Genomic DNA, 57,449 nt, shown 5'->3' on the forward strand with positions numbered 1-57,449 from the left:
TTGAGGTTGATCTCGATGACCTGGCTGAACTGCTCGGGCGTCTCCCGCGTCGCGGGTACGGCGGTTCCGACACCCGCGTTGTTGACCAGGATGTCGACCCGGCCGAACTCCGCCATGGTCGCGTCGACCAGTGCCTGGCAGGAGGCGGGGTCGGCGACGTCGGTGGCGACGCCGAGCGCGCGGCGGCCCGCGGCCTCGACGAGGGCGGCGGTGTCGGCGAGCCGATCGACGCGACGCGCGCCGAGGGCGACGTCCGCGCCGGCCTCGGCGAGCGCCTTGGCGAAGTCGACGCCCAGCCCGGAGCTGGCGCCGGTGACGACGGCGACCTTGCCGTCGAGGCGGAAGAGATCGGTGACGGTCATGGAGGCACGGTAGCGGCCCCACCTGCCGGTCGGCGGCGCCCACCAACTAAGGTTCACCTAACTTCCCTGACCTCGAGGAGGAGACCCGGTGGAACCGGTCGTCGACCGCCCCCTGGCGGCCCTGTGGCAGCGCTACCGGCGCTACCGCGGCCGGTTCGTGCTCGCCGTCGCGATGTCGACCCTGAACAAGGTCGCCGACGTCGTGCCCGAGCTGCTGATCGGCGCCGCCGTCGACGTCGTGGTCCGTGGCGCCGACTCCTTCGTCGGCGACCTGCTCGGCGTCGAGTCCCGCTACGTCCAGCTGGGCTGGCTCGCGGTGATCAACCTCGTCGTGTGGATCGTCGAGTCCGCCTCGGAGTACGCCGCCGACGTCCTGTGGCGAGGCCTCGCGCAGGGCATCGAGCATGACTTGCGGGTCGAGGCCTACGACCACGCGCAGCACCTCCACCTGGGCTGGCACGAGGCCCGACCGCAGGGCGCGACACTGGCCACTCTCAACGACGACGTCAACCAGCTCGAGCGGATGCTCGACGTCGGCCTCAAGGCGATCCTGCAGACCGCCCTCAACGTCCTGCTGGTCGGCATCGTGTTCGCGATCGCGTCCTGGGAGCTGCTGCTCTACGCGTTCCTTCCGATCCCGCTCATCGTGGTCGGCTCGCTGGTCTTCCAGCGCCGCCTCGAGCCGTTGTACGACGACGTGCGGGCCCGGGTGGGCGACCTGTCCGGTGCCCTCAGCGCCAACCTCGCCGGCATCGCGACCATCAAGTCCTTCACGGCAGAGGACCGTGAGCGCGACCGGATCACGGCGGTCTCCTCGGCCTACCGCGATGCGAACCTGCGCGCGATCCGGTCCTCGGCCGCCTTCGTCCCACTGGTGCGCATGGCGATCCTCGCCGGCTTCACCTGCACCCTGCTGCTCGGCGGCTGGGCGACGCTCGACGGGCGCCTCGAGGTCGGCCTGTACTCGGTCCTGGTGTTCATGACCCAGCGGCTGCTGTGGCCGCTGACCGAGGTGGCCGAGGTCCTCGACCTCTACCAGCGCGGCCGCGCCTCGACCGTGCGGATCCTCGCGCTGCTGGCCGAGCCGGTCGACGTGCCCGCGGGCTCGGCGAGCCTGGCGAAGCCGGTGGGCGGCCGGATCGAGCTGAGCGGTGTCCGAGCCGGGTACGCCGACGGCCCGGACGTGCTGCACGACCTGGACCTCGTCGTACCGGCGGGTGAGACGCACGCGATCGTCGGCCCCACCGGCGCCGGCAAGTCCTCGCTGTTGCGGCTGGTGCTGCGCTTCGACGACCCGCGCGCCGGACAGGTGCTGCTCGACGGCACCGACGTGCGCGACCTCGACTGGGACTCGCTGCGCGGCTCGATGGGCTACGTCGCCCAGGACGTCTACCTGTTCAGCGGCACGATCGCCGACAACATCGCCTACGGCCGGCCCGACGCGTCCCGCGAGGAGGTCCGCGACGCAGCCGAGGCAGCGGCGGCCGCGGAGTTCATCGAGCGCCTCGACGGCGGGTACGACGCGTGGGTGGGCGAGCGCGGCATCACGCTGTCCGGCGGGCAGCGGCAGCGGATCGCGCTGGCCCGCGCCCTGCTGCGCGAGCCGGCCCTGCTCGTCCTCGACGAGGCCACCAGCGCGGTCGACAACGAGACGGAGGCCGCCATCCAGCAGTCCCTGCGCCGGGCGGGGGAGCGGTGCACCACGATCGTGGTCGCCCACCGGCTCTCGACGGTCCGGCACGCCCACCGGATCTGGGTCCTCGACGGTGGCCGGGTGGCCGAGGCGGGCACCCACGACGAGCTGGTCGCGCGCGACGGCGCCTACGCCGCGCTGTGGCGTGTCCAGACAGGTGAGGCCGTGGCCTGACCCGCGCTCGCCGACGACTATCCTTTGGTCGTGAGTGAAACGGCTGCATCCCCCGAGGTCCACTACGACGCGCATGCCGTCGAGGCGAAGTGGCTTCCCGTGTGGGAGCGCCTCGACGCCTTCCGGGCCGACGACGCGGCCGTGCTCGCCGGTGAGAGGCCCAAGTTCTACGGGCTGACGATGTTCCCCTACCCGAGCGGCGACCTGCACATGGGGCACGCCGAGGTGATGGCGCTGCACGACGTCCTGTGCCGCTACAAGAGGTTCCGCGGGTTCGAGGTCCTCAACCCGATGGGCTGGGACTCCTTCGGCCTGCCCGCCGAGAACGCCGCGATCAAGAACGACGAGCACCCGGCGACCTACACCTACGCCAACATCGAGACCCAGTTCTCCTCCTTCAAGAAGTACGGCCTGAGCTTCGACTGGTCGCGCCGCCTGCACACCTCGGACCCCGAGTACTACAAGTGGACCCAGTGGATCTTCCTCAAGCTGCGTGAGCAGGGCCTGGCCTACCGGAAGAACTCGGCCGTCAACTGGTGCCCCAACGACCAGACCGTGCTGGCCAACGAGCAGGTGCTGGCCGACGGCACCTGCGAGCGCTGCGGCGCCGAGGTCACCAAGAAGGAGCTCACGCAGTGGTACTTCCGGACCACCGCCTACGCGCAGGAGCTCTACGACTCGCTCGATGACCTGCAGGACAGCTGGATCCCCAAGGTCGTCAACGCGCAGCGCAACTGGATCGGTCGCTCCGAGGGCGCCCACGTGTCCTTCGACGTCGAGGGCCACGACCCGATCACGGTCTTCACCACGCGTCCCGACACCCTGGTCGGAGCGACCTTCATGGTCGTCGCCGCCGATGCCAAGCTGGCCCAGCAGCTGGTCGCGCCGGAGCGGGCCCAGGCGCTGGAGGAGTACCTCGCCGACGTACGCAAGGCGTCCGACATCGACCGGCTCGCCACCGACCGGCCCAAGACCGGCGTCGACCTGGGCGTGAGCGCCACCAACCCGCTGACCGGCGAGCAGATCCCGGTCTGGGCGGCCGACTACGTGCTGGCCGACTACGGCACCGGCGCGATCATGGCGGTCCCCGCCCACGACGACCGCGACCGCGAGTTCGCCGAGAAGTTCGGGCTCCCGATCGTGCCGGTCTACGACGACGAGCAGCCCTACGACAAGGCCGCCGAGGTGTCGAAGGCGATCGCCGCCGTCGAGGCCAGTGGCCACGGCGAGGGCACCGTCAACTTCCGGCTGCGCGACTGGCTTCTGTCCCGCCAGCGCTACTGGGGCGCGCCGATCCCGATCATCCACTGCGCTGCGTGTGGTGAGGTGCCGGTCCCCGAGGACCAGCTGCCCGTCGAGCTGCCCGAGCTGCGCGGCGCCGACCTCAAGCCCAAGGGCACCTCGCCGCTGGGCGCGGCCACCGAGTGGGTCAACGTCAGCTGCCCGACGTGCGGCGGCCCGGCGACCCGCGACACCGACACCATGGACACCTTCGTGGACTCGTCCTGGTACTTCTTCCGCTACCTCTCGCCCCACGACAGCACCCAGGCCTTCGACCCGGCGCTGGCCAAGGCCTGGGGGCCGGTCGACTTCTACCTCGGCGGCTCCGAGCACGCCGTGCTCCACCTGCTCTACGCGCGCTTCTTCACCAAGGCGATGCGCGACATGGGCCTGATCGACTGGGACGAGCCGTTCTCGGCGTACCTCTCCCAGGGCACCGTCATCAACAACGGCCACAAGATGAGCAAGTCGCTGGGCAACGGCGTCGCGCTGGGCGCCCAGCTCGACGAGTACGGCGTCGACGCGGTCCGGCTCACGCTGGTCTTCGCCAGCCCGCCCGAGGACAACATCGACTGGGCCGACGTGTCGCCGGCCGGCTCGGCGAAGTTCCTGCAGCGTGCGTGGCGGCTGTCCGGCGACGTGACGTCGGCCGTGGACGTGGACGTGACCATCGGTGACGTCGGGCTGCGCAAGGTCACCCACAAGACGGTGGAGGAGGCCGCGCACCTGCTCGACTCCTACCGGTTCAACGTGGTCGTCGCACGCACGATGGAGCTGGTCAACGCGACCCGCAAGGCCATCGACAGCGGGTGCGGTCCCGAGGACCCGGCCGTGCGCGAGGCCGCGGAGACGGTCGCGATCCTGCTGTCCCTGGTAGCGCCGTACACCGCGGAGGAGATGTGGGCCCGGCTCGGCCACGAGCCGTCCGTCGCCCAGGCCGCCTGGCCCACCGTCGACCCCGCCCTGCTGGTCGAGGACGCGGTCACCGCCGTCGTCCAGATCCAGGGCAAGGTCCGCGGCCGCCTGGAGGTCGCGCCCGACATCAGCGAGGCCGACCTCGAGGCCGCGGCGCTCGCCGACCCGGCGGTCGTCAAGGCGATCGACGGGCGTGCGGTGCGCAAGGTGATCGTGCGGGCGCCGAAGCTCGTCAACATCGTCGTCTGAGCTGGACGGGCGATGGCTGAGGCGGACTCGCGGCGACGCCGGATCATCGACGCGACCCTCGACGTGATCCGCGACCACGGGCTGGCCGGCACGCGCACGCTCGAGATCGCGCGCCGCGCCGGGGTGAGCACCGGCCTGGTGCTCTACCACTTCAGCACCCTCGACGGCCTGGTCGCGGCCGCGATGGAGGAGTCTGAGGACCGCTACTACCGCAGCCTCGACGACAACGGCGCCGACCGACCCGCCCCCGAGCGGCTGCGGCTGCTCGTCGAGCGCTCCGGTGACCCGGTGACCGGCATCCCCGCGTGGACGCTGTGGATGGAGTTCTGGGTGCGGGCGATGCGCGACCCCGCCACGGCCGCACTGTGTGCCGGCCTGGAGGCGCGGTGGCGCGCCACCCTGCGCGAGGTGATCGACCAGGGCGTGCGGGAGGGCTGCTTCACGACCGCGGCGCCCGCCGACGCCGTCCTGCGGCTGTCGGCTCTGCTCGACGGGCTGTCCGTGTCCGCCACGCTCGGCGACCGCGACGTACCCGTCGAGACCATCCCGCGGCTGTGGCTCGAGGCGGCTGTCCGCGAGCTGGGCTGTGCGCCCGCCCTGCTCGGGCTCTGAGTCGTGAGCCGCTAGCCTCAGCGCATGTCGATCGTCGTGGTCACCGACTCCACCTCGACCGTCCCGGCCGAGGTCGCGGAGGCCAGCGGGGTGCACGTCGTACCGCTGCAGGTGGTGATCGACGACGACGTCTACGACGAGGGTGCCGAAGAGGTCACTCCCGAGCGGCTCGCCGTCGCGCTGAAGGAGAAGCGCGCCGTCAGCACCTCGCGGGCCTCGCCCGCGGTGTTCGCGGACCTCTACGACCGCCTCGCCGCCGAGGGCGCGACGGAGATCGTGTCGATCCACCTCTCTGCCGAGGTCAGCGGCACCTTCGAGTCGGCGCTGGTCGCGTCCCGGCAGGCTCCGGTCCCGGTGACCTGCGTCGACTCGCGCCAGGTCGGGGTCGCCACGGGGTACGCCGTCGAGTCGGCCCTCGACGTCATCTCGCGCGGCGGTACGGCCGCCGAGGCCGCCGAGGCGGCGCGGGCCCGGGCCGCCGGTGCGACCTCGCTCTTCTACGTCAACACCCTCGAGTACCTCCGCCGTGGTGGCCGGGTCGGTGCTGCCGCCGCCGTCTTCGGCGGGGCGCTCGCGGTCAAGCCGCTGCTCGGCATCGTCGACGGCGTGATCTCGCCCCAGGCCAAGGTCCGCACCGCAGCCAAGGCGATCGCCCGCCTCGAGGCGCTGGCGGTGGAGGCGGCCGGGGACGTCCCCGTCGAGGTGTGTGTCGCCCACCTCGCCGCCGAGGAGCGGGCCTCCGCGCTGGCCGAGCGGCTCGCCGAGGCGCTGGGCGACCAGGTCGTGCCGGCCCGGTCGGGCGAGGTCGTGCGCTGCGTCGAGCTCGGCGGGGTGCTCGGTGCGCATGTCGGACCGGGGATGCTGGCGATCTGTGTGGCGCCGGTGCTCTGAGCGCTCCGGCGTCACTCCAGTCACGGGCGGGGACGTCGGCTGTCCACAGGCAGGGTCCGGGGTGCTGGTCATCCCCAGGCCGGCTCGCTCCGGCGGCTCGATGACCGGAGGCCGACCTAGCGTGCCGCCATGTCCGTACGACGCTCCGCCGCCCGCCCCGACCCGCCCGCCGCCGATGCCGCGGCGCGCCGGCTGGCGCTGATCGCCGCCGACCTCGGGGTCGCGCCGGCGGCCACCCCGGAGGCGCCCGGGGACGTGGCCGAGCCGGTCGAGCCCTGGTGGGCCGACCACACCCGGGTGGCCGACCAGCCTGACGCCCGGCCTTCGCTGAGCCTGGTGCCGCAGGCGTCCCCGGCGTCCCGGGCGTCCCGGGCAGCGGCGCCGCCGGAGCCTCGGGAGGCGCCGGCGCTGCCCGAGCCGGGCCGTCACGCAGCCCGCCGCCGACGACCGCGACCCCACCCGCGCACCGTGCTCGCTCCGCTCGCCGACCGGCTCCCCGCCCTCGGGATGGCCCAGGTCGCGGTCGTGGCGCTCGCTGTCGCCCTCGGCCTGGCCGTGACCACCTGGTGGGTGCTGCGCGATCGCCCCGAGGCGCTCGCGCCGGTCGCGGCGGAGCCGACCGCCCCGCTCGTCGCGACCCCACCCACCGCGCCGGGCGCGACGGTCCCGTCCGCCTCGGGTGCTGTGGGTGCGCCGGCCCCGAGTGTGGGGAGGGTGACGGTCGACGTGGCGGGCGAGGTACGGCGGCCCGGGATCGTCGTACTCGATGCGGGGGCGCGGGTGACCGACGCGCTCGCGGCGGCCGGCGGCCCGCGCAAGGGGGTCGACCTGACTCCGCTCAACCTGGCCCGGGTGCTGGTCGACGGCGAGCAGATCGTGGTCGGCGGCCCGGCCCGGCCGCAGGCAGCCCCGGGCGCCACGGGTGCCTCGGGGACCGGGAGCGGTGCGCCGCCCGGCCCGCTGGTCAACCTCAACACCGCCGGTCAGGCCGAGCTCGAGTCCCTGCCCCAGGTCGGCCCAGTCACCGCCCAGTCGATCATCGCCTGGCGCGACGCCCACGGCGGGTTCACCAGCGTCGACGAGCTGCTCGAGGTCGACGGGATCGGCGCCAAGACGCTCGAGCAGATCACCCCGCACGTGACGGTGTGACCGGTGCCGGACGTGACGAGCGGATCAGGTGGCGCCGAGGAGCGCGCGGTGCAGCACGGCGATCAGCTCGCCGCGGGTGATCATGCCGACGAGCCGGCCCTCGTCGTCGACCACGGGGACGTTCTTGTACCCCTCGGTCGTCATGATCGGGACCAGGTCGGCAACGGGGGTGTCGGCGGCGATGGTGGTGACGTCGGTCCGCATGATCGAGTCGACCGACTCCAGCTCGACGATGTCGCGGGTGAACAGGTCGATGATCGAGACCACCCCGACCACGTGCCGTTCGGCGTCGACGACCGGCAGGGTCTTGACCTGGCGCTGCACGAGCAGGGTCCGGGCGCGGTAGATCGACTCGAAGGGGTGCACGACCACGACGTCGGTGTTCATGATCCGCGAGACCGGGATCGAGCCGAGCCGCCGGTCGAGGGCGTGGGTCTCGGCGTCGCGCACGATCGAGACGATGTCGGCGGGCAGTACGTCGAGCCGGTCGGCGAGGCGCTTCATCGCCTGCTCGACGTCGGGCGTGGTGATGCCGAGGGCCGCGGCGGCGGGGGAGGCGGCGGCCGCGGCCGGCCGGTGCGGGTACCTCCGCCCGCTCCGGTTGTTCACCGCGATCGCGATCAGCAGCAGCACGAGCGTGTTCACGGCCACCGGCGTGAGGACGAAGAGGAACCCCTGCTCGTGGATGGCGGGGGTGGCGGTGGCGGCCAGCAGCGCGCACGCGCCCCCGGGCGGGTGCAGGCAGCCGAGCAGCATCATCGCGCCGATCGCGGCCCCGACGCCGAAGGCCGCGGCGAGCAGGACGTCGTCCACGACCAGGTGCGCGGCCAGGCCGATCGCCGTCGAGACCAGGTTGCCGCCGAGCACCGGCCATGGCTGGGCGAGGGGACTGGCGGGCACCGCGAACAGCAGCACCGCGCACGCGCCCATCGGCGCCACGATGAACGGCAACAGCTCGGGGCCGCCGGGCACGGCCCGGGCGGTCGCGCCGGCGACGGCGATCCCGAGCAGGGCGCCGAGCGCGCCGCGGGCGAGCTCGGCGGAGCTGTAGCGGGTCACCCGCCCGACCCTAGGGCAACCGCGCCCGACCTGCGGATGCCCGCGCTGGGTGCCGCGGCGTGGCTGGGCGGCATCGCCGCGCAGCAGTCCGGACGGATCGCGTACGCCGGACTCGCCGGACTCGGTCTCCTCGTCTGGGTGCTCGCCCCACGCCTGCCGCCCGGCGGGCTCCGGCTGCTGCTCGCCACCCTGGTGATCGCGGGTGCCGCGACCACCGGCACGGTGCTGCGCCACGATGCCGTCCGCGCCTCGCCGCTGCACGACCTGGCCGCCGAGCGTGCCACGGCCGACCTGGTCGGCACCGTCGTCTCCGATCCCCGGCAGATCACCGGGCGGGCAGGGCCGCAGGTCGTGGTCCGGCTCCGGGCGCGGGAGGTGACCTCGCGCGGCCACCGGTTGCGCACCGGCGGCAGCATCGTCGTCATCGGCACTCCGGGCTGGACCACGGCCGAGCTGGGCTCGCGGGTGATCGCCGAGGGCCGGCTCGCCGCCTCCGACGACCCGGGCACGGCAGCGCTGCTCACCGGTGCCCGCGACCCGGTGCGGATCCGGGGTCCCGATCCCTGGTGGCGGGCGTCCGCGGCGGTGCGTACGTCGATCCGGCGTGCGGTCGCGCACCGTCCGCCCGACCAGGCGGGACTCGTGCCGGCGCTGGTCGACGGCGACGACGCCGGGCTGCCGGACGCGGTCGAGCGGGACTTCCGCACGACCGGCCTCACGCACCTGACCGCCGTCAGCGGGACCAACCTGACGCTGGTGGTCGGCTCGCTGCTGCTGCTCGCCCGAGCGGCCGGGGTCCGCCGGCGGTGGCTGGCCGTGGTCGGCCTGGCAGGCATCGTCGGGTTCGTGCTGCTGGCCCGCACCGAGCCGAGCGTGCTCCGTGCGGCGGTGATGGGGACGGTCGGGCTGTTCGCCTTCGGCCCCGACGGCCGGCGGCGGGGCCTGCGCGCCCTCGGGGTCGCGGTGGCCGGCCTGGTCCTGGTGCAGCCGGACCTGGCCGTGGCGGCCGGCTTCGCACTCTCGGTGCTGGCCACCGCGGGGATCGTGCTGCTCGGTCCGCCGCTCGCGCGGTCCCTGGCGCGGTGGCTGCCACGAGGTGTGGCCGAGGCAGTTGCGGTGCCGACCGCGGCCCAGCTGGCGTGCACCCCGGTCATCGCCGGCCTGTCGGGGCAGGTGAGCCTGGTGGCGATCGGCGCCAACCTGTTGGCGGGACCGGCCGTGGGACCGGCAACGGTGCTCGGCCTAACGGGCGGCCTGGTCGGGCTGGTGTGGCCGTGGGCGGGGCGGTGGTGCGGCACCGCCGCGGGCTGGAGCGTCGGCTGGATCATCGCCGTCGCCGAGCATGCCGCCGCCCTGCCCGGCGCCGCCATCGGCTGGGGGAGCGGGACGCTGGCGGTCGGGGCGCTCGCGGTGCTCTGCCTGCTGCTGGGGATCGCGCTGCCACGGCTGGTGCGGTACCGCGCCGCCGGGGCGGCCCTGGTCGCCCTGTTGCTGCTCGTCGTGCTCGGGGTGCCCGGCCGGCTCTGGTCGGCCGCCTCGGGGGCGTGGCCGCCACCGGGTTGGGTGCTGGTGGCCTGCGACGTCGGGCAGGGCGACGCCCTCGCGCTCGCGGTCGGTCGCCGCTCCGCGATCGTGGTCGACGCCGGACCCGACCCGCGAGCGGTCGACCGCTGCCTGGACAGGCTGGGCGTCGAGCAGGTGCCGCTGCTCGTGCTCACCCACTTCCACGCCGACCACGTCGACGGCATCGCGGGAGTCCTCGACGGGCGGAGCGTGGCAGCCGTCGAGACCACGGCCCTGGCCGACCCGCCGGGCGGGGTGCGGCTGGTGCGGCGTGCGGCGGCCGCTGCGGGCGTGCCGGTGGCGACGGCGGCGTACGGTCTCACGCGGCGGATCGGCGAGGCCACCCTCCAGGTGCTCCACCCCGAGCTACCCGGCGCGATGGTCGACGGTCCCGGCGACGGCAGCACCGCCAACGACGCGAGCGTGGTGCTGCTGGTCGAGGTGGCCGGCGTGCGGCTGCTGCTGACCGGTGACCTCGAGCCACCCGGGCAGGCCGAGGTGGCCGGGCTCGTGGGCGACCTGGACATCGACGTGCTGAAGGTGCCGCACCACGGCAGCTCCCACCAGGACCTGGACTGGCTGACCGACCTACGTCCCGAGGTGGCGCTGGTGTCGGTGGGCGCCGACAACGACTACGGCCACCCGTCGCCGGAGGTGGTGCGGGGTCTGGAGGCGGCCGGGGCGGAGGTGCTGCGGACCGACCGCGACGGCGACATCGCGGTGGTCGGCGACAGTTCCGGCGGGGTGCGGGCGACCACCCGGCAGTGAGCGTCAAGCGTGGATTCAGGCCAAGGTGCCGGGGACCGTGGCGGGGGCGTGTGGGAGGGTGAGCACATGCGGGCCGAGGACGTGCTGGGGCGGGTCATCCTGGTCACCGGCAAGGAGGAGTTCCTCGGTGCCCGGACCGTCGACGAGGTCAGGGCGGCGGTGCGCGCGCACGACGCCGAGGCCGAGTTCGCCGACAGCTCCGCGTCCGACCTGACCCTCGCGACGCTCGGCGAGATGGCGGCGCCGTCGCTGTTCTCCGCGGTGCGTTGCGTGGTGGTCCGCGGCCTGGAGAACCTGCCGGACGAGTCGGTCGAGGGCCTGCTGGGCTACGCCGCCGCGCCGGTCGAGGACGTGGCGCTCGTGCTCGTCCACGGGGGCGGTCAGAAGGGCAGCGGCGTGCTGACCAAGCTGCGCAAGCTGAAGGCCGTCTCCGAGCACAAGTCCGAGGAGCTCAAGCCGTCGGACTTCCCGGCCTTCGTGGCCAACGAGATACGCCGCCACGGCGCGACCATCGACCGGGAGGCGGCCGACGTCCTGATCGAGGCGATCGGTCGCGACCTCCGCTCACTGGCCGGCGCCGCCCACCAGCTCACCAGCGACTTCCCGGGGGAGCGGATCAGCGAGGAGCAGGTCCGCCGCTACTTCGGCGGCCGCGCCGAGGCGAAGTCCTTCGCTGTGGCCGACGCCGCCTTCGCCGGCCGCGACCGGGTCGCGCTGGAGGAGCTGCGCTGGGCCCTCGACGCGGGGACGGCCGCCGTGCTCATCACCTCCGCCTTCGCCGGGAGCGCCCGCGGCCTGGCCCGGATGGTCAGTGCCCCGCGCGGCATGCGCGACGCCGACCTGGCTCGCGAGGTCGGCGTCCCGCCGTGGAAGCTGCGCTCGCTGCGCGACCAGGCCCGCGGCTGGACCGACGTCGGCCTGGCCCGCGCCATCCGTGCCGTCGCCCAGGCCGACGCCGACATCAAGGGCGCGGCCAGCGACGCGTCGTACGCCCTCGAGCGCCTGGTCCTGACCGTCACCGCTCTCCGCCAGCGTTGAGTTGCCCCTTCCTCACCGTTGAGTTGCCACTTTCTCACCGTTGAGTTGCCACCTTCGCAGCGCTGAGTTGGCGCTCTTCGGCAACTCGACGGTGAGAAAGTGGCAACTCAACGGGGCCGTGAAAAATCACGAAGGGAGCCCCCTGACGGGGACTCCCTTGACGTGATGGCTCAGGACCGGAGCCAGCAGGGTGGTCTCAGAGAGAGGCGGCCTGCTTCGCGATCGACGACTTGCGGTTCGCGGCCTGGTTCTTGTGGATGACGCCCTTGGAGGCGGCCTTGTCGAGCTTCTTGGTGGCCTCGCGGCCCAGCGCGACGGCGGCGTCCTTGTCGCCGGCCTCGGCGGCCTCGCGGAACTTGCGGATCGCGGTCTTCAGGCCGGACTTGACGGCCTTGTTGCGCTCGTGACGCTTCTCGTTCTGCTTGTTGCGCTTGATCTGGCTCTTGATGTTCGCCACGGGTTACTCGCCTCTGTGTCAGGTGGAAATGCTGGTTCTGGTCCGGAGCGCGCCTCGGTCACCGTGATCCTGACCTTCCGGACGAGTCCGGGGACGGGCAGGAGGGAACGCGCAGTCGCGACCAGCAAGGCTAACAGCGGGTCGATCCGCCGCCCAAATCGGGCAGGATGACCCCGTGCGCGAACCCTCCCGGCCGCCGCTCCCGCTCGGCGCGCTGTTCATCCTACCGACCTTGCTGTTCTGGATCCTGGTGATCAGGGGAGCGACCAGCGGCGACGAGGGCGACGCGGGCCGCTACGCCGGGTACGCGTTCGGGATCGCCGGCGTGACACTGGCGATCTTCGCGTTCTTCAAGATCCGCCAGGTCCGGGCGCGCAACGCCGACGAGCGGCGGGCGGTGCGCGACGGCATCCGTACGACGGCCCGGATCGTCAGCACTCGGGTCAAGGGGCATCTGAACCAGGACCCGTACGTCGTGTTCGAGCTCGAGGTCACCCCCGAGACCGGCGCGCCCTACCGCACCAGCGTCACCGAGCTCGTCTCGCAGCTGGCGATCCCGCGGATCCAGCCGGACGCGGTCGTCGACGTGCACGTCCACCCCGACGACGACCGGTTCGTGGTCATCGACCCGGTCGCGCTCGGCCGCTGACCTTCAGCCCCCGTCGGCACCGCGCAGCGCTCGCTCGAAGGTGGTCGTGAGCCAGGTCTCGTAGGCCTCCTCGGCACCCGGCTCCATCTCGCGCAGCAGGAGGTAGGTGTCGATGTGCGCGGCGAGCGCCGTCGTCCGCACGAGCCAGGCGAGGTCACACGTGGGGGGCAGCAGCCCGTCCTCCTGGGCCCGGGTCCAGAAGGTGCGGACCGCGTCGTACGTCGCCGCCCGGCCCGCGTGCGCCTGCTCGGCCAGCAGCGGCTCGGTGGGCTCGGCCTCGCGGGACACGGCGACCACGTCGGCCGCGGACCTGGCCAGGCGAGCCCCGCCCCGGGTGAAGGCGGCGATCCGCTCGGCGAGAGTGGCGGCCGAGGTCGCGGTCCGGAACCAGTCGCGGCCGCGCACGTCGACGGGCGCGAGGTCGCCGACGACGGCCATGTCGATCACCCGTTTGAGGACGGCGGCCTTGGTGCCGAAGCGGACGTAGACCGTGCGCGAGGCGACGCCGGCCTCCTCGGCGACGGCGGTCAGCGTCGTGGCGCGGTAGCCCTGCTGGACGAACAGGCGGTGCGCCGCGCGCAGGATCCGCTCCTCGTTCTCGAGGACGCGCGCAGTGCGGAGGCTCTGGGTCTTGACAGGATCGGCCATGAGTTGCAGTCTAACTGCAATGTTGCAGTGGGGCTGCAACTTGAGCTCTGGAGGCGCCATGTCCGCTCCGACGCTGGACGGCATCCACCACGTCAAGCTCCCGGTCCGGGACCTGGCCCGGTCGCGCGAGTGGTACGAGTCCCGGCTGGGCTACCGCAAGGTGCTCGAGTTCGTCGAGGACGGCGTGCTGCGCGGCATCTCGATGCTGCATCCCAACGGCGGCCCGGAGGTGGCGCTGCGGCTCGCCCCCGAGCAGGCCGCTGCGTCGGCGGCGTTCGACCACTTCGCGATCGGGGTCCCGACCCAGCAGTCGTTGGACGACCTCGCCGCCCGCCTCGCCGCGCTCGGTGAGGAGCACGCCGGGATCCGGGTCGCGACGATCGGATGGATCCTGCCCGGGCTGCACGACCCGGACGGGCACGAGGTGCGCTTCTACACGACCCGGGTGCCCGAGTCCGACCCGGTCGCCGTGGCGGTGGCCTCGCTGCACCTCATGGCGGGCGGGACGCGGGAGGAGTTCCACGCGGTGTTCGCCCCCGACGCCGTCAACCGGGAGTCCGTCACCGAGCCGCCCGAGACCCGGGGGCGCGGGCCGGCGGCCTTCCTGGCCACCTCGGACTGGCTCCGCTCGGCCTTCTCCGACCTGGCGTGGGAGGTCCACGCGACCGCGCGGACCGGCGACCTCGTGGCGGTCCACGCCACCATGTCCGGCCGCCAGACGGGCCCGTTCGTCACGTACGGGCCCGACGGTGGTGTCCAGGCGTCCTTCCCGCCGGCCGGCGGGTCGTTCGCGGTCACCCAGAGCCACTGGTTCCGGGTCCACGACGGCCAGGTGACCGAGCACTGGGCGAACCGGGACGACCTGGCGATGGGCATGCAGCTCGGCTGGGGACCTCCCCTCGCCGAGCACTGAGCGCGCTCAGGCGTGCCAGCCGCGCCGCTCGGCCAGCCAGTGGTCGATGACGTCGCGCTGCCAGGCCTGCGCCGCGCGCAGGTGCGGCGACGTGGCGGGGACGGGCTGGTCGGCGCTGGCGGCGAAGTAGCCGAGGATCAGGGCCAGGAACACGTCGACGTCCTCGGCCGGCACACTCGCGAGCAGCGGGTGGGCGGCGATGTGCGCGTCCACGTCGAGTCCGTCGCCGCGCGGGCCGATCAGGAGGATCAGCGAGTCCAACCAGGCGGCGCCGACGGTCGGCCAGTTCCAGTCGCACAGCAGGGCGCTGCCGTCGGGCCGGACCAGGATGTTGTCGTCGCGGATGTCGGTGTGGACGAGGGTGTCGCCGGCGACGACCTCGGCGTACCGGTCGGCCAGGGCCCGCAGCTCGTCGCGCCGCGGGTGGGTGACCCGGTCCCACAGGGCCGGCCACGACGCGAAGTCGTCGACGGCGCTGTCCAGCGCGATGCCCGGCGCGGGGGTCAGCGACTCCGCGATGGTCACCGTCATCGCGGACGCGGACGCGAGGTCCTCGGCGGTCCAGGGGCGGTGCGGGGCGCGCGCGTCGACGTACTCGGTGGCGAGCAGGAACCAGTCGGCGACCTCGTCGGTCCACAGCAGCCCCGGAGCCGGTACGCCGGCCGGGAGCCCCGCGAGCTTGCGCGCCTCCTCGCGGTACGCGTCGGCGAAGAGCCGTTGCGCCTTGGTGGAAGCCGCCTTCACGAACGTGCGGGTCCCGTCGTCGCAGGTCAGCACCGAGGCGAACCCGGGGGTGTACCCGCCGTCCTGGGATACCGCGTCCACGACCGGCGAGCCGAGCCGCTGCTCGACCGCGCGCCGTACGAGCGGGGGCAGGTGCACCCAGGACAGGCGGCGGGCGGTGCGACCGTGGGGGATGACGGTGGGGAACACGCGGCCCATCATGGCTGAGGGCCCGGCGGCGTCGACGAGGCCCGCACGACCAGTCGCCCCACCCGCTGCTCACCGTGGTCGGGGAGGGGCCGGTCGTCGAGGCGGGCGGCGAGGACCTCGACGGCGCGCCGGGCGAGCTCGTCGGGCTGCAGGTCGATGGAGGAGATGGTGGGGTGGGCGGCGCGCAGGCTCTCGGCATCGGACCCGGCGACGATCCGGACGTCGGCGGGGACCCGCAGGCCGTGCTCGGCGAGGACCGCGACGACGCCGAGAGCATGGTTGCTGGTGAGGGCGTAGACGCCGTCCGGCGCGGGCCCGGACGCGAGCAGGGTCCTGGCGGCGCGGCGCCCGCCCTCGTCGTCGAGGTGCTCGGGGACGTGGACCATCGAGGGGGTGATCCGGCGGTAGCGGGCCCAGCGCTGGTAGACGGCGGCCGTGCGGAGGTTCCACTCGTTGCGGTCGGTGCCGGTGACCAGCGCGATCCGGCGCGCGCCGCTGTCCCAGAGGTGGTCGAGGGCGAGGGTGGTGAGCCGGCCGGACTCGATGTCGACGTGGGGCGGGGATTCAGGTCCGAGGGGGACGCCCGGGACCTCCCCGACGGTCACGAAGGGGATCCCGGCGCTGGTCAGCATCGCGACCAGCGGGTCGTCGGTGACCGGCTCGGTGACGATGAACCCGTCGCTGGCCAGGGCAGCGCCCGCGGCGCGCGGTCCGGTCGGGTCCGAGACGAGCATCAGCCCGAGCCCCTCGGCGAGCGAGGCGACGGCCGCGGCGCCGGCGAACCGCGCGAAGTAGTCGACGTCGACGAGGAGGTCGGGCCGCAGCGCGTCGAGCTGGCGGGCGACGAGGGCGATCACCCCGAGCCGGTTGCGGCGCAGGCCCTGGGCGATCACGTCGGGCCGGTAGCCGAGGTCGTGGGCGGCGGTGCGCACCCGCTGCTGGGTGGCCGGCGCGACGGTGCCGTTGCCGGTGAAGGTGTGCGACACCGTGGTGACCGAGACGCCCGCCCGGTGCGCGACGTCGCGGATGGTGGGGCGCCGCGCGGTCACCCGGCCACGGTAGGCCCGCCCAAACCGTTTTGGCCAGGGTGGCGGAAGGTCTGGTCCAAATCGTTTTGGCTCCCTAGCGTGACGGCCGACACACCGACCGAACCCGGGGGAGCCATGGCCATCGACCAGACACAAGCGCCGCGCGACGAGGGCCTGCTGCCCGGCCACGTCGAGACCCACGGCATCGACGTCATCCCCGACAGCGAGCGCACCGGAACCGCCCGCAGCCTGTTCGCGCTCTGGGTCGCGCCGAACGTCAACTACCTCTCGTTCGTCGTCGGCGGCGTGCTCGTCCTGATCGGCCTGAGCCTGGCCCAGGCGATCGCCGCGGTCGTCGTGGGCTGCCTGTTCTCGATCGCCACCGGCATCGTCGCGGTGACCGGTCCCGTCTCCGGCACGCCCAGCCAGGTCGCGACCCGGGCCATGTACGGCGTGCGCGGCAACCGGGTCGCCATCGCGGTCAACGGCTGGTTCGTCTCGGTCTGCTACATCGCGCTGAACTGGCTGACCGCCTCGGTCATCGGCTTCGCCCTCACCGAGCGGATCGGGCTCGGCTCCTCGACGCCGGTCCAGGTGCTCGTCGTCCTGGTCATCGCATCGGCGACGACCGCGATCTCGATCTACGGCCAGGGCCTGATCATGCGGCTCTACGGCCCGCTCTCGGCCGGCCTGACCGTCGTGTTCCTGGTCGTGTCCGGATTCCTCGTGGCGAAGGCCGACCTCGCCTACGCGCCGCCGGTCGCCCTGCACGGCGCCGACCTGTGGCTCGCCTGGGTCGCCGGCGTCACCCTCATCGCCGCGACCCCGCTGTCGTACACGATCAGCTCCGACTTCGCCCGCTACCTGCCCCGCGACACCAACCCGGTCGCCGTCGCCACCTGGACCGCGCTCGGCAACGCCGTCCCCGGCATCGTGCTGCTCACCGTCGGCATCCTGGCCGCCACCGTCACCGACCTGTCCGACCCGGAGGCCGGCCTGAAGGGCATCGTCCCGGGCTGGCTGGTCACGGTCTTCCTGGTCGCGATCATCATCGGCATCCTCGCCAACAACGCGCTCACGACGTACAGCTCCGGACTCGCACTCCAGGCCGTCGGCCTGCCGTTCTCCCGCGTGGTCAGCGTCGCCGTCACCGCCGTCGTCGGTGTCGCGATGACGCTCTACGCGCTGTTCGTCTTCGACTTCCTCGACACCGTCAGCAGCAGCCTGGTCCTGCTCGTCAGCCTGGTGGGCCCGATCATGGCGATCTACGTGACCGACATCCTGATGCGCCGCAACGCCTACGACGGCGTGGAGCTCAGCGACAGCAGCCCCGGCTCGCGCTACTGGTACACCGGGGGCGTCAACCTCGCCGGCGCCATCGCCTGCCTCACCGCCTTCGTCGCCGCGCTCATGTGCGCCAGCACGGAGGCCTTCACCGGTCCGGTCGCGAAGGCGCTGGACGGCCTCGACCTGTCCGTCCCGGTCGGCATGATCGGCGCCTCGGCGCTGTACGTCGGCCTGACCCGCCTGTTCTACGGAAGGAATGCCCGATGAGCCGCGCGACCGGCACCGTCGTCCTGCGCAACGCCCGGATCTTCACCGCCGACCCCGACCAGCCGTGGGCCGGGTCCGTCGAGATCGCGGACGGCCGGGTCCGCGGCCTGGACCGGCCGGTGCCTGCAGGAGCCGAGGTGATCGACCTCGACGGTGCCTTCGTGCTGCCGGGCTTCGTCGACGCTCACACCCACCTCGTCGAGCTGGGCGCCTCCGCGGAGGAGGTCGGGCTCGTCGACGCCGCGGACATCGCCGACATCCAGGCGCGCGTGGCGGCCGCCGCGGCCGAGGGCCGCACCCGGGTGATCGGCAACAGCTGGCTCTTCCCGGCCCTGGAGGGCCGCGCGCCGCACAGGGACATCCTCGACACGGTCGTCCCGGACGTGCCCGTCTACCTGCAGTCCAACGACCTGCACTCGACGTGGTGCAACTCCGCCGCGCTCCGTGAGCTCGGCATCGACGCCGCCACCCCGGACCCGATCGGCGGGACCATCGAGCGCGACGCCGACGGCGAGGCCACCGGTCTGCTCAGCGAGATGGCGGCCCTGGGCCTGGCCCGCAGCTTCCTCGCCGCCCAGGTCACCGACGCCGACCGTGACGCCTGGCTGCAGGCCGGCATGGCCCGCTACCTCGCCGACGGCGTCACCACGGTCGTCGACATGGGCGTCGAGGACCACGACCTCGCGACCTTCGAGCGGGCGCTGGCCGCCGACGCGCTGCCGCTGCGGGTGGTCGGGCACTGGCTGGTGAAGCCGTCGGCGAGCGAGGCCGAGAACCTCGCCCAGGTCGAGACCGCGCTCGCCCACGCTCGCCGCCTCGACGGCGACCGGCTGCGGATCACCGGCATCAAGATCATGGCCGACGGCGTCATCGACAGTTGCACGGCCTCGATGGCCAGGCCGTACGCCGACGGCAGCAACGCCGCCCCGATCTGGGACCGCGAGGCGCTGACCCCCGTCGTCGTCGCCGCGGACGCCGCCGGCCTGCAGATCGCGATCCACGCCATCGGCGACGAGGCCTCCGCCATCGCTCTCGACGCCCTCGAGGAGGCGATCCGGGTCAACGGACCCCGCGAGCGGCGCCACCGCATGGAGCACCTCGAGGTGGTCTCCGAGGAGAGCGTCGCCCGGCTCGCCCGGCTCGGTGTCGTCGCGTCGATGCAGCCGGTGCACGCCGACCCGGCCGTCCAGGACAACTGGCGCGCGATGCTCGGCGACGAGCGGGTCGAGCGCGGCTACCCGTGGCGCGAGATGACCGACGCGGGCGCGGTGCTCGCGTTCGGCACCGACGCTCCCACGGCGCCGCACCTCCCGCTGCACAACATGTACGTCGCCACCACCCGCCGCTCCGCGCTGGTGGAGGGGCTGCCGGCCAACACCCCGCACCTCGCCGTACCGCTGGCCGAGGCGTTGACCCACGCCACCCGGGACGCGGCGTACGCGTCCCGGATGGAGGGGACCATCGGCACCATCGCGCCCGGCCGGTCCGCCGACCTCGTGGTGCTGGCCGCCGACCCGTTCGCCGACGAGCCGGAGGCGCTGCTGAAGACGCAGGTGCTGCGCACCTACGCGGCGGGGTCCAACGTCCTGGTGTAGATCGCCGCACCGTCGACATCGCGCAGGGTCACCGTCAGCCGACCGCTGTGACCGTCGACCTCGACCTCGCCGAAGAACTGGAAGCCCTGCGCGGGTGAGGCGTTGGCGGCCGGTGGGGCAGCGACGAAGTCGGCCACCGGGCCGAACGTGCCGTCCAGCGCGTTCGGCCCGAACGCGCCCGCGTTGAGCGGGCCGGAGACGAACTCCCAGAACGGGTCGAAGGCCTGGTACGCCGCCCGGTCGGGTGAGTAGTGGTGGGCCGCCGTGTAGTGCACGTCGGCGGTCAGCCACACGTGGTTGCGGATCCCGGCGCGCTGCAGAGCGGTCAGCACCCGCGCGATGTCGATCTCGCGGCCCAGCGGGGCGCCCGGGTCGCCCTGCGCGAGGCCCTCCTGCGCGCTGGCGCCGTCGGGCACGACCAGGCCGAGCGGCAGGTCGTTGGCGATCACCTTCCAGGTCGCCCTCGACCGCCGCAGCTCGCGGATCAGCCACGCGGTCTGCTCCTCGCCGAGCACGCCGCCGTCGCCGACCGGCTCGCGGTTGCCGGTGTTGGGGTCCTTGTGCGTGCGCATGTCGAGGACGAACAGGTCGAGGTGCCGCCCGTACCGGATCACCCGGTAGACCCGGCCCTCGGAGTCCGGCGAGATCGAGGCGACCGGAACGTACTCGTGGAACGCCTGCCGCGCCCGCGCGGCGAGTACGTCGATCCGCTTCTCGGTGTAGCGGGCGTCGTCGAGGACCTGGCCGGGGAACCAGTTGTTGCGCACCTCGTGGTCGTCCCACTGCGAGACCTGGGACGTCTCGGCGAGGAACGCACGCCAGTTGTCGGCCATCAGGTTGTAGCGGTACTGCCCGCGGTACTCGTCGAGCGTCTCGGCGACCTTGGACTTCTCCGGGGTCACCAGGTTGTGCCAGGTCGACCCGTCGGGCAGCGCCACCGACGCCTGGACCGGCCCGTCGGCGTACACGTTGTCGCCGCTGCACAGGAAGAAGTCGGCGTTGCGGGCCCGCATCCCGTCGGCGATCCGGAAGCCGCCGTACGCCGGGTTCACGCCCCAGCCCTGCCCCGCGATGTCGCCCGACCACAGGAACCGGACGTCGTCACGGCGGCCCGGCGCGGTCCGCAGCCGCCCGAGGACCGGTGCGCTGGTCGCGCGGTGGTCGTGGAGGTCGACGGCCCGGATCCGGTAGTGCAGGTCGGTGGCCTCGGGCAGGTCGCCGAGCACGATCTGTCCGGTCAGGTCGGTGCCGGGCGTGACGACCGGGCCCCGCACGGTCCGGGCCCTGAGGAAGGACGGGTCGCGGCTGATCTCGGCGACCAGCCGCGACGGGCGGTCGGCCTTCGACCACAGCACGGCCGAGCCGGGCCGGACGTCGCCGGACTGGACGCCGAACGGCAGCGCCGGGCGGTCGCGGCGCACGAGCAGGGGAGCGGCCGAGGAGCGGGCGGGGAGCAGGCCGGAGGCGGCGGCAGCGCTCGCCGTCAGGACGGCGCCCCGCAGGAGGGCGCGACGGGAGGTGGGTTCCGGGGAGGCCGAGATCATGGCGCCACGCTGTCGGCGTACGGCGAACGGCGAGCCCCGTCGACGGTGAACCGCGGGCGGCGAATTCCTGAACCGCGTCCCGCTCGGGGACAATGGAGCCACCATGTCTGCCGCCGCCCCGCAGCCGGGTCACACCGACCCCGCGATCATCCGCAACTTCTGCATCATCGCGCACATCGACCACGGCAAGTCGACGCTCGCCGACCGGATGCTGCAGCTCACCGGCGTCGTCGGCGAGCGTGAGGCGAAGGCACAGTACCTCGACCGGATGGACATCGAGCGCGAGCGCGGCATCACCATCAAGAGCCAGGCCGTCCGGATGCCGTGGACCGTCACGGCCGGCAACGAGGCGGGCGCCGAGCCGGGCACCTACATCCTCAACATGATCGACACCCCGGGCCACGTCGACTTCACCTACGAGGTGTCCCGGTCGCTGCAGGCCTGCGAGGCCGCGATCCTGCTGGTCGACGCCGCCCAGGGCATCGAGGCGCAGACCCTGGCGAACCTCTACCTCGCGATGGGCGCCGATCTCCACATCATCCCGGTGCTCAACAAGATCGACCTGCCCAGCGCCAACGTCGAGAAGTACGCCGCCGAGCTGGCCAACCTGGTCGGCTGCGAGCCGGAGGACGTGCTGCTCACCTCGGCCAAGACCGGCGTTGGCGTCGAGGCCCTGCTCAACGAGATCGTGCGCTCCGTCCCGGCGCCCGTCGGCGACGCGTCCGCCCCGGCCCGCGCCCTGATCTTCGACTCGGTCTACGACACCTACCGCGGCGTGGTCACCTACGTCCGGGTCGTCGACGGCGAGCTGTCCCACCGCGACAAGATCAAGATGATGTCGACCGGAGCGCTCCACGAGATGCTCGAGGTCGGCGTGATCAGCCCCGAGCCGATGAAGGCCGCCAAGCTCGGCGTCGGCGAGACCGGCTACCTGATCACCGGCGTGAAGGACGTGCGCCAGTCCCGCGTCGGTGACACGGTGACCGTCCAAGGGCGCCAGGCCGCCGAGCCGCTCGGCGGCTACGAGCACCCCAACCCGATGGTCTTCGCGGGGCTCTACCCGATCGACGGCGACGACTACCCGACGCTGCGCGACGCGCTCGAGAAGCTCCAGCTCAACGACGCCGCGCTCACCTTCGAGCCGGAGACCTCCGGCGCGCTGGGCTTCGGCTTCCGCTGCGGCTTCCTCGGCCTGCTCCACATGGAGATCACCCGCGAGCGGCTCGAGCGCGAGTTCAACCTCGACCTCATCTCGACGGCCCCCAACGTGGTCTACGAGGTCGTCATGGAGGACGGCACCCAGCTCACGGTCACCAACCCCAGCGAGTACCCCGACGGCAAGATCGCCGAGGTCCGCGAGCCGATCGTCGACGCCACGGTGCTGGCGCCGGCCGACTACATCGGCACGATCATGGAGCTGTGCCAGCAGAAGCGCGGCACCCTGCAGGGCATGGACTACCTGTCCGAGGACCGCGTCGAGATGCGCTACACGCTGCCGATGGGCGAGATCGCCTTCGACTTCTTCGACCAGCTCAAGTCCAAGACCAAGGGCTACGCCTCGCTCAACTACGAGTTCTCCGGCGACCAGGCCTCCGACCTGGTCAAGGTCGACATCCTGCTGCAGGGCGAGCCGGTCGACGCCTTCTCCGCGATCGTCCACAAGGACGCCGCCTACTCCTACGGCGTGATGATGGCCGGCAAGCTCAAGGAGCTCATCCCCAGGCAGCAGTTCGAGGTGCCGATCCAGGCCGCCATCGGCGCCCGGGTGATCGCGCGCGAGAACATCCGCGCCATCCGCAAGGACGTGCTCGCCAAGTGCTACGGCGGCGACATCACCCGGAAGCGGAAGCTGCTGGAGAAGCAGAAGGAGGGCAAGAAGCGGATGAAGATGGTCGGCCGCGTCGAGGTCCCCCAGGAGGCCTTCGTCGCCGCGCTCTCCACCACCGGCCCGGCGGGCGACAAGCCCAAGAAGTAGGGCTCAGGGCTCCCACACCGCCCCGTCGTGCGCGAACACGACGCGGCGCGGGTCGAGGGCCAGGATCCGGCGCATCCACGGGCTCTGCTGGTCGGCTGCCGCGTGCGCCGCCCACTCCGCAGCGGTGTCGTGGGCCTGGCCGGCGAGCACGACCGTGCCGTCCGCGCAGGCCACGACGAGCGACTGGTGACCCTCGACGTGCCCCGGCGTCGGTACGACGACCACCCCCGTCGCGAGCTCGGCCTCCCCGTCCAGCAGCTCGTAGCGCGCGCCGGGGAAGTCGACGAGCTCCGGCACCGTGTAGTCCGGCCCGCGGGCGATCTCCAGCTCGCCGCGCTGGGCGAGGACCGGCCGTCCGGCGAGCAGCGGGTTGCCGCCGATGTGGTCGAAGTGCAGATGACAGTTGACCACGACGGCGACCTCGTCGAGGTCCACGCCGACACGTGCCAGCGCCTCCGGGAGGGGGACCCGGGTGGGCTGGTAGTGCGCCTCGGTCTCCGCGCCGGCATCGCCCATCCCGGTGTCGAGCAGGACCAGCCCGGCCGACGTGCGGACGACGTACCCGAGCACCGCCTCGACCCGCGGCCGCCCGGTGCCGGTCTCCGCGGCCGGGCGCACGAAGCTGCCGAGGTCGATGCGCCGCACGTCGTCCATCCGCATGCACCCACGCTAGGCGTGGGGACAAGAGGGTTGCCGGTCGCGGCGAGGGGACAGGATGCCGCCGTGCGTACGACGACCCGCGGCTCCCGCCTGCTCGCCCTGCCCGTGCTCTGCCTGCTCCTCCCGCTGACCGCGTGCGGCGACGGCGACCACGCGGACGGCCGCGACGGGCGCTCCGACGCGGCCCCGGCCACGATGGCCGACCTGCGCTGGGACATCGACGACGCCATCGCCACCGCCGACGCCTGCGACACCTGGGTGGTCCGCGCCGACATCGGCGAGCAGCTGCAGGTGGTCGACGTCGCGAACGACCGGGTGCTGCTGCCGAAGGTCACCCCGCCGCCGGGCTCGGACCTCGAGCCCGACGACCGCTGGCTGACCGACGGCGGCTGCGTGCCGACCCCCGACGGCCCGGTCGTTGTCGTCGAGACGCAGGACCTGTTCACCGACATCGCCGACGCGCCGCCCAAGCTGGTTGCCGGCCTCACGCCCGAGGGCGAGCAGCTGTGGGTCCGCGAGGAGCCGGGCCAGGTGCTCGGCGACTACGACGGCACCGGCTCCTTCCTGCTGGAGCGGCTCGGGCCCGAGGCCGGGCACTGGGCGGTGGTCGACGCCCGGACCGGCGCGACCGTCGCCGAGGGGGAGGGCGACCGGACCGACCCGGACGCCCGGCGTCCCTCGCTCGCGCTGGCGCGGGACCTGGTCTCGACCCTCGAGGCGACCGTCGTGCGGCTGCCCGGGTGGTCGCCGTACCTCGAGGGCATCGCGGCCGGCGTCGACGCCGACCGGGTGCTGCTGGCGGGGGCCGGCGGGCTCAGCCTGGTCCGGCTCGCGGACGCGGCGACGCTGTGGCAGCGCGGCGACGTCAGCTATGCCGCGGTGTCGGCCCAGGCGGCGGACCTGACCACCGGCATCGTGCTCGCCACCGACCGCGAGGGACACCCGGTCGGGCTCGACCTCGCGACCGGCGCGACCCGGTGGACCTCCGAGCTCGAGCGCGGCGAGGTCAACCTGGCCGACCCGCAGGTCGGATCGGGCGTCGTCGTGGTCCGCGACGGTGCGGACATCGACCGGCAGGTCGTGCTCGACGCGGCGACCGGCGAGCGGCTGCCCGAGCCCGACGGCACCCTGGTCGTCGGCCAGGAGCTGCTGCTGCTCGTCGACGACGAGGGCCGGCCCAGCAGCATCACCGTCGACGACCTACGGTGAGCGCGTGCCGCTCACCATCCCCGCCGAGCTCGACGGACGACGTCACCTCGGCCCGGAGTGGGCGGCCTGGCTGGACCGGCTCCCGGCGACCACCCGGTCCGTCCTCGACGACTGGGAGCTCACGCCCGACGGCGAGACCTGGCACGGCTTCTGCTCCCTCGTGCTTCCGGTGACGACGGCGGACGGGACTCCCGCGGCCCTCAAGGTCGGGCTGCCCGACGACGAGTCGCAGCACGAGCACCTCGCCCTCCAGCGCTGGCACGGCCGAGGCGCGGTCGAGCTGCTGCGCGCCGACCCCGGCCGGCGGGCCCTGCTGCTCGAGCGCCTCGACCGCGAGGACCTCACCGAGGCCTGGGACGTGGAGGCGTGCGAGATCGTCGCGAGCAGGTACGCCGACCTGCACGTGCCTCCGATGCCGCAGCTGCGCCCGCAGGCGTCCTACGTCCGGCGGTGGGCGGCCGCCCTCGCCCGCGACGCCGCCTCGGTGCCGATCCCGCGCCGCCTCGTCGAGCAGGCGCTGGCCCTGGCCGCCGAGCTGACCACCGAGCCCGCGACCGCGGTCATCCACGGCGACCTCCACTACGGCAACGTGCTGCGCGGTCGCCGCGACGGCGAGGAGACCTGGCTGGTCATCGACCCGAAGCCGGCCAACGGCGACCCGCACTACGAGCTGGAGCCGATGCTGCGCGACCGGTTCGAGGAGTACGCCGCGCCCTGGGCCGTCGGCTCGGTCCGCGACGGGATCCGCCGCCGCTTCCACGCCCTCGTCGACGCCGCCGGGCTCGACGAGGCCCGGGCCCGTGACTGGGTCGTGGTCCGCTCGGTGCTCAACGCCCACTGGGCCCACGAGGACGCGGTCCGTGCCGATCGGCCGCTCGACGCCGAGGAGCGCGCGCACGTGACCGCGTGCATCACGGTCGCGAAGGCGGTCCAGGACTGATATGTAGGTCTTTCCTGTCAAGTGGCAGGGTGAAGCGCCGCCACGGCTGGTTGTCGTGGCGGCGCTTCTGTTCTGGCCTGGGGGTGCCGGTTCGTTTTGAGCGGGTCTGTCGACGCACGTGGTCAGACTGATATCCGCGGGTTGGTTACCGCAGGGCCGCGATTCGGCGGGAGCGCTGCGCTGGTGTCTGAGGTCGAGCGTCACGAACACGGCACGAACAAGGTCGTTGGCCGGTGCGTGGCTCACAGTCCAGGCGCGGGTCGGCTCCAGCACGTTGCTGTCGACGAGTCGGCGGTCCGGGCCAGAAGCTTCAGGGGCCGGGCGTCAGTCGGGCAGTTCAATCGGGCAGGGTGGCCAGGGACCAGCACCAGCCGGCCAGCTCACGCGCGATCGCGGTGCTCGCCACGGTGTGCTTCTTCTTCCGGGCGCTCATCGTGACCCAGCGCTGGTGAAGCCGCTGGTTCCCGGCATGGGCACGCGCACGGGCCGCTGCGGGGGCTTGGTCCCAGCGGGCCTGGAGGGTCTTGCCCACCAGATAGCGACGCTGGTGATGCCAGGCCGCCTCGACCAGCAGCCGTCGGACGTGGGTGTTGCCGGCCTTGGTGATGCTCCCTTGGCGGCGCGACTGGCCGCTGGAGTGCTCGGACGGCACCAGTCCGAGGTAGGCGCCGATGCTGGCACCGGTGAACCGTTCCCAGTCACCGATCTCGACCGCGAGCGCGAATGCGGTCAACGTCGAGACACCGCGCAGGCACCACAGCTTGCGCACGATCGGTGTGAACTCGGACTCGGTAGCCATTGCGGTGATGGTCGCGTCGAGCCGGTCGCGGCGAGCCACCGCGAACGCGACCGCTTCCAGATCGGCCTCATAGGCCGCACGAGTGCCGGCCTGGTGGGGCAGGTCGAACCGGATCCGGCGCAGCCACGCCTCGTGAACGCCGGTCCACGCCCGCCCGCCGTAGTAGACGTGCCCGTGGCGCAGCAGCAGCTTGGATACCCGGTGCCTGGCCCGGAGCAGGTCGACGCGAACGTCTTCGCGTGCCCGGACCAGGTCACGCGCGGCCTCTTGGGTCACCGTCGGCACCCGCACGCTGGTGATCTGTCCGACCCGCAACAACTGGGCCAGCAACAACGCGTCCTTGGCGTCGGTCTTGACCCGGTCGCCCGAAGGGCGGGTCAGCTTCGAAGGAGCCGCGACCTCGCAGCGGATCCCGGCCGCGCTCAACGCCCGGTACAGTCCGAACCCGGTCGGGCCGGCCTCGTAGGTGGCTGCGACCGGACCGGGCAGGGTCCGCAACCACTTGATGACTTCCTCGTGGGCTGGCACGAGGGTCGTCTTGAACACCTCGCCCGTCACCGAGTCCAGGCCGGTCGCCACGACCGACCGTGCGTGCACATCGAGCCCAACACTCGTACGCTCAACAATCACCGGGGCCTCCTTACGACTGTGGATAGGCCGAGCAGGCGGCCCCTGCTCGGTAACCCACGAACATGCGCAAGAGAGGCCCCGGCCCGCAACCACCTCAAACCGAGGCAGTCACCTCATACGGTCTGACCCGCACCGAGGCGACCAGGTCGTCGTACGTCGAGCGGTGCGTGCGCCACCATTGCGGTGTGCCGCCCCACTCGACCCGGGCCGCCGGGCTCTGCAGGACGACGATGCGCCAGGTGCCGGGCGGCTCGTAGTTCTCGGTCTCCTCGGTCCGCACGACGGTCCAGGTCAGCCGGTCGGCCCGCTGGCCGTCGATCCGCCCGGCGCCGCGCTCGAGCCGGACCCGGGTCACCTCGGGGTCGCGGCGCATCCGGGTGGCGAGCCGCTCGAGCGGCGGGGGAGTCGGGTCGACCGCGCCGTACTCCAGGACGGTCGGTGAGCCCTCGACGTAGATCCGGCAGTGGTCGCCCTCCCGCTCGACCCAGCCGACGTCCTTCGGCGGCGCGAAGCTCACCCGGGGACCGTCGGGCGGGCCCCACGACGGGCACCGCCACCTGGTGCCGGTGCGCACCTCGACTGAGCGCCGCACGACGTCGAACGCGTCGAGCAGGCGCGGCTTCTCGTCCGGCACGCTCCAGGTGAGCCGCACCCCGGCGGCCTGGACGGCGATCTCCCAGAACGGCAGGCCGTCGTTGTAGACCCGCCAGGTGAGCTCCTCGGCGGGCTGCCCGCCGAGCCCGGGGACGCCGGTGCGGTAGCGGATGTCGTTGACCTCGTCGTCGCCGCCGATGTCCTCGAACGCGTCCAGCGACTTCTTGCGGAACGTCGCCAGGCTCTGCCGCGGCCCGATCTCGACGCCGACCCCGCGCACGTAGCCACGGCTGAATCCGCAGGCGCGCCCGTTCGCCTGGGCGAACTCGGTCGCGTCCGGCACGACGAGCCGCACCGTCAGCCCGGTGCCGTCGCCGCGCAGGTCGGGGCACAGCACCTCGCGGAAGCCGGCCGGCACGCCGGTGGTCTCGGCCGGGAACGGGCCCGGCGCCGCCACGGTCGCCGGCGGAGGGTCGGCCGACCGCTCCTGCGCGTCGCCGGTGCACGCGCCCAGGGCCAGGGCGAGCCCCACGCCGGAAACGAGGAGGAAGCGGCCCATGTCTCGAAGGTAGCCTCACGCCATGGCGTTCGTGCGGAGCATCAGTGTCGGCCAACCCCGGGACAGGGACTGGGCGGGGATCGGGCGAACCTCGATCGACAAGCGTCCGGTGGGTGGCCCGGTCGCGGTCCACGAGCTCGGCATCGACGGCGACTCGGTCTCCGACACGAAGCACCACGGCGGGCCCGACCAGGCGGTCTACGCCTACGCCCGCGAGGACCTGGACTTCTGGGAGGCCGAGCTCGGCATGCCCATCCGCGACGGACAGTTCGGCGAGAACCTCACCACCGAGGGCATCGACCTCAACGCGCTGCCGATCGGCACCCGGCTGCGGATCGGGACGCCCGGCATCGGCGTGCTCCTGGAGGCGGTCTACGTCCGCACCCCCTGCAACGACTTCAAGGGCTGGATGGGGGAGAGCGGCTACGACCCGCGTGCGTGGGTGAAGAGGTTCACGCTCGAGGCGCGCCCCGGGCCCTACCTGCGGGTCCTGGAGACCGGCACCATCGCTCCCGGCGACGAGATCGAGCTGGTGCACGTCCCGACGCACCAGAGGACGATCCGCGACATGTTCGTGGCCCTCAACACCGACCGCAGCCTGCTCCCCGGGCTGCTGGTGGTGGACGGACTGCTGCCCAAGGTGCGCGCGAAAGCGGAGGATTTCGTCCAGAGGACGGGTGGTTCGCTACCCCCGGCGGAGCCGGTGGCTTAGGTTACTGCCCAGTCACTGTCTCGGACGAGCACCACAGGGAGCGTCATGCCCGTCATCCACGACACCAATTTCCTCGAGCACATGCCGGCGAACTGCGCGGTGCAGTTCCTCGACCGCGTCGAGAAGAGTGCCGACCGGGAGGCCTTCCGCTTCCCGCGGGGTGAGGCGTGGGAGTCGGTGACCTGGCGCCAGGCCGGCGACCGGGTACGCCGCCTCGCGGCGGGCCTGCTCGCCCTGGGCCTGGAGCCCGAGACCCGGGTCGGCATCGCGTCCTCGACGCGCTACGAGTGGATCCTCGCCGACCTGGCCGTGATGTGCGCCGGCGGTGCCACCACGACGGTCTACCCGTCGACGGGCGGCGACGACACGGCGTACATCCTCAGCGACTCGGCCTGCCGGATCGTGTTCGCCGAGGACGAGTCCCAGCTGGCCAAGCTGCGCGAGCACCGCGCCGAGCTGCCGGACCTGACGAAGGTCGTCACCTTCGACGCCACGCTCGCCGGGGCCGCCGACGGGGACTGGGTGATCTCGCTCGACCAGCTCGCCGAGCTCGGTGACGCCCACCTCGCCGCCGACCCCGACGCGGTCGACGAGGTCGCGAAGGCGATCGGCCCCGACCAGCTCGCCACCTTGATCTACACCTCCGGCACCACCGGCAAGCCCAAGGGCGTGCGCACGCTGCACCGCGCGTGGGTCTTCGAGGGCGAGGCGATCAAGGCCCAGGACATCCTCCACGAGGACGACCTGCAGTTCCTGTGGCTGCCGATGGCCCACTCCTTTGGCAAGGTGCTGCTCTCCACGCAGCTCGCCTGCGGCTTCGCGACCGCGATCGACGGTCGTGTCGACAAGATCGTCGACAACCTGGGCATCGTGAAGCCGACGTTCATGGGCGCCGCGCCCCGCATCTTCGAGAAGGCGCACGCCCGGATCGTCACCATGCAGGCCGCCGAGGGCGGCGCCAAGGAGAAGATCTTCCTCAAGGCGTTCGAGGTCGGCCGCAAGGTCGACGCGCTGCGGCTGGCCGGCAAGTCGGTGCCGCTGCCGCTGAAGGTCCAGCACGCCCTGTTCGACAAGCTGGTCTTCAGCAAGGTCCGCGAGCGCTTCGGCGGCCGGGTGAAGTTCTTCATCTCCGGCTCGGCCGCGCTCAACGCCGACATCGCCGCCTGGTTCCACGCCGCCGGCGTCCTCATCCTCGAGGGCTACGGCATGACCGAGAACGCTGCGGGTGCCACGGTCAACCACCCCGACGCCTACAAGCTCGGGACCGTCGGCCAGCCGTTCCCCGGCACCGAGGTCCGCATCGGCGACGGCGGCGAGGTCCAGCTCAAGGGCCCGCACGTCATGGCCGGCTACCACAACCGCCCCGAGGCGACGAGCGAGGCGCTCACCGAGGACGGCTGGCTGCGCACCGGTGACAAGGGCGAGCTCGACGCCGACGGCTTCCTCAAGATCACCGGCCGGATCAAGGAGCTCTTCAAGACCTCCGGCGGCAAGTACATCGCCCCGCCCGCGATCGAGGCCAAGTTCAAGGCGATCTGCCCCTACGTCAGCCAGTTCATGGTCTTCGGTGCCGAGCGCAACTTCGTCTCCGCACTGATCACCCTCGACCCCGACGCCATCGCCGGCTGGGCCGCCGAGAACGGCAAGGACGGCAAGGACTACACCGCCCTCGTCAACGACGACGCCGTCCAGGCGATGGTCGGGGAGTACGTCGACGAGCTCAACGCCCAGCTCAACCGCTGGGAGACGATCAAGAAGTGGAAGCTGCTCGACCACGACCTGACCATCGAGTCCGGTGAGCTCACCCCCTCGCTGAAGGTGAAGCGCAACGTCGTCGAGAACAACAACAAGGATCTCATCGCGTCCTTCTACGGCTGACGCTGCGGCTGGGGCCGAAAGCCAGTTTCACCGGCCGACCGGTGAAACTGGCGCTGGGACGAGGAAGCATCCTCGTCCCAGCGCCAGTTTTGTCGTCCAACCCTGGGAGTTTCACCGGCCGACCGGTGAAACTCCCGCTCGTCGCCGGCCAACAGCCGGCTCACAGATTTCGGACAGCATCCAGCGCCAGACTCGGGGCATGAGCCACCACACCCACGCACCCGACGAGACCGAAGAGCACGACCTCGGGCTGTCCCACGACCTGCCGAGGATCATGGCGCGCCGGGGGCTGCTCGGCCTCCTGGGCGGGGTCGGTGCCGCGGCGGCGCTGAGTGCCTGCGGCGCCGACGACACGACCGCCTCCTCCGGATCGACCGGATCCTCCGGTACGACGGGGCAGCCGCCGAACGGGGCGCCTCCCGGCGGCATGGGCGGCGACAGCAGCGTCGAGGTCGCCGAGGGCGAGATCCCGGAGGAGACGGCCGGCCCGTACCCGGGTGACGGCAGCAACGGCCCCGACGTGCTGAGCGAGTCGGGCGTCGTACGCAGCGACCTCACCTCCAGCTTCGGCACCGCGTCCGGCGTGGCCGAGGGCATCCCGACCACCGTGAGGCTGAAGGTCTACGACCTCGACGGCGACGAGGTCACCCCGCTGGCCGGCGCCGCGATCTACCTGTGGCACTGCGACCGCGAGGGTCGCTACTCGATGTACGACGACGAGATCGCCGACGAGAACTACCTGCGTGGCGTCCAGGAGGCCGACGAGGAGGGCAACCTGAGCTTCACCACCATCTTCCCGGCCTGCTACTCGGGGCGCTGGCCGCACATGCACTTCGAGGTCTACGAGAGCCTCGATGCCGCGACCGACGTCGCCAACAAGCTGCGCACCTCGCAGCTCGCCCTGCCCGAGGACGTCTGCAACGACGTGTACGCGACCGAGGGCTACGAGCAGAGCGTGAAGAACCTCTCCCGACTGAGCCTGGACACCGACGGGATCTTCAGCGACGGGTACTCGCTCCAGCTCGCCAAGGTCACCGGATCGGTCGACGAGGGCTACACCGTCAGCCTCAACATCCCCGTCTGAGAAACTGGGCCGGTGCCGTCTGCGCTTCCCGAAGGTGATCCCGTCCCGACCGACGGGTCCCTCCCGCCCGAGGCGCTGGCCGAGGCCGGCACCCGCCCGTTCGGGTTCTACGTGCACGTCCCGTTCTGCCGGGTGCGCTGCGGCTACTGCGACTTCAACACCTACACCGCCGAGGAGCTCGGTCCCGGCGTCTCGCGGGCGTCGTACGCCGACCAGGCGGTCGCCGAGGTCCGGCTGGCGCGCCGCGTGCTCGGCGAGCGCGACCTCCCGGTGGACAGCGTCTTCCTCGGGGGCGGCACGCCCACGCTGCTGCCGCCCGAGGACCTGGGCCGGGTCCTGCGGGCGATCGACGACGAGTTCGGGCTGGCACCCGACGCGGAGGTGACGACCGAGGCCAACCCCGACTCGGTCGACCTGTCCTACCTCGAGCGGCTGCGGGAGGCCGGCTACACGCGGGTCTCGTTCGGCGTGCAGTCCGCGGTGCCGCACGTGCTGGCGGTGCTCGACCGCACCCACGACCCGCTGCGGGTGCCCGGCGTCGTCGAGGCGGCACGCACCGCGGGCTTCGACCAGGTGAGCCTGGACCTGATCTACGGGACGCCGGGGGAGAGCAACGACGACTGGGAGGAGACGCTGGAGGCGGCGCTCACGTGCGTGCCGGACCACGTGTCGGCGTACTCCCTCATCGTCGAGGACGGCACCGCCCTGGCCCGCCGGGTGCGCCGCGGTGAGCTGCCGATGCCGGACGACGACGACCTCGCGGACAAGTACGTGCAGGCCGACGAGCGGCTGGTCGGCGCCGGACTGGGCTGGTACGAGGTGTCCAACTGGGCGCGCGAGGACGCCGCCCGGTGCCGCCACAACCTGGGCTACTGGGCGGGCGCGGACTGGTGGGGGATCGGTCCCGGCGCGCACTCCCACGTCGGCGGGGTCCGCTGGTGGAACGTCAAGCATCCGGCGGCGTACGCCGGGCGGCTGGCCGACGGCGTCACCCCGGCGCACGCGCGGGAGGTCCTCGGCGCCGAGACGCGGCGCGTGGAGCGGGTGCTGCTGGAGGTCCGGCTGCGCTCCGGGCTGCCGGTCGACGTCCTCGACGACGACGCACGGGCCGCGCTGCCGGGACTGGTCGCCGACGGCCTGGTCGAGGACCGGGCCGACCGGGTGGTGCTCACGCTGCGCGGGCGCCTGCTCGCGGACGGGGTCGTGCACCGTCTCCTCGCGTAAACAACTATTAAATCTAGTGTTACACTCGACTTTATGGAGAAGTCGGGTGACATCGTCGGCCCTGTGATCGGGTACGTCCCGGGGGCCTTCGACCTGTTCCACGTCGGGCACCTCAACGCGCTGCGCCAGGCTCGGCAGTGGTGCGACGTACTGGTCGCCGGGGTCGTCGCCGACGAGGTGTGCGTCGCGACGAAGGGCGTGCTCCCGACCGTGCCGCTCGCCGAGCGGCTCGAGATCGTCGAGGCCATCGGCATCGTCGACGCCGTCTACGCCGAGAACACCCCTGACAAGACGGACTCCTGGCGAGACGTGGGCTTCCACCGGATCTTCAAGGGCGACGACTGGCAGGGCACCGTGAAGGGCCGCCGGCTCGAGGAGCGGATGGCCGCGCTCGGTGTCGAGGTCACCTACTTCCCCTACACGCTGCAGACCTCGTCAACCGCGCTGCGCAAGGCGCTCGCCCACCGGGGAGCCTCGTCGGCATGACGGTGGCTGTCTCCGACGACGGCCTGCTGGTCCCGCCCGGGGGCGAGCCGTTGGTCGTGGAGATCGACGGGCACTACGTCTGGTCGCTGACCCCGCTGCGCGACGGCCGGCCCACCACCGGGGGAGTCCTGGTGCCCTGGCCCGGGGCGCTCCGACCGCACCTCAGTGGTCGCGGCCGGGTCCGGGTGACCGACGCCGCCGGTGCCGCGGTGCTGTACGACGACGAGGTCGGCCTCGGGTCCGGCGAGGGCACCCTCGCCGTGGTCGACCCGGCCGGCCACCGCCTCAGCGTCGACAAGGTCGGCCACCTGGCCCGCTCGTTCGCCGCCACCGACGAGGCGGTCCGCGACGAGATCCTCGCCGGCACCCGGCGCGCGATCGACGACCTGCGCGAGCACGCCGGCGTGGCGGCGTACCTCAACTACGGAGCGCTCCTCGGTGCCGTGCGCGAGGGCCGGATGCTCGCGCACGACTCGGACACCGACCTGTGCTACCTCTCCGAGCACAGCTCGCCGGCCGACATCGTGCTCGAGTCGTACCGGATCACCCGCGCCATGCGGGACCGTGGCTGGCGGGTGCTGCGGATGTCCGGCGGCGACGTGAAGCTGCTGCTGCCGCTGTCCGACGGCCGGGTCTGCCACATCGACGTGTTCTCGGCGTTCCACGTCGGCGGGACCTTCTACCAGCTCGGCAACCGCAGCGGGCGCCTACCGCGGGAGGCGATCGTGCCGTTCTCGACGATCACGCTGCACGGGCACGCGTTCCCGGCCCCGCGCGACCCGGAGGCGATGCTCGCCTTCCTCTACGGCCCGCACTGGCGCACCCCCGACCCGTCCTTCAAGTACGCCGACCCGCCGGCCGGCGTACGACGACTCGACGGGTGGCTGCGCGGCTTCCGCACCGAGATGGGCCGCTGGACCGAGCTGCACAACGGTCCGCGCCGGGCGGCGGTGCCGCGGTCGCCGTCCGCCTTCGCGCAGTGGGTGGAGCCGCAGCTGGGCGCCCTGCCCGTCGCCGACCTCGGCGCCGGCACCGGCCGCGACGCGATCTGGTTCGCCTCCTCCGGGCGCCGGGTGGCGGCCCTCGACTTCTCGCGCGGCGCCCTGGCAGTCGCACGCCGACGGGCCCGCCGCCGCGGCGTCGAGGTGGAGGTCGACCAGCTGATCCTCGGCGAGCTCCGCTCGACCCTGCTGCACGGCGCCCGCCTGGCCCGCGACCCGCACCACCTGTACGCCCGCCACCTCGTCGGCTGCCTCGACCCCGCCGCCCTCGACCACCTCTGGCTGCTCGCGCGGATGGCCCTGCGTCCCGGTGGCGGGCGGCTGTTCCTCGAGTTCGCCGCAGGCTCGGCGAGTGAGAGCGACGGCCTGGTCCGGCGTACGCCGGTCGAGGTGGTGCGCCGCGGCATCGAGGCCTCGGGCGGCGTCGTCGAGCGCCTCACCACCGGCCCCGGCGAGGACATGTTCGACCTGCCCGACCCGGCCGTGTGCCGGATCCGCGCCGCCTGGACCACGAAGGAGTCCCGATGACCACCACCGACCTCGCCCGCCGCGCCCGCCAGGCCCGCCACCGACTCCGTGAGCGCGCCGGCCTGCGCGAGCGGGTCCGCGTCCTCGAGGCGGAGGTGCAGGAGAGCCGTCAGCTCAACCGGCGCATCGCCGAGCTCACCGATGTCGTCACCGAGCTGCTCATCCCGCTGGAGTCGCGGGACCAGGGTCGTGTCGACGACGTGCTGGCGAGGTTCCGCGCGGGGCTGTAGCCAGCGCAGGCGCCCGAAGTGGTTTCCGTCGCGCCGCCCGCCGTTTCTGGACGGAGGAGCGAGCGAGGAACGAGCGAGCGGGGGAGGAAGAAACGGCGTTGGCAGGCGGCGCGACATGCGCGAGCGGAGCGAGCGCCAAAATCATGCCGTGACGAAGTCGATCAGCTCCTCGACCCGCCCCAGCAGCGTCGGGTCCAGGTCCTGGAACCCGCGCACCCCACCGAGGATGTGCTTCCACGCCCGGGCGATGTCGGCCTGGTCGCGGTGCGGCCAGCCGAGCTGCTGGCAGGTGCCCTTCTTCCAGTCGATCCCCTTGGGCACCTTCGGCCACTCCGCGAAGCCCAGCCGCGACGGCTTGACCGCCTGCCAGATGTCGATGAACGGGTGCCCGACGATCAGCACGTCCTTGCCGACCGGCGACTTCATGATGTTCTGCGCGATCCGGCTCTCCTTGGAACCCGCGACCAGGTGGTCGACGAGCACGCCGACGCGCCGGTTGGGGCCGGGCTTGAAGTCGCGCAGGTGGTCGGCGAGGTCGTCGACGCCGCCGAGGTACTCCACGACCACGCCCTCGATCCGCAGGTCGTCGCCCCACACCTTCTCGACCAGCTCGGCGTCGTGCCGGCCCTCGACGAAGATCCGGCTGGCTCGCGCCACCCGCGCCTTGGCGTCGTGCACCGCGATCGACCCGCTCGCCGTCCGCGTCGGCTTCGCCGGTCCGGCCTTCGTGATCGGCGCGGTGAGGATGACGGGCCTGCCCTCGAGCAGGAAGCCGGTGCCGAGCGGGAAGGTGCGACGCTTCCCGTGCCGGTCCTCGAGTGTCACGGTGTCGATGTCGCGGTCGACGGCGACGATCTCGCCGCACCAGTCGGTGGTGACCTCCTCGACCACGAGACCGGGATCTGCCGGCGTCTCCACGGCCCGGCCCCGCTTGGGGGCCTTCCAGTCACCTGACAGCACGTCGGTCCCGTAGCGATCCACGACGGACCACCCTACGGATCGGACCCTCCGGTCAGGGACTCTGACACACCGCGCACCTGACGAATGGGTTGTGAATTGGCCGGGATCGCGACCCATTCGTCAGGTGCGACGCGAGAACTCAGGCCAGGCTCGCCGGCTCCCTCACCGCGCTGACGAGCGTCTTGAGAGGCACGGCGGTGTCGACCGCGGCATCCGGGTCGATCGTGCACCCGCGGGCGAGCGCATCCTTCACGGCGTTGAAGTCGCGCGGGTTGCCCGCCACGTCGGCGGCGACCAGGCGGCCTGCGCGGTAGTAGAGGACGGTCAGCCGGCCGTCCTGGCCGTCGCCGCGGACGACGTGGGTGTCGTGACCGTCGGAGATGCCCGCCAGCTGCAGCTTGAGCTCACCCTGGTTCGACCAGAACCAGGGCACACCGCGGGGTCCCGGATCCAGCCCGAGGAGGACGGCGGCCGCGGCGCTCGCCTGCTCGACGGCGTTGTTGACCGACTCGACGCCGAGCAGGCGGCCCGGATCGTGAGGGTGCGGCTGGACGGTGCAGTCACCGACGGCGACGACCCGGGGATGGCTGGTGCGGCCCGAGGGGTCGGTGACGATGCCGTGTTCGACCCGCAGGCCGAGTGCGGTCGCGAGGTCCGTGACGGGCGCCGCACCGACACCGGCCACGACCAGGTCGGCGGGCAGCAGGTGCCCGTCGCCCAGCACCACACCGCCCACCCGGCCGGAACCGGCCAGCGCCGCGACGGTCCGGCCGGTCAGCACGGTCGTGCCCTGCGCCTCGTGCCACGCCCGGACGTGCGCGGAGAAGGGGGCCGCGGCGACCCGCGCCAGCAGGCGGTCAGCGGCCTCGACGACGGTCACCCGCTTCCCCTGGGCACGGGCCGTCGCGGCCACCTCGAGCCCGACGAAGCCCCCGCCGACCACGACGACGTCGGAGGCGTCCGCCAGGCCGGCTCGGAGCCGCTCGGCGTCCGCGACGCTGCGGAGGCCGAGCACGCCGGGCAGGTCGGCGCCCGGGACCGGCAGCCGGCGTGCGTTCGCGCCGGTGGCGAGGGCGAGGCCGTCGAACGCGAGCGTGGTGCCGTCGTCCAGCCGGAGCTCACCGCCGGAGTCACCGACGGAGGCCTCGACCACCGAGCGGCCGAGGACGAGCTCGATCCGCTGCTCGCCCAGGTACGACGCGTCGCGCAGCTCGAGCTCCTCGACGGGCACGGTGCCGGCGAGGAAGCCCTTGGACAGCGGCGGGCGCTGGTACGGGAGCTCCGGCTCGGCGCCCACGAGCACCACCCTGCCGTCGTACCCGAGCGCCCGCAGGCCGAGTGCGACCTGCAGTCCTGCCTGACCCGCGCCGACCACGGCGATGCACCCGGTCACTGCTGCTCCTTGGCGATCGTCACGCGCAGGCCGTCGAGCGCATCGGTCATCGTGACCTGGCACGACAGCCTGCTCAGCTCGGTCGGCGGGGTCACCGCGTCCTCGAGCATCTCCTCCTCGAAGTCCGTCGCGCGACCCGTGAGGTCGATCTGGTCGACGTCGACGAACACGTGGCACGTGGCGCAGGAGAGGCCGCCGCCGCACTCGCCGACGATCCCGGGGACGCCGAGCTTGACGGCGGTCTCCATGACGGACGCGCCGGGGCGCGCCTCGACCGTACGACAGCTCCCGTCCGGGCAGGTGAACTCGATGGTGGGCATGACGGCTCCTCGTCCTCGTCGAAGCGGGTCAGAACAGGTCGAAGTACTCGCGGTGCTCCCAGTCGGTCACCCCGTTGACGTAGGTGGACTCGTCGGGGTTGGCCTCCACCCAGGCCCGGTGCCGGTCGACCTCGCTGCGCTTCATCGTGACCAGGTAGTCGATGAAGCCGTCGCCGAACGACTTGCGGTAGAAGGCGTCGTCCTCCAGGGCGTCGACCGCCTCGGCGAGCGAGGTGGGCAGCTGCGGGACGTCGGCGGCGTACGGGTCCGTGCTGATCGGGCCGGGCCCGATCCGGTTGACGATGCCGTCGAGGCCGGCGGCGGCCTGGGCGGCGATGTAGAGGTACGGGTTCGCCGCCGAGTCGCCCACGCGGTTCTCGACGTGCGAGGCGGCGTCACCGGGTGCGCTGATGACGCGCATCATCGCCGCCCGGTTGTCCTGGCCCCAGGTCAGGCGGTCGGGCGCGAGCGAGTACGGACGACGCCGGCGGTAGCCGTTGACCGTGGGTGTCGTGAACACGGAGGCGGCGACGCCGTGGGCGAGCGTCCCGCCGACGTAGTGGCGACCGAGCTCGGAGAGCGACTCGCCCTCGCCCGGGACCATCAGGTTGCGGCCCTCGGCGTCGACGATCGAGGTGTGCAGGTGCCAGCCGTTGGCGTAGAACCCGGCGATGGCGGGCGTGCACATGAACGTCGCGTGGTGGCCGTGGCGTTTGGCGACCTGCTTGGCGGTGGTCCGGAACAGGGCGGCGGAGTCGGCCGCGGCGAGTCCTTCGAGGATGTCGAAGGTGGTCTCGACCTGGCTCGGTGCCCACTCGTCGTCGAACGAGCGCAGGGGGAGGCCCATGGCGAGGAGCGAGTCGCGGATCGGCGCCAGGATCGGGTCGATCTCGTCGAGGTGCTCCAGCAGCAGGTAGTTGTAGCCCCGGGCCACCGGCGCGACCGCCGGCGGGTCGGCCGGCGTGCCGGGAGAACCGAGCGAGACGCCGGCCAGGTTCTCCTCGAGGAGCCTGGTCAGGTACCACTCCATCTCGACGCCGGCGATGAGGGTCAGCCCGGCCCCGGCCATCTCGGCGAGAGCCTGCTTGAGGATCGTGCGCGGCGCCAGCGGCAGCGGCCGTCCGTCGACCATGTAGAGGTCGCAGAAGACGAGCGCGGTCTTCTCGATCCAGGGCAGCACGGTGAAGGTGCCCGGGTCCGGGACCATCTTCACGTTCGGGCTGCCGCCGAGGCCGTCGATGGTGAAACCGCCGTCGGGGGTGAACGGGTTGAACACGATCGCGTTGGCCGGGTCAAAGAAGAACGGCGCCATCGTGATCTCGTTCCCCGCGGCCAACGCGGCACGGTAGGCCTCGACCGTGAGCGCCTTGCCGCGCAGCAGGCCGTGCTGGTCGGGCCAGACCAGGCGCACGATCTCGACGCCCTGCTGCTCGATGGTCTTCAGGGACTGCTCGGCAGCGGCCGCCTGGTCCGGGGTGTAGAGGCCGTGCTTGTCGATGAACTTCGCGGACATGGGTCCTCCTGTGAGGGTGGGTAGGTCAGACGGCTGCCGGGAGACCGGCGAGCCAGGTATCGATGAGGCGCTCGCCCGGGGTCGGCGACGGCGGACCCGCCGCGACCTCGGCCCGCAGCGCGGGGACGTCGACGCCGAAGCGGGTGAGCTTCTCCTCCTCGGCGTCCAGGACGGCGTAGAAGCCGGCGCTGTCGAGCTCGGGGTGGAACTGCACGGCCAGCGCGGAGCCGTAGCTCCAGGCCTGCAGGTACCGGTCGGTCCGGGCGAGTACGGCGGCTCCCGGCGGCGGTTCCATGGAGTCCGAGTGGAAGGAGAGGTAGCGACCGGACGGTGGCTGCTCGGCCGTGGACGCCACGTCGATGTAGCCGAACTCGAGGCCGCTGGCCCCGGGGAAGGCCCGGCCGCCAGTGGCGACGGCGAGCAGCTGGGAGCCGAGGCAGATGGCGAGCAGGGGAGTCTCCCGCTGGACGGCAGCGGAGAGCGCCTCGATCTCGGGCCGTAGCAGCTCCCGGTCGGCGTACGCGCTCTGCGCTCCGCCGAGCACCACCCAGGCCTCGTGAGCGTCGGGGTCGGGGAGCTCGCCGCGGTAGGCGGCATGGATCACGAGCTCACGACCGGCCGCCTGGGCCTGCTTGCACAGGACGCCGATCGACGGGTCGGGGACGTGGCTCAGGACAGCGATGCTCATGGTTGGGGCCTCGGCTCGATCGGGGTGCGCCACGGCGCCCAGTGGTCGATGGCGGCGAGCGCGGCGAGCAGCTCCTCCATCCGGTGCCGGTCGACGGCGACCCAGTCGCCGTCGGGGTACACCTGGTAGGGCGTGAAGTCCCACGGTGCGAGGTGCCGCGCGGTCTGGACGAGCGGCTGGACCGAGGCCAGCTCGCGTTCCAACCGGCTCACCCGGGCACGCGACAGCGCCAGCTCGCGTTCGAGGCGGGGCAGGTCGTCCGCCATCTCAGAACACCAGCGTGAGGTTCTCGTGGTACTGCTCGGAGTCGAGCAGGTTCACCATCTTCAACCGGATCCGCCAGCCGTCGTCGTGCGGGAGGAGCACGTGGCCGTACCAGCCGGCGTAGACCTTGGCGACCCCGGCGCGGAACTCGTGCACGACGAAGCTCGAGCGCACCACGAGGCGCCCGTCCGGATCGGTCACCGTCTCGATGTTCGTGATCGTGCGTCGGGTTCGCGAGGCCGGGAGCTGGCTGTAGGCCAGGCCGGTGCGCAGCCAGTAGACCCGGTCGGTGAGCCTGCGGTGGTCGTCGAAGGCGTGGCTGACCTCGGTGCGCGGGTTGCCTCCGCCGGCGGTGACAGGCACCCAGTAGAGGCCGTCGCCGGCGAACAGGTCGAGCCAGTCGTTGAACCGGCCCTCGTCGACCAGGCGTGCCTCGTGGGCGAGGAAGGACTGCGCCTGGTGCCACTCCTCGAGGGCTGCGGCCGGCCAGTCGTCAGCGAACAGGGCACGGAAGCCGTCGAGCTCGTCGTACCAGTCGGCGTCGACGTGGAACGAGTGCGCAGAGGTGTCCTGGAACTGCGGCGGGAGCGCGGAGAGCCTCATCGGACCTCCTCCCGCATCCGGCGCAGCCACTCGTCGTAGTAGCTGCGCATGTGCAGCTCGTCGGTGACAGCCGTACCGATCACCCCGTCGTCGCCGAGCGACTGCCAGCCGGCCACGTCGAGGCCGCGGTTCATGAAGATCCATTCGGCCTCGGGCGCGGCGAGCCCGCGCTGGGCTTCCTCGAAGTTGGCCTGGTCGTCCGGCTCCCCGAAGGCAGGGAAGTCCTCCTGGGTGCGCATCCGCAGGGTGTTCACCTCTTGCGGGACACCGCCGATCCGGGTCGCGTGCCACGTGAGCTGGGTGCGGTCGACGGCCAGCGGCTCGATCACCTGGATCTGGTTCCCGATGATCAGCAGGTTCGGGAAGATGCTCAGGTTGATCTGGGCTCCGATCGCCAGGTCCAGCAGCCGGTCGGCGTCGTCGCCGTGCTGCTCGCGGATCCGCTGCTCGAAGGACTCCCGTCCCGGTTGCGGCCGCTGGTTGGCCCAGAAGCTGCCCGGATCGTCGCCGTGGGCGGGCCGCTGGTCGATCACGCTGTGGCCGTTGCCGAGGGAGTACGACTGCATCGGGCCGTCGTCAGGCGTGCGGCCGAAGTACGACATGTCCTTCGACTCGCCCATGCGCGAGGCCATCTCCAGCAACGAGCGGTGTGAGAACGACGGGTGGTAGCCGTCGCCCGCGTTGTCGTACGCGAGCTTCCAGTTGCCCCGGAAGCCCATCCGGTAGGCGGCGGAGCCGAGGAGCACCTCGCCCTCGGGGGCCCGGTCGATCCAGTAGTCCAGCCAGGGGAGGGCGTGGCCGAGCCACTCCTCGACCGAGGGGGCGTCGGCGTTCATCGTGCCGAACACGAAGCCGCGGTAGCTCTCGACCCGGCTCACCCGGGTCAGGCCGAACTCGGAGCGGTCCATCTCGCCGTACCCCTGCGGCCACGGGACGCCGACGAGCTCGCCGGTGTTGCGGAAGGTCCAGCCGTGGTACGGGCACTGGAAGCTCTTCGCCGTGCCGGACTCCTCGCGGCACACCGTCGCCGCGCGGTGGGCGCAGCGGTTGAAGACCGCGTGCAGCGCGCCGCGCCGGTCGCGGGTCACCAGTACGGGACGCAGCCCCATCCGCACCGACACGAAGGCGTTCGGCTCGGGCAGCTGCGACTCGTGGGCGAGGTACATCCACGACTCGCCGCCGAAGACCTTCACCATCTCCTCGGTGAAGACCTCGGGCTCGGTGTACAGGGTGCGGTGCACCCGGTCCTCGTGCACCAGGTCGCCCCAGCGGTCGGTTCGGCCCCTCTCCGGTGCTGCAGTCGGTCGTTGTTCCTGGACGGTCATCTCGCGCCTCGCTCGGATCGCTGTCGATGAGCAGCGGCAGAGGTTCGCCAGAGATGCGTCCGCCTCCACCGCGCTGCGGGTGGCGGCACGCTATTGACGGCGAGCGTCGTGGGACTACGCCGTACGTGCTGAATTCCCCCCAGGGAAATTCCGGACCGTCAGGTCAGGCTCGGCGAGGCTCAGGAGGTCGACGTACCCAGCGCCTCCTCCGTCTGCTCGACCGCGTAGCGCAGGGCCTCGACGTAGTCCGCCACCTTCGACCGGTCGAAGCGCGAGCTCGGGATCGCCAGCGAGATCGCGAAGGTCGGGCGGCCCAGGGCGTCCTTCGAGCAGACCGCGACACCGTCGACGCCCTGGGCCGACTCCTCGATGCTCAGGGCGTAGCCGCGGGTGCGGACGGCGTGCAGGTGCCGCTTGAGTGACTGCATGCTGGTGATCCGCGAGGAGCGCGCCGGCGGGAGGCCGTCGGCGAAGACCTCCTCGAGCTGCTTGCCGTTGAGCTCGGAGAGCAACGCCTTGCCCGCTGCGGAGGCGTACGCCGGCACGCGGTCCCAGCGGTCGGTGGCGACGTGCGACGGGGTCGGGCCGGCCACGCCGTCGACCCAGCGCAGCAGCGGCCCCTGGCGCACCCAGACGTGCACCGTCTCGCCGACCGCCTGGCTCAACCGGTCGATGACCGGGTGCACGAGCGTGCGGAACTCGCCGACGTCGCGGCCGCGGACCTGCTCGGGCCGCATCTCCGGGCCGAGCCGGTACTGCCGGTCCCGGTCCTGCATCGCGAAGCCGTCGAAGCACAGCGCGGCGAGCAGCCGGTGCGCGGTCGACGGGGCAACGCCGAGGAGCTCGGCCGCCTCCTTGACGCCGAGGACGCGGCCGTCGCGCAGCTCCTTGAGCAGGACCAGCCCGCGGTGCAGGGACTCGATCGGTGGTGTGGAATTCGCCACAACGAAAAACATAGCGCCGTTCGTTCTCGGTGCTGTTGCCGCGGGACTACGTTCACGTCACCTCGAGGACCGACCTCGGAGACGCCGCCCGGCTCGCGACTCTGCGACCCGGTGGCGCCGGTCCTCACCGAGTCCGGGCGCGCCGGCCATGCCGTCGTCCGCCCCTGCCCTCATTGGAGGAGGTTCCCCATGTCCCAGTCCATCGACGAGCGCGATCGGCGTTGGGCCGAGCTCGACAAGGCGATGGTCGAGCACGACCTCGACGCCCTCGTCTTCGCGGCGAACGACTACCGCGGCCACAAGGGATCGCTGCGCTACGTCGCCGACTACAACCTGTGCCACAAGTACGGCAACGCCGTCCTGCTGCGCGACCGTGAGCCGGTGCTCGTCCTGTCCGGCAGCCTGGTCAGTGCCCGCAAGCCGGTCTCCGGCTGGGTGCGCGACTACCGGTTCCCGGCCACGACCGGCGCCGGCCTGGTCGAGGCGCTCAAGGAGTCGAGCCGGGTCGAGAAGGTCGGCATCATCGGCATGGGCCAGGTGCTCAAGGTCAACGAGTACCTCGCCCTCACCGAGGCGTTCCCGGGCTGCGCGTTCGTCGACTTCACCAAGGAGTTCGAGCGGATCCGCGCGGTCAAGAGCGGCTACGAGCTGGCGGGAGCCGAGGAGTCGGCGCACATCCTCGACCAGTGCTTCCACCGGCTGCTCGAGATCGTCCACCCCGGGATCACCGAGCGCGAGATCGGCGCCGAGATGCACCGCGTCGGCCACCTGCTGGGCGGAGAGGACCCGATCTTCCTGTCCATGCACACCGACGAGCAGAACGAGCACTCCCGCTCGACCTTCGACAGCCCGCGCGACCGGGTGCTCGGCACCCACGACGTGCACACGTTCTCCTTCGAGATGATCGGGCCGCGCGGCTACTGGACCGAGCTGGCCCGGATGGTCACCTTCGCCCAGCCCGACGAGGTCACCGCGCGGATGGCGCGCGCGGTCACCGACGGCATCGGGAACGGCGCCCGGGCGATGGCACCCGGCGCGATCCCGAGCGACATCCAGCGAACCGTGCTGACGGGCGTCGAGCAGCACGGTGCCACCACGTCGTACTGGTCCGGGCACTCGCTCGGCCTCGACGTGATCGAGGACCCGATGATCGGCCTCGACGTCGTCGAGGATCCCGAGCAGTCACCCGACAACACCATCGAGGCAGGCATGGTCCTGACCCTGCACCCGATGGTCCAGGACATCGAGGGGCGCCACAGCGGCTACATGTCCGACACTTTCATCGTGGAGTCCGGCGGCAGCCGGAAGCTCTCCGAGCACCCGACCGGTCTCCACCGCGTCTCCCGAGGAGGGGTCACCATCCATGACCACTGAGCCCATGACCACCGAGCCGACCACCGCGCCGGCCGCCGGCATCGACCCGATCACCGCGTCGGTCCTGCAGCGCCGGGTCGACTCCGTCGCCAAGGAGATGGCGACGATGCTGATGCGCTCGTCGCGCTCCCCGATCTTCAACGAGATCGGCGACCTGGTGACGGTCATCTTCGACCGCAACGGCAACACCCTGGCCCAGGCCGAGTTCGCCGCGATCATCGCCTTCGGCGCGCACCCGTCGCTGGAGTACATCATCGAGTACTTCGGCGACGACATCCACGAGGGCGACGTCATCATCCACAACGACGTCTACCACGGCGGCAACCAGAACGCGGACACCGGCATCTTCCTGCCGATCTTCGCCGAGGGGCAGCTGATCGGCTGGACCGCCGCGAAGGGCCACCTGGCCGACATCGGCGGCATGACGGCGGGTGGCTACAACCCCAACGCCCGTGACATCTGGCAGGAGGCGCTGCGGATCCCGCCGCTCAAGCTTGCCGAGAAGGGCGTCCCGCGCAAGGACGTATGGGACCTGCTCGCCGCCAACATCCGGTTCGGCTTCGTCATGGAGGACATCCGGGCGATGGTCGGCTGCTGCACCGTGGGCGCGCGTCGGGTGGTCGAGGTCGTCGACCGCTACGGGCTCGAGAGCTACGAGTCGCACTGGCGCTACATCCTCGACAGCTCGCGCCGCCAGGTCGAGGCCGAGGTCGGGCGCTGGCCCGACGGCCGCTACCACGGGGAGAGCTTCATGACCTCCGACGGCGTCGACCCGGAGAAGAAGTACAAGATCGCCGTCGACATCGAGATCGCCGGCAGCGACATCACCTTCGACTTCTCCGGCTCCGACGACCAGTCGCCCGGCATCTGCAACATGCCTCCCGCCGCGGCCAAGGGTGCGGTCCGGATCGCGTTCCTCATGTTGATGGCCAGCGGCGGGATCCGGATCCCCACCAACCAGGGGCTGTTCGCGCCGATCGCGACGAGGTTCCGCAAGGGATCGATCGTCGACCCGGAGTTCCCGGCCGCGACGATCTACGGCAACCAGCTCTGCGACGAGGTCGTCGAGGCGATCATGCTCGCGCTCGCCGACGCGCTGCCCGACCGGGTCTGCGCCGGCTGGAACAAGTACATGTGCACCGCCACCAACGGCATCGACCCGCGCACCGGTGAGCCGTTCGCGGCCTTCACCGTCTTCCAGAGGACAGGTCCCGGCGGCGTCCAGGGCCAGGACGGCTGGGACGCGCTCGGCTTCACCGGCACCGCCGGCCAGATGCGTTACCCCGACCCGGAGATGCTCGAGATCACCACTCCGCACTTCCTGGAGTACAACGAGTACCTCCCGGACTCCGCGGGCTCCGGCGAGTTCCGCGGCGGCTACGGCACGCGGTCGGCCTGGCGGACCTACGGGGAGGGCCAGATCGGTGTGACCCTGGCCGACAACATGGCGCACGAGGGCGCCTACCCGGCCCGCGGTCTGTTCGGTGGCCGCGACTCCGGCCTCAACGAGCTGCGCGTCGAGTACCCCGACGGCTCCGGTCAGGACTGGGGCTCCAAGGAGATCATCGACCAGCCCGTCGGCACCCGGATCGTCTCGAACGCCGGGGGCGGAGCGGGGTACGGCGACCCGCGCCGCCGTCCCGCGGCGAAGGTGCTCGCGGAGGTCCGCGACGGCCTCCTCTCGGCCGAGAAGGCCCGCGCCGACTACGGCGTCGTACTCACCGCCGACGGTCAGGCCGTCGACGAAGTCCAGACCGCGGCGCTGCGCGCCTGACCCGCAAGGACCCACCATGAGCACCACCATGAGCATCCGAATCGGAATCGACGTCGGCGGCACGTTCACCGACTTCCTCGTGATCTACCCCGACGGCAGCCGCCGCATCCACAAGACCAGCTCGGTCCCGTCCGATCCACCGCAGGCGGTGCTCAACGGGCTGCGCGAGCTGGCCGACCTCGAGGGCACGACCGTCGAGGAGTTCGTCGACCGGATCGGCATGATCGTGCACGGCACGACCGTGACCACCAACGCGCTGCTGACCCGGCGCGGCCCGAAGACCGCCATGCTCGTCACCGAGGGCTTCCGTGACGTGCTGCCGATGCGGCACGGCACCCGCGAGGACGGCTACGACAACCTCCTCGCGATGCCGGAGCCGCTCGCGCCGCGACACCTCCGGCTGCCGATCGAGGGCCGGATGGACTACCAGGGCGAAGAAGTGACGCCGCTCGACGAAGACGGTGTACGCGCGGCTGCGGCGACCCTGCGTGAGCAGGGCGTCGAGTCGGTCGCCATCTCGTTCATGCACTCGCACGCCAACGCGGCGCACGAGCAGCGGGCCGCGGAGCTGCTCCGCGAGCTGCTGCCCGACGTCTACCTCACCGAGTCGGCGGAACTGCTCGGCCAGGCGCGCTACTACGAGCGCTCCAGCGCCGCCGTCCTCAACTCGTACGCCGGGCCGATCATCTCGTCGTACCTGACGACGCTGACCGGCCTGCTCGAGGAGGTGCGCTTCGGCGGACTCCTCCTCATGATGCAGTCCAACGGTGGCGTAGCGACGCCCGACCAGCTGGCCCGGCGGGCCGCCCTGTCGCTGCTGTCCGGCCCGGCGTCGGGGCCGACCGCGGGCCTGCTGGTCACCGCCGAGCACGGCTGGGACTCGTGCCTGACCGTCGACATGGGCGGCACCAGCTTCGACGCCGCGGCGGTCAAGGGCGGCAAGCCGCTGGTGATGACCGACGGCAGCATCGACCGCTGGTCGCTGGCGCTGCCCTCGGTCGACATCCACACCATCGGCGCGGGGGGAGGCTCGATCGCCTCCGTGGACGAGGGCGGTCTGCTCAGTGTCGGACCGCAGAGCGCCGGAGCCGTGCCCGGCCCGGCCTGCTACGGCCGCGGCGGCGACCGTCCGACAACGACCGACGCGGACGTCGTGCTCGGCTACCTGGACCCGGACAGCTTCCTCAACGGCCAGATGCAGCTGGACAAGAAGGCCGCCGAGGAGGCGATCCGCCGCGACGTCGCCGAGCCGCTGGGCATCAGCGTGCTGGAGGCGGCGGCCGGCATCTACGAGATGGTCAACGTCTCGATGGCCTCCGGCGTCCGTGACATCACGGTGCGTCGGGGCCTGGACCCGCGGGACTTCCCGATCGTCGTGGCGGGCGGTGCGGGACCGGTCCACGCGGCCGCGATCGCGGGCGAGCTGGACATCCCGGTACTGATCACGCCCCGTGACTCGTCGATCTTCTGTGCGGCCGGCATGCTCGTGTGCGACTTCAAGCACGACTACGTGCAGAGCGCCAACGACCGGCTCGACAGCCTCGACCTCGACGGCCTGGTCCACACCTGGAAGGCGATGGCCGAGGAGGGCCGCGCGACCCTGCACGGCGAGGGGGTCGGCGACGACGCGATCTCCTTCGAGCCGTCGCTCGACCTGCGCTACAAGGGCCAGTGGTACGAGCTGGGCATCCCGCTCGATGCCACCATGCTCGACGCACCCGACGTCGCCGCGATCGCGTCCGCCTTCCACGCCGAGCACGAACTGCTCTTCGGCTACCACAGCGACGAGATGCCCATCGACGTCCTCAACGTCCGCCTGTCGGCGGTCGGGCGGACCTCCGACGAGCGGATCGACCTGAGCTCGGAAGTCCCGGTCGACAAGCCCGCGCGTCCCGCCCGGCGAGAGATCTGGTCTCCGGCACAGAAGGCGATGGTCGAGGTCGACGTCCACCAGGGCACCTCGATGGGGCCGGGCACCCGGCTCAGCGGGCCCGCGGTCATCGAGCTCGGTACGACGACCATCGTCGTGCTCGACCAGTACGACTGCGTCGTCGACCGCAGCGGCTCGTTCGTGATGTACCTGCGCGAGCGCGCAGCGGAGATCGAGGCGCAGCTCAACCTCTGAGCCTCACCGTCTCTCGGGCTCCCACACCGGCCCGGCGCAGTCAGCGCCGGGCCGGTCACCCCACCCACCCCGTCAGGAGTTCCGTCATGCCCGAAAACACCCCACGACGGCCCGATCTCCGGGCCGTCATCGAGGACAACGCCCTCCAGTCCGTGCCCCTCGACCAGCGCCAGAGCGGCTGGTCGCTGTTCGCCAACACCGCCGGTGTCGGCTCGACCCTCGTCGTCCTCGGGGTCGGCGCGGCCGTCACCTTCACCGCCGGGACCAAGTGGGGACTCGTCGTCGCCCTGGTCGCGGCGGTCTTCGGCTCGTCGATCGGCTGGGCCGTGGGCCGGATCTGTCAGGTGACCGGCACGTCCTCCACGGTCACCGCCCGCTTCCACGGCCTCGGCGCCCGTGGGTCGGCGATCGCCTCGCTGGTCTTCGCGTTCATGATCCTGGGCTTCCTCGCCCTGGAGAACGCACTGCTCTACTACGGCACGATCTTCATGTTCGGCTGGGAGCCGTCGGCGGCCAACAAGATCGGCATCTTCGGCGTCCTGACGCTGGCCTGGATCGCGCTCACGACGTTCGGCCTGGGGCTCGTGCAGAAGGTCTCCCTGCTGCTCACCGCCGTCTGCGGCGTGCTGTTCGTCGTCGTCACCGTGATCGCGCTCGACAAGTCCCACGTCTCGCTGGCCGACATCTGGGCCTACAGCCCGCCGAACGTCGGCTTCACCGAGGTCACCGGCGCGCTCTCGATCATCGCCGGCATCGCCGGTGCCCTCGCCCTCGTGGGGGCCGACTTCAGCCGCTACGCCCGGACGTCGAGCGACGTGAAGGTGCTCGCCGTCGGCGGCGCGATCGTGGTCAACATCGTGATCGTCGCGATCGGCACCATCGTCTTCCAGGCCGGCAACGTCGTGGTCGCCGAGTACCTCGCTGACCCGGCCAACGCCGCCCAGGCGGCCAGCCAGGCCGGTGCCACGATCCCGGAGAAGATCGCCTTCATGTCGTCGGCCAACCCCGGCGCGTACTTCATCGTCCTGTCCGGCTTCCTCGGGTTCCTCGTGATGTACGCCGCGCAGGCCAAGGCGCAGGTGCTCAACACGTACTCGGGCTCGCTCGCGCTGAGCAACCTGTCCGACGCGGTCCTCGGCCGCAGCCCGGGCCGACTGTTCATGGTGGTGCTCGGCAACGTCATCGCGCTGCTCGCGATCTGGGGCGACATCCTGGACCGGATCAACTCGTTCCTCGGCCTGCTGGGCATCCTCACCACCGCGCTGTGCGCGCTGATGATCACCGACTTCTTCGTGGTCGGGCGTGGTCGGGCCCGCAGCGCGGAGCGGGTCGAGCAGGTCAACTGGGCGGGCGTCGTCGCGATGCTGGGCTCGTCCGCCGTCGCCTACTGGCTGCAGGACTCCGGCCGGACCAACCTCGGCTTCCTGGTCGCGCTCGTCCTGTGTCCGGTGGTGTACGTCGTCCTGCGCACCTCGCTGCTGCCCGAGGGCCGCGGCACGAACACCGTCGCGGCCAGCGCCGCGCTGGAGCTGGCGGAGTAGGCAGTCCAGTCCGACCCGCTTCGCACCCACCTGGCGCGCTGACCATCGGGGTCAGCGCGCCAGCGTCTGTGAGGGCAGCTCGTGGAAGCGGTCACGGTAGGCCCGGGCGAAGCGGCCGAGGTGGAAGAAGCCCCACCGGGCGGCCACGACGGCGACGGTCGTCGACAGCGGGTCGGCGGCGACCAGGTCGCGCCGGGCGCGCTCGAGCCGGGCCCGCCGTACCTCGGCCAGGGGAGTGGTCCCCAGGTCGCGGTGGAAGGCATCCTGGAGCGTGCGCGCCGACACGCCGCTGAGCTCGGCCAGGTCGGCGACCCGCCAAGCCCGCCCGGGGTCGCCGTCGATGAGCGCCTGCGCGGTGCGGACCGCGTGCGTGGGAGCGGCGGTGCGGGGCTGCGCGACTGCGCTGTTGGGCTGCAGCGCGATCAGCGCCGCGACGAGGGTCTGCTCGTAGCTGGTCGCGACCAGCGGGGAGTGGATCAGGTCGCTGCCGACCTCGAGCTGCTCGACGCAGAGCCACAGCAGCCGCAGCCAGTCCCGCGCCGATGGGCGGTCGAGGGCGAGCACCGGGTCGAAGGCGACGCCGGGTGCGGCGAGGGCCTCGACCGCGCTGCGTCGTACCTGGACCACGAGCTTGGCGCAGTCCGCGGACCAGCGCATGTCGACCGGGTCGTCGGGCGACCCAACGAACGCCGTGCGCCGGTCGGCGACCAGCTCCCGCCGTCCCGAGCGCACCCGGGCCCGCCCACGCAGGGGCAGCTGGACGAGGTAGAAGTCGAGGAAGCGGCCCGGCGTGATCCGGACCTCCTCGCCGTAGCGCATGTAGTTGAGGACCACGTCCTCGCCGATCCCGACGGCGTTGTGCACCAGGTCCAGCCGGCCGTCACGGCGCGCCAGCGTCAGCGCGTGGGCGCAGTAGCGCGCAGCGACCTGCTCCCGAGCGACGTCGAGCTCGGTCGTGACGACCACGGGGTGCTGGGCGAGCAGGTCGGCGCCCATGGGCTGCTCCTTGCGTGAACGGGTCCGCCGACCCTAGGGCCGGGGGACCCGTTCACGCACCGGATCCGGTCGGGTTTTTCGTCACGCGGAATCGGCGGAGGCCTGTCGTGCGACCCGCCGTGCCAGCCGTCGGGCGACCTTCCGGTATGACGACGGGCGGACCGGGAGCAGCCACTGCACCGCCTTCGTGGCACGGCCGACGTCGAGGCCGACCTCGCCGAGCACCTCGTCGATGTTGTGCATCGAGAAGGGCACGACGTTGGTGCCACGCGCGGAGTGCCCGTCGGTCCGATCCTCCATCCACGCGACCCGATCGCGCACGACCGCCCGCATCGTCTCCGGTGCGGGGACCGTGTGGTGGCCCGCGAGGTAGGAGGCGATCCAGACCGCAGACATCTCGGCCGAGAGCGGTGAGAAGAACGACGAGTTGTAGCCGGCGAAGGTCAGGTCCGGCACGTCGACCGGCAGGATCTGGCGGTAGAGGGCGAAGTTCCCGCGCTCGTCGAGGAGGCGGTGCTGCACGTCCTCGGGGAGGAACGGGACCTCCTGCCGGAAGCCGGTGCCGCACACGACGACGTCCGCGCGGACCACCGAGCCGTCGGAGAGCTCGGCGTGGGGCCGGCCGTCCTTCTCCAGGAAGCGGGCCACGACCGTGTCGCGACGGACCGCGATCGTGCCGGCGGCGACGCCCTCGTAGAACCCCTCGGTCGCCAGGGACACCGAGGCCTTGGCGATGCTCGCGAAGGGAGCATCGGGGACCAGCCCCAGGCCGGGCAGCCCGAGCTGGGCGGTGACGACCTTCTCGACGCTGCCGAGCATCGCGTCCGGCAGGGCGGAGCCACGGGCGTGCAGGGCCCGCTCGACACCGGTGAGCCGCTGGTAGGGGAACAGCCCCTCGCCGAGCCGGGTGAGCAGCAGGTACTTGTAGTTGAGCACGCCCTTGATCCGGCGGGGCACCTTCCAGAGCAGGCCCCGGGCCACCACGGTCGTGCTCGCGGCGACGCGGCTCACCTCGACCGCGACGTCGCACGACGACTTTCCGTAGCCGACCATCAGCACGTGCCGGTCGCGGACCTCCTCGAGGCCGGCCAGCTCGCTCGTCGCGATCAGCCGGCCACCGGCGGCGGTGAGCTCGGCGACGCCCTCGAAGTCGGGGATCGCGGGCTCGCAGAAGATGCCGTTCGCGACGACGAGGTGGTCGTAGTGCTCGGTGCCGGCCCCGGCGCCGGTGGTGGTCACGTCCCACCCGCCGCCAGCAGCGGGCACGGCCTGCTCGACCCCGGTGCCGAGGCGGAGGAACGGGGCGAGCCCGAAGCGCTCGACGTACTCCTCGAGGTACTCCTGCACCTGGGCGCCCTCCAACCACTGGGGGAAGCGGCGCGGCATCGGGTGGTCGGAGAAGTGGTAGGTCTGCTTGTTGTTCTGGGTCCGCAGTCCGGGGTAGCGGCGGGTGCGGCTCCACACGCCGCCGACGTCCGGGGCCTTGTCGTGGACGGTGACGTCGTGGCCGAGCTGGCGCAGCACCTTGGCGGAGGCGAGGCCGGCGAAGCCCGCGCCGACGATGGCGATCCTCATCCCGACCACCTCACGCCATCAGCTGCGGGATCGCGGGCAGTGCCTGCTCGGGTCCGAGCGCCGAGTAGCCGCCGTCGACCGCCCAGTCCGCGCCGGTGACCACGGACGCCGCATCGGAGGCCAGGAAGGCCACCACGGCGCCGATCTCGGCGGGGTCGGCCACCCGGCCGGTGAGGTGGAAGGGCGCGGCCACGGCGTCGGTCTTCGCGCGGTCGCCGCCGGAGAGCTGGTCCATGATCTTCGACCAGGTCCAGCCGGGGCTCACCGAGTTGACCCGGATCCCGTCGGCGGCGAGGTCCAGCGCCATGCTGCGGGTCAGCTGGACGACGGCCGCCTTGCTGGCCGGGTAGGTCCATCGGCCCGGCTGGGCGACCTTCGAGGAGACCGACCCGAAGTTGATGACCGAGGCGTGCCGGCTGGCGCGGAGCCAGGGGAGGGCGGCCTGGACGACGGCGACCATCGAGACCACGTTGACGTCCAGCGCGGTGAGCCAGTCGGCTCGGGAGGTCGCGGGCCCGTCGTCGAGGTAGACGCTGGCGAGGTTGACCACGACGTCGATGCCGCCGTGCTGCGCGGCGGTCTCCCGCACCAGCGCGGCGACCTGGTCGTCGTCGGTGACGTCGGTGCGCCGGAAGGTCACCGAACCGCCGGTGACCGGGGCCGCGCCGGCGGCGTCGAGGTCTGCCACGACCACGTGCGCGCCGGCGTCGGCGAGCGCCTGGACCACGCCGTGTCCGATCAGGGTCGAGCCGCCGGTCACGATCGCCGTGCGGGCGTCGAGAGCTCCCATCGTTCCTGCCTCCTTGTTCTCGGGAAGAGATTGGGAGGGGACGTTAGGGAGGCAGGACGCGCCGCGACTATCCGTTGTGCGCGGACCTCGTCCGGTCTGCGCCGCGGGCGGTCGGGTCCTGCGACGTGGGAGCTCAGGCCAGCGGCAGCTGTCGCCTCGCCGGAGGCAGCTGCGCGTACCCCCGCCCGATCGCGTGGTGCAGCGCCTCGAGAGGGAAGGGCCAGTCGGCGGCGCCGAGCGCCTCGGCCTCGGGTACGCCGCCGGCAGCGAGCTCGCGGATCGTCTCGGCGACGGCACGCAGGTCGTCGCACTGCTGCTCGACGAACCGCCGGTCGACCACGCCGCCGTGCCCGGGTACGACGACGGTCGAGGGAGTGGTCAGGCCGAGGACTAGGTCGAGCGTCTGCGGCCAGTCCATCGGCCAGGAGTCGGAGCCGATCGACGGGGGAGCGGACTCCTCGACGAGGTCGCCGGCGAGGAGTACGTCGGCGTCGGGGACCCGGACGACGAGGTCGCCGGCGGTGTGGCCGCGGCCGGGGTGCACGAGCTCGAGCTGACGGTCGCCGAGGTCGATGACCGCGGCGCTGGAGAAGGTGTGGTCGGCGGGCGGTGCGGCGGGGTCGGTGCGGGCCGCGGCCTCGTCGGTCGCGTGGACCGGCAGGTCGTCGTAGCGGTCCTTGAAGGCGGCGTTGCCGAGCACGTGGTCGAAGTGGTCGTGAGTGTTGACGACCGCGACGACCGGGCCGGCGCGCAGGTCGCCGATCGCGGCGATGGCGGCGCGGGCCTCGGCGGCGCTGGCCAGCGTGTCGATGACCACCAGGCCCCGCTCGCCCCCGACGGCGACCAGGTTGACGTCGTACGACGGAACGCGGCGGACCCAGACCCGGTCCGCGACCTCGGTGAACGGCACGCGTCCACCGTAGCGATCCGGAGCGGCTCAGCAGAGGCCGGCGTGCAGCTCGGTGCGCAGCAGCTCGCCCAGCTCCTGCGCGGAGCAGGCCGCGGTGGCGAAGCGGAGCACGGTGCGGTGGGCGCCGGTGAGGTCGACCCAGCGCAGCTCGACGCCCTCGGGGCGCAGCCCGGTGAGCTGGACGCCGACGACCTCGCCGAGGCGCGTCTGCGTCATCGAGGCGACGGCGCGGCGCAGCTCGTCCTGGTGGCAGTGGTTGGCGTGCTCGGTGGAGCGCTGCAGGAAGCCGCGGTTGAGGTCGTGCTCGGCGGAGGTGAACGCGGCGAGCGGCACCCGGACGCGGGTCTCGTCGGGTGCGTCGTCCGGCGCACTGGCCCGGGCGAGCAGCGCGAAGTCGAGGTCGACGCCGATCCGCATCCGGATCTCGTCGCAGCACTCGCACTGCTCGAGACCGAGCGCGTCGAGGCGCCCGGACAGGGTCAGCGTGGCGTCGCGGTCGGGGGAGCCGGCGGCGCCGAGGCCGCTCGTGAGGGTGAGCAGCGCGCCGCGGGCGTCTGTGGCGGCGATGGCGAGGGCGGAGTCGGCGGGGCAGGAGAGGACCGGGCGACCGCCGTGGTCCTGCATCTCGAGCAGGCTGTCATCGAGCCCGGCCGTCACGTCGTCGAGGCCGTCGACGACGAGCTGTACCTCGAGCGGGCAGGCCAGGATGCTGCGCGCGGCAGCGGCGAGGCGTCGTACGTCGAGACCGGGGTCGACCGTCATGTCCGCTCCTTGCAGCTCCGTCGTGAGCCTGGGTGATATTAGGTGAGCCTAACCTACTTGAATCGCGGCGGAGAGGGAAGGGCGTGTCCCGCGGGTCCGGGGATTCGACCGGGTCAGGGCTAGGATTGGCACTCCCGGCGGTGGAGTGCCAGGTTCCACGGGGCTCGGCGAAGGTTCAGGAGGTGGGCATGCAGGAGGAGCGCAGGCTCGCCGTGCTGCGGGCGATCGTCGAGGACTACGTCTCGACCGAGGAGCCGGTCGGCTCCAAGGCGCTCGTCGAGCGCCACCACCTCAACGTCTCGCCGGCCACCATCCGCAACGACATGGCGGCGCTCGAGGAGGAGGGATACCTCCACCAGCCGCACACCAGCGCCGGTCGGGTGCCGACCGACAAGGGCTACCGGCTCTTCGTCGACCGCCTCTCCACGGTCAAGCCGACCACTCAGGCCGAGCGCCGCGCGATCGCCGGATTCCTCGAGGGCGCGGTCGACCTCGACGACGTCGTGAACCGCTCGGTCCGCCTGCTCGCGCAGCTGACCCGGCAGGTCGCCGTCGTGCAGTACCCCACGCTCTCGCGCTCCACCGTGCGCCACATCGAGGTCGTCGCGCTGACGCCGGTGCGGCTGCTGCTGGTGCTGATCCTGAGCTCGGGCCGTGTCGAGCAGCGCCTCGTCGAGCTCGACGCCGAGATCAGCGACGACGAGCTCGCCACCCTGCGCTCGCGGATCAACCTCGCCGCCACCGGCGAGGTGATCGCCGACGCCGCCACCGCGCTCCTCGCCCTGGTCCGCGACGACGCGGGCACCCCGACGGCCTCCGCGCCCACCGTCGCCGTCGTCGACACCTTGGTCGAGGCGATGAGCGACCACCGCTCCGACGAGCGCGTCGTCGTCGGCGGTACGGCGAACCTGGCCCGGTTCGGCGACAGCTTCGAGACCTCGGTCCGCCCGCTGCTCGAGGCGCTCGAGGAACAGGTCGTGCTCCTCAAGCTGCTCGGCGAGGCGACCTCCGGCGGTGCGGTGACGGTCCGCATCGGCGCCGAGGGCCCCTACGAGAACCTCGCCTCCACCAGCGTGGTCGCCACCGGCTACGGCCCCGACGACGCGCTCGCCGCGCTCGGGATCGTCGGCCCCACCCGCATGGACTACCCCGGAACGATGGCGGCGGTGCGTGCCGTGGCGCGCTACGTCTCCCGCATCCTCGACGAGAGCTGAGAAGAAGAGAAGTGAGCCAGGACCCCTACGAGCTGCTGGGCGTCGGTCGCGACGCCGACGCCGACGCCATCAAGAAGGCCTACCGCAAGCTCGCCCGCCAGCTCCACCCGGACGTCAACCCGGACCCGGAGAGCCAGGAGCGGTTCAAGCAGGTCACCGCCGCCTACGAGGTGCTCTCCGACCCGCAGAAGCGGGCGGCCTACGACCGCGGCGGCGACCCGTTCGGCGGCGGCTTCGGCGGTCAGGGCGCGGGCTTCTCGTTCACCGACATCATGGACGCCTTCTTCGGCGGCCAAGGTGGCGCGCAGGGCGGTGGCCGCGGTCCGCGGCCGCGCGTGCGGCGCGGTCAGGACGCCCTGATCCGGATCGAGGTCGAGCTCGCCGAGGCCGCCTTCGGCGTCTCCCGCGAGCTCAAGGTCGACACCGCCGTGCGGTGCACCACCTGCGGCGGCGAGGGCGCCGCCCCCGGCAGCCACCCGGTTCCGTGCGAGACCTGCCACGGCCAGGGCGAGGTCGCCCACGTCCAGCGCTCCTTCCTCGGCGAGATCCGCACGCTGCGCCCGTGCGCGGCGTGCCGCGGATTCGGCACCGTGATCCCCGACCCGTGCCGCGAGTGTGCGGGCGATGGTCGGGTCCGCTCGCGTCGTACCCTCACCGTCAAGATCCCCGCCGGCGTCGACAACGGCACTCGCGTCCAGCTCAGCGAGCAGGGCGAGGTCGGTCCCGGCGGCGGCCCCGCCGGCGACCTGTACGTCGAGATCCACGTCGCGCCGCACGAGGTCTTCGAGCGCCAC

Annotated in this window: 51 protein-coding genes (2 of these 51 only partly in view); 27 read left to right on the forward strand and 24 right to left on the reverse strand. The window is 72.2% G+C overall.

All coding sequences use genetic code 11. The features are described 5' to 3' along the window. Positions 1 to 362, reverse strand: the beginning of a protein-coding gene (locus QI633_RS08980; protein ID WP_282428733.1) for a 3-oxoacyl-ACP reductase family protein. Its footprint begins 400 nt before the window's first position; only the first 362 of its 762 coding nucleotides appear in the window; it begins with the start codon at positions 360 to 362; the stop codon falls past the left edge of the window. 88 nt (positions 363 to 450) lie between these two features. Between QI633_RS08980 and QI633_RS08985 the strand changes: the two genes are divergently transcribed. The 5 genes from QI633_RS08985 to QI633_RS09005 all read left to right on the forward strand — a co-directional run bounded on the left by QI633_RS08985 (position 451) and on the right by QI633_RS09005 (position 7,326). Then, a complete protein-coding gene (locus QI633_RS08985) occupies positions 451 to 2,229 on the forward strand; it encodes an ABC transporter ATP-binding protein (protein ID WP_282428734.1) in 1,779 nt (592 codons plus the stop codon). A 30-nt stretch (positions 2,230 to 2,259) separates the two neighbouring features. Then, a complete protein-coding gene (gene leuS / locus QI633_RS08990; RefSeq protein WP_282428735.1) occupies positions 2,260 to 4,674 on the forward strand; it encodes a leucine--tRNA ligase in 2,415 nt (804 codons plus the stop codon). A gap of 12 nt (positions 4,675 to 4,686) precedes the next feature. After that, complete coding sequence (locus QI633_RS08995) at positions 4,687 to 5,286, forward strand: TetR/AcrR family transcriptional regulator (RefSeq protein WP_141799473.1); 600 nt, start codon at positions 4,687 to 4,689, stop codon at positions 5,284 to 5,286. A 24-nt stretch (positions 5,287 to 5,310) separates the two neighbouring features. Next, positions 5,311 to 6,177: a DegV family protein gene (locus QI633_RS09000; protein ID WP_282428736.1), complete on the forward strand. Its 867-nt coding sequence runs from the start codon at positions 5,311 to 5,313 to the stop codon at positions 6,175 to 6,177. Between the two features lie 129 nt (positions 6,178 to 6,306). Beyond that, positions 6,307 to 7,326 carry a helix-hairpin-helix domain-containing protein gene (locus QI633_RS09005; RefSeq protein ID WP_282428737.1) on the forward strand — a complete coding sequence of 340 codons (1,020 nt, stop codon included), beginning with the start codon at positions 6,307 to 6,309 and terminating at the stop codon, positions 7,324 to 7,326. 24 nt (positions 7,327 to 7,350) lie between these two features. Here QI633_RS09005 and QI633_RS09010 read toward each other — a convergent pair whose 3' ends face one another. Beyond that, entirely contained in the window at positions 7,351 to 8,385 is a 1,035-nt protein-coding gene (locus tag QI633_RS09010; RefSeq protein ID WP_282428738.1) for an HPP family protein, read from the reverse strand. A gap of 36 nt (positions 8,386 to 8,421) precedes the next feature. Between QI633_RS09010 and QI633_RS09015 the strand changes: the two genes are divergently transcribed. Together QI633_RS09015 and holA are read left to right on the forward strand one after the other, a co-directional pair. Further along, complete coding sequence (locus tag QI633_RS09015) at positions 8,422 to 10,716, forward strand: ComEC/Rec2 family competence protein (RefSeq protein ID WP_282428739.1); 2,295 nt, start codon at positions 8,422 to 8,424, stop codon at positions 10,714 to 10,716. Positions 10,717 to 10,782: 66 nt separating this feature from the next. Beyond that, entirely contained in the window at positions 10,783 to 11,754 is a 972-nt protein-coding gene (gene holA, locus QI633_RS09020; RefSeq protein ID WP_141799469.1) for a DNA polymerase III subunit delta, read from the forward strand. 196 nt (positions 11,755 to 11,950) lie between these two features. Here the strand turns inward: holA and rpsT are convergent, their stop codons facing one another. Then, entirely contained in the window at positions 11,951 to 12,211 is a 261-nt protein-coding gene (gene rpsT, locus QI633_RS09025; protein ID WP_141799468.1) for a 30S ribosomal protein S20, read from the reverse strand. 175 nt (positions 12,212 to 12,386) lie between these two features. On the opposite strand from rpsT, the gene QI633_RS09030 reads away from it, so the two are divergent. Beyond that, the gene (locus tag QI633_RS09030) at positions 12,387 to 12,860 is read left to right on the forward strand and encodes a hypothetical protein (RefSeq protein ID WP_141799467.1); all 474 of its coding nucleotides are present in this window, start codon (positions 12,387 to 12,389) and stop codon (positions 12,858 to 12,860) included. Between the two features lie 3 nt (positions 12,861 to 12,863). On the opposite strand, the gene QI633_RS09035 is transcribed toward QI633_RS09030, so the two are convergent. Next, complete coding sequence (locus tag QI633_RS09035) at positions 12,864 to 13,508, reverse strand: TetR/AcrR family transcriptional regulator (protein ID WP_282428740.1); 645 nt, start codon at positions 13,506 to 13,508, stop codon at positions 12,864 to 12,866. 58 nt (positions 13,509 to 13,566) lie between these two features. Between QI633_RS09035 and QI633_RS09040 the strand changes: the two genes are divergently transcribed. Next, entirely contained in the window at positions 13,567 to 14,421 is an 855-nt protein-coding gene (locus tag QI633_RS09040) for an ester cyclase (protein WP_282428741.1), read from the forward strand. Positions 14,422 to 14,427: 6 nt separating this feature from the next. On the opposite strand, the gene QI633_RS09045 is transcribed toward QI633_RS09040, so the two are convergent. Next, on the reverse strand, positions 14,428 to 15,354 hold the full coding sequence (locus QI633_RS09045; RefSeq protein ID WP_282428742.1) for a phosphotransferase: 927 nt from the start codon (positions 15,352 to 15,354) through the stop codon (positions 14,428 to 14,430). Between the two features lie 8 nt (positions 15,355 to 15,362). Continuing rightward, the gene (locus QI633_RS09050) at positions 15,363 to 16,403 is read right to left on the reverse strand and encodes a LacI family DNA-binding transcriptional regulator (RefSeq protein WP_282428743.1); all 1,041 of its coding nucleotides are present in this window, start codon (positions 16,401 to 16,403) and stop codon (positions 15,363 to 15,365) included. Positions 16,404 to 16,517: 114 nt separating this feature from the next. Between QI633_RS09050 and QI633_RS09055 the strand changes: the two genes are divergently transcribed. Together QI633_RS09055 and QI633_RS09060 are read left to right on the forward strand one after the other, a co-directional pair. Then, entirely contained in the window at positions 16,518 to 17,936 is a 1,419-nt protein-coding gene (locus QI633_RS09055) for a cytosine permease (protein ID WP_282428744.1), read from the forward strand. Beyond that, on the forward strand, positions 17,933 to 19,531 hold the full coding sequence (locus tag QI633_RS09060) for an amidohydrolase (protein ID WP_282428745.1): 1,599 nt from the start codon (positions 17,933 to 17,935) through the stop codon (positions 19,529 to 19,531). The genes QI633_RS09055 and QI633_RS09060 overlap by 4 nt, the downstream gene beginning before the upstream one ends. On the opposite strand, the gene QI633_RS09065 is transcribed toward QI633_RS09060, so the two are convergent. Beyond that, positions 19,501 to 21,075 (reverse strand): alkaline phosphatase D family protein, encoded by a 1,575-nt coding sequence (locus tag QI633_RS09065; RefSeq protein ID WP_282428746.1) that lies wholly within the window; start codon positions 21,073 to 21,075, stop codon positions 19,501 to 19,503. The two genes, QI633_RS09060 and QI633_RS09065, sit on opposite strands and share 31 nt — an antisense overlap. A 103-nt stretch (positions 21,076 to 21,178) precedes the next feature. On the opposite strand from QI633_RS09065, the gene lepA reads away from it, so the two are divergent. Further along, a complete protein-coding gene (gene lepA, locus QI633_RS09070) occupies positions 21,179 to 23,050 on the forward strand; it encodes a translation elongation factor 4 (RefSeq protein WP_141799462.1) in 1,872 nt (623 codons plus the stop codon). 3 nt (positions 23,051 to 23,053) lie between these two features. Here the strand turns inward: lepA and QI633_RS09075 are convergent, their stop codons facing one another. Further along, a complete protein-coding gene (locus tag QI633_RS09075) occupies positions 23,054 to 23,710 on the reverse strand; it encodes an MBL fold metallo-hydrolase (RefSeq protein ID WP_260806080.1) in 657 nt (218 codons plus the stop codon). Positions 23,711 to 23,773: 63 nt separating this feature from the next. Between QI633_RS09075 and QI633_RS09080 the strand changes: the two genes are divergently transcribed. Both QI633_RS09080 and QI633_RS09085 read left to right on the forward strand, forming a co-directional pair. Beyond that, positions 23,774 to 24,919, forward strand: coding sequence for a PQQ-binding-like beta-propeller repeat protein (locus tag QI633_RS09080; RefSeq protein WP_282428747.1), 1,146 nt, complete (start codon positions 23,774 to 23,776; stop codon positions 24,917 to 24,919). Positions 24,920 to 24,923: 4 nt separating this feature from the next. Continuing rightward, positions 24,924 to 25,859 (forward strand): aminoglycoside phosphotransferase family protein, encoded by a 936-nt coding sequence (locus QI633_RS09085; protein WP_141799460.1) that lies wholly within the window; start codon positions 24,924 to 24,926, stop codon positions 25,857 to 25,859. A gap of 337 nt (positions 25,860 to 26,196) precedes the next feature. Here the strand turns inward: QI633_RS09085 and QI633_RS09090 are convergent, their stop codons facing one another. Both QI633_RS09090 and QI633_RS09095 read right to left on the reverse strand, forming a co-directional pair. Next, positions 26,197 to 27,288 (reverse strand): IS110 family transposase, encoded by a 1,092-nt coding sequence (locus QI633_RS09090; protein WP_349016723.1) that lies wholly within the window; start codon positions 27,286 to 27,288, stop codon positions 26,197 to 26,199. Positions 27,289 to 27,382: 94 nt separating this feature from the next. Beyond that, the gene (locus tag QI633_RS09095; RefSeq protein WP_282428748.1) at positions 27,383 to 28,441 is read right to left on the reverse strand and encodes a hypothetical protein; all 1,059 of its coding nucleotides are present in this window, start codon (positions 28,439 to 28,441) and stop codon (positions 27,383 to 27,385) included. A gap of 22 nt (positions 28,442 to 28,463) precedes the next feature. Here QI633_RS09095 and QI633_RS09100 point away from each other — a divergent pair, with 22 nt between their 5' ends. The 7 genes from QI633_RS09100 to QI633_RS09130 all read left to right on the forward strand — a co-directional run bounded on the left by QI633_RS09100 (position 28,464) and on the right by QI633_RS09130 (position 35,584). After that, positions 28,464 to 29,153 (forward strand): MOSC domain-containing protein, encoded by a 690-nt coding sequence (locus QI633_RS09100; protein WP_141799458.1) that lies wholly within the window; start codon positions 28,464 to 28,466, stop codon positions 29,151 to 29,153. 45 nt (positions 29,154 to 29,198) lie between these two features. Continuing rightward, positions 29,199 to 31,031 carry a long-chain fatty acid--CoA ligase gene (locus QI633_RS09105; protein WP_282428749.1) on the forward strand — a complete coding sequence of 611 codons (1,833 nt, stop codon included), beginning with the start codon at positions 29,199 to 29,201 and terminating at the stop codon, positions 31,029 to 31,031. 199 nt (positions 31,032 to 31,230) lie between these two features. Then, positions 31,231 to 32,115 carry a hypothetical protein gene (locus QI633_RS09110; RefSeq protein WP_141799456.1) on the forward strand — a complete coding sequence of 295 codons (885 nt, stop codon included), beginning with the start codon at positions 31,231 to 31,233 and terminating at the stop codon, positions 32,113 to 32,115. 12 nt (positions 32,116 to 32,127) lie between these two features. Further along, positions 32,128 to 33,339: a radical SAM family heme chaperone HemW gene (gene hemW, locus QI633_RS09115; RefSeq protein ID WP_282428750.1), complete on the forward strand. Its 1,212-nt coding sequence runs from the start codon at positions 32,128 to 32,130 to the stop codon at positions 33,337 to 33,339. 33 nt (positions 33,340 to 33,372) lie between these two features. After that, the gene (locus tag QI633_RS09120; protein WP_141799454.1) at positions 33,373 to 33,825 is read left to right on the forward strand and encodes an adenylyltransferase/cytidyltransferase family protein; all 453 of its coding nucleotides are present in this window, start codon (positions 33,373 to 33,375) and stop codon (positions 33,823 to 33,825) included. Continuing rightward, positions 33,822 to 35,354 (forward strand): methyltransferase domain-containing protein, encoded by a 1,533-nt coding sequence (locus QI633_RS09125; RefSeq protein WP_282428751.1) that lies wholly within the window; start codon positions 33,822 to 33,824, stop codon positions 35,352 to 35,354. The genes QI633_RS09120 and QI633_RS09125 overlap by 4 nt, the downstream gene beginning before the upstream one ends. After that, entirely contained in the window at positions 35,351 to 35,584 is a 234-nt protein-coding gene (locus QI633_RS09130; protein WP_282428752.1) for a DUF6752 domain-containing protein, read from the forward strand. The genes QI633_RS09125 and QI633_RS09130 overlap by 4 nt, the downstream gene beginning before the upstream one ends. A 141-nt stretch (positions 35,585 to 35,725) precedes the next feature. Here QI633_RS09130 and QI633_RS09135 read toward each other — a convergent pair whose 3' ends face one another. The 9 genes from QI633_RS09135 to QI633_RS09175 all read right to left on the reverse strand — a co-directional run bounded on the left by QI633_RS09135 (position 35,726) and on the right by QI633_RS09175 (position 43,594). Further along, positions 35,726 to 36,565, reverse strand: coding sequence for a DUF3097 domain-containing protein (locus QI633_RS09135; protein ID WP_282428753.1), 840 nt, complete (start codon positions 36,563 to 36,565; stop codon positions 35,726 to 35,728). A gap of 118 nt (positions 36,566 to 36,683) precedes the next feature. Further along, positions 36,684 to 37,937: an FAD-dependent oxidoreductase gene (locus QI633_RS09140; protein WP_282428754.1), complete on the reverse strand. Its 1,254-nt coding sequence runs from the start codon at positions 37,935 to 37,937 to the stop codon at positions 36,684 to 36,686. Continuing rightward, the gene (locus tag QI633_RS09145; protein WP_282428755.1) at positions 37,934 to 38,257 is read right to left on the reverse strand and encodes a 2Fe-2S iron-sulfur cluster-binding protein; all 324 of its coding nucleotides are present in this window, start codon (positions 38,255 to 38,257) and stop codon (positions 37,934 to 37,936) included. The genes QI633_RS09140 and QI633_RS09145 overlap by 4 nt, the downstream gene beginning before the upstream one ends. A gap of 28 nt (positions 38,258 to 38,285) precedes the next feature. Then, positions 38,286 to 39,770: a glutamine synthetase family protein gene (locus QI633_RS09150; RefSeq protein WP_282428756.1), complete on the reverse strand. Its 1,485-nt coding sequence runs from the start codon at positions 39,768 to 39,770 to the stop codon at positions 38,286 to 38,288. Between the two features lie 25 nt (positions 39,771 to 39,795). Beyond that, a complete protein-coding gene (locus QI633_RS09155) occupies positions 39,796 to 40,458 on the reverse strand; it encodes a type 1 glutamine amidotransferase (protein WP_141799447.1) in 663 nt (220 codons plus the stop codon). Next, positions 40,455 to 40,724, reverse strand: a complete 270-nt coding sequence (locus QI633_RS09160) for a hypothetical protein (RefSeq protein ID WP_141799446.1) — start codon at positions 40,722 to 40,724, stop codon at positions 40,455 to 40,457. The genes QI633_RS09155 and QI633_RS09160 overlap by 4 nt, the downstream gene beginning before the upstream one ends. A 1-nt stretch (position 40,725) precedes the next feature. Next, a complete protein-coding gene (locus QI633_RS09165) occupies positions 40,726 to 41,325 on the reverse strand; it encodes an aromatic-ring-hydroxylating dioxygenase subunit beta (RefSeq protein ID WP_141799445.1) in 600 nt (199 codons plus the stop codon). Continuing rightward, positions 41,322 to 42,566, reverse strand: a complete 1,245-nt coding sequence (locus tag QI633_RS09170) for an aromatic ring-hydroxylating dioxygenase subunit alpha (RefSeq protein WP_282428757.1) — start codon at positions 42,564 to 42,566, stop codon at positions 41,322 to 41,324. Before QI633_RS09170 ends, QI633_RS09165 begins: the two co-directional genes overlap by 4 nt. Positions 42,567 to 42,829: 263 nt before the next feature. Beyond that, entirely contained in the window at positions 42,830 to 43,594 is a 765-nt protein-coding gene (locus QI633_RS09175; protein WP_282428758.1) for an IclR family transcriptional regulator, read from the reverse strand. Positions 43,595 to 43,783: 189 nt separating this feature from the next. On the opposite strand from QI633_RS09175, the gene QI633_RS09180 reads away from it, so the two are divergent. The 4 genes from QI633_RS09180 (at position 43,784) to QI633_RS09195 (ending at position 50,408) form a co-directional block, all read left to right on the forward strand. After that, positions 43,784 to 44,968 (forward strand): M24 family metallopeptidase, encoded by a 1,185-nt coding sequence (locus tag QI633_RS09180; RefSeq protein WP_282428759.1) that lies wholly within the window; start codon positions 43,784 to 43,786, stop codon positions 44,966 to 44,968. Continuing rightward, positions 44,958 to 46,742: a hydantoinase B/oxoprolinase family protein gene (locus QI633_RS09185; RefSeq protein ID WP_141799441.1), complete on the forward strand. Its 1,785-nt coding sequence runs from the start codon at positions 44,958 to 44,960 to the stop codon at positions 46,740 to 46,742. The genes QI633_RS09180 and QI633_RS09185 overlap by 11 nt, the downstream gene beginning before the upstream one ends. Positions 46,743 to 46,758: 16 nt before the next feature. Further along, positions 46,759 to 48,867, forward strand: a complete 2,109-nt coding sequence (locus QI633_RS09190) for a hydantoinase/oxoprolinase family protein (RefSeq protein ID WP_282428760.1) — start codon at positions 46,759 to 46,761, stop codon at positions 48,865 to 48,867. Between the two features lie 86 nt (positions 48,868 to 48,953). Continuing rightward, a complete protein-coding gene (locus QI633_RS09195; RefSeq protein WP_141799439.1) occupies positions 48,954 to 50,408 on the forward strand; it encodes a hypothetical protein in 1,455 nt (484 codons plus the stop codon). Between the two features lie 51 nt (positions 50,409 to 50,459). Here the strand turns inward: QI633_RS09195 and QI633_RS09200 are convergent, their stop codons facing one another. From QI633_RS09200 to QI633_RS09220, 5 genes are all read right to left on the reverse strand, one after another. Then, entirely contained in the window at positions 50,460 to 51,404 is a 945-nt protein-coding gene (locus QI633_RS09200) for a helix-turn-helix domain-containing protein (RefSeq protein WP_282428761.1), read from the reverse strand. Between the two features lie 81 nt (positions 51,405 to 51,485). Continuing rightward, positions 51,486 to 52,979: an NAD(P)/FAD-dependent oxidoreductase gene (locus tag QI633_RS09205; RefSeq protein ID WP_282428762.1), complete on the reverse strand. Its 1,494-nt coding sequence runs from the start codon at positions 52,977 to 52,979 to the stop codon at positions 51,486 to 51,488. 10 nt (positions 52,980 to 52,989) lie between these two features. After that, entirely contained in the window at positions 52,990 to 53,769 is a 780-nt protein-coding gene (locus tag QI633_RS09210) for an SDR family oxidoreductase (protein WP_282428763.1), read from the reverse strand. Between the two features lie 133 nt (positions 53,770 to 53,902). After that, positions 53,903 to 54,679 (reverse strand): MBL fold metallo-hydrolase, encoded by a 777-nt coding sequence (locus QI633_RS09215; protein WP_282428764.1) that lies wholly within the window; start codon positions 54,677 to 54,679, stop codon positions 53,903 to 53,905. A 27-nt stretch (positions 54,680 to 54,706) separates the two neighbouring features. Then, entirely contained in the window at positions 54,707 to 55,441 is a 735-nt protein-coding gene (locus QI633_RS09220; protein ID WP_282428765.1) for a hypothetical protein, read from the reverse strand. Between the two features lie 188 nt (positions 55,442 to 55,629). On the opposite strand from QI633_RS09220, the gene hrcA reads away from it, so the two are divergent. Beyond that, complete coding sequence (hrcA, locus tag QI633_RS09225; protein ID WP_141799433.1) at positions 55,630 to 56,655, forward strand: heat-inducible transcriptional repressor HrcA; 1,026 nt, start codon at positions 55,630 to 55,632, stop codon at positions 56,653 to 56,655. Between the two features lie 11 nt (positions 56,656 to 56,666). Further along, a protein-coding gene (dnaJ, locus tag QI633_RS09230; protein ID WP_141799432.1) for a molecular chaperone DnaJ crosses the window boundary here: on the forward strand, positions 56,667 to 57,449 show its 5' portion. 378 nt of this gene lie beyond the right edge of the window; only the first 783 of its 1,161 coding nucleotides appear in the window; the start codon lies at positions 56,667 to 56,669; its stop codon lies beyond the right edge, outside the window.

The sequence above is a fragment of the Nocardioides sp. QY071 genome, assembly GCF_029961765.1.
GTDB lineage: Bacteria > Actinomycetota > Actinomycetes > Propionibacteriales > Nocardioidaceae > Nocardioides.

Coding starts and splice junctions, on each gene's coding strand:
- QI633_RS08995 (WP_141799473.1), top strand. CDS start 4,687: ATGGCTGAGGCGGACTCGCGGCGACGCCGGATCATCGACGCGACCCTC.
- QI633_RS09000 (WP_282428736.1), top strand. CDS start 5,311: ATGTCGATCGTCGTGGTCACCGACTCCACCTCGACCGTCCCGGCCGAG.
- QI633_RS09005 (WP_282428737.1), top strand. CDS start 6,307: ATGTCCGTACGACGCTCCGCCGCCCGCCCCGACCCGCCCGCCGCCGAT.
- QI633_RS09015 (WP_282428739.1), top strand. CDS start 8,422: ATGCCCGCGCTGGGTGCCGCGGCGTGGCTGGGCGGCATCGCCGCGCAG.
- holA (WP_141799469.1), top strand. CDS start 10,783: ATGCGGGCCGAGGACGTGCTGGGGCGGGTCATCCTGGTCACCGGCAAG.
- QI633_RS09035 (WP_282428740.1), bottom strand. CDS start 13,508: ATGGCCGATCCTGTCAAGACCCAGAGCCTCCGCACTGCGCGCGTCCTC.
- QI633_RS09040 (WP_282428741.1), top strand. CDS start 13,567: ATGTCCGCTCCGACGCTGGACGGCATCCACCACGTCAAGCTCCCGGTC.
- QI633_RS09055 (WP_282428744.1), top strand. CDS start 16,518: ATGGCCATCGACCAGACACAAGCGCCGCGCGACGAGGGCCTGCTGCCC.
- QI633_RS09060 (WP_282428745.1), top strand. CDS start 17,933: ATGAGCCGCGCGACCGGCACCGTCGTCCTGCGCAACGCCCGGATCTTC.
- QI633_RS09065 (WP_282428746.1), bottom strand. CDS start 21,075: ATGATCTCGGCCTCCCCGGAACCCACCTCCCGTCGCGCCCTCCTGCGG.
- lepA (WP_141799462.1), top strand. CDS start 21,179: ATGTCTGCCGCCGCCCCGCAGCCGGGTCACACCGACCCCGCGATCATC.
- QI633_RS09075 (WP_260806080.1), bottom strand. CDS start 23,710: ATGCGGATGGACGACGTGCGGCGCATCGACCTCGGCAGCTTCGTGCGC.
- QI633_RS09095 (WP_282428748.1), bottom strand. CDS start 28,441: ATGGGCCGCTTCCTCCTCGTTTCCGGCGTGGGGCTCGCCCTGGCCCTG.
- QI633_RS09100 (WP_141799458.1), top strand. CDS start 28,464: ATGGCGTTCGTGCGGAGCATCAGTGTCGGCCAACCCCGGGACAGGGAC.
- QI633_RS09105 (WP_282428749.1), top strand. CDS start 29,199: ATGCCCGTCATCCACGACACCAATTTCCTCGAGCACATGCCGGCGAAC.
- QI633_RS09110 (WP_141799456.1), top strand. CDS start 31,231: ATGAGCCACCACACCCACGCACCCGACGAGACCGAAGAGCACGACCTC.
- QI633_RS09120 (WP_141799454.1), top strand. CDS start 33,373: ATGGAGAAGTCGGGTGACATCGTCGGCCCTGTGATCGGGTACGTCCCG.
- QI633_RS09125 (WP_282428751.1), top strand. CDS start 33,822: ATGACGGTGGCTGTCTCCGACGACGGCCTGCTGGTCCCGCCCGGGGGC.
- QI633_RS09130 (WP_282428752.1), top strand. CDS start 35,351: ATGACCACCACCGACCTCGCCCGCCGCGCCCGCCAGGCCCGCCACCGA.
- QI633_RS09145 (WP_282428755.1), bottom strand. CDS start 38,257: ATGCCCACCATCGAGTTCACCTGCCCGGACGGGAGCTGTCGTACGGTC.
- QI633_RS09150 (WP_282428756.1), bottom strand. CDS start 39,770: ATGTCCGCGAAGTTCATCGACAAGCACGGCCTCTACACCCCGGACCAG.
- QI633_RS09155 (WP_141799447.1), bottom strand. CDS start 40,458: ATGAGCATCGCTGTCCTGAGCCACGTCCCCGACCCGTCGATCGGCGTC.
- QI633_RS09160 (WP_141799446.1), bottom strand. CDS start 40,724: ATGGCGGACGACCTGCCCCGCCTCGAACGCGAGCTGGCGCTGTCGCGT.
- QI633_RS09165 (WP_141799445.1), bottom strand. CDS start 41,325: ATGAGGCTCTCCGCGCTCCCGCCGCAGTTCCAGGACACCTCTGCGCAC.
- QI633_RS09180 (WP_282428759.1), top strand. CDS start 43,784: ATGTCCCAGTCCATCGACGAGCGCGATCGGCGTTGGGCCGAGCTCGAC.
- QI633_RS09185 (WP_141799441.1), top strand. CDS start 44,958: ATGACCACTGAGCCCATGACCACCGAGCCGACCACCGCGCCGGCCGCC.
- QI633_RS09190 (WP_282428760.1), top strand. CDS start 46,759: ATGAGCACCACCATGAGCATCCGAATCGGAATCGACGTCGGCGGCACG.
- QI633_RS09195 (WP_141799439.1), top strand. CDS start 48,954: ATGCCCGAAAACACCCCACGACGGCCCGATCTCCGGGCCGTCATCGAG.
- QI633_RS09200 (WP_282428761.1), bottom strand. CDS start 51,404: ATGGGCGCCGACCTGCTCGCCCAGCACCCCGTGGTCGTCACGACCGAG.
- QI633_RS09205 (WP_282428762.1), bottom strand. CDS start 52,979: ATGAGGATCGCCATCGTCGGCGCGGGCTTCGCCGGCCTCGCCTCCGCC.
- QI633_RS09210 (WP_282428763.1), bottom strand. CDS start 53,769: ATGGGAGCTCTCGACGCCCGCACGGCGATCGTGACCGGCGGCTCGACC.
- QI633_RS09220 (WP_282428765.1), bottom strand. CDS start 55,441: ATGACGGTCGACCCCGGTCTCGACGTACGACGCCTCGCCGCTGCCGCG.
- hrcA (WP_141799433.1), top strand. CDS start 55,630: ATGCAGGAGGAGCGCAGGCTCGCCGTGCTGCGGGCGATCGTCGAGGAC.